This window comes from Frateuria sp., from assembly GCF_035695185.1.
Classification (GTDB): Bacteria; Pseudomonadota; Gammaproteobacteria; order Xanthomonadales; family Rhodanobacteraceae; genus Frateuria_A.
This window is the reverse complement of the sequence record NZ_DASSES010000219.1, coordinates 1-57,146: the sequence shown is the minus strand read 5'-3', so window position 1 is coordinate 57,146 and position 57,146 is coordinate 1. Positions and strand designations below refer to the sequence as shown.

Sequence of the window (57,146 nt, the reverse complement as noted above, 5' to 3'; positions counted from 1 at the left end):
CGGCGCCCGCGGCCCGGATAGTTGGCGGGCACCGTATGGATCAGGTTGGCCTCGAACCAGGAAAGCGGCTGGGTCGTGGCGAGGTCGTTGACGCGCGTGGGGCTGCGCCGGGGGTCGATCGGCCCACCCATCATCACCAGGCTGCATGGCGTCGGCTCGCCGCGTGCGGCCATCAGCGACACCGCGGCCAGGACCGGCACCGTCGGCTGGCACACCGAGATCACGTGCAGCCGGTCGGCACCGATGTGGCGGATGAAGCGTTCGACGTAGGCGACGTAGTCGTCCAGCCGGAACATGCCCGCTTCCGCCGGCACCATGCGCGCGTCCACCCAGTCGGTGACGTAGACCTTGTGGTCGCGCAGCAGCGTGCGCACGGTGTCTCGCAGCAGGGTGGCGTGATGGCCGGACAGCGGCGCCACCACCAGCACCACCGGCTGGCGGCGCATCGCCTCGATCACGGTCGGGTCGTCGCTGTAGCGCTTGAAGCGCTTGAGCTGGCAGAACGGCAGGTCGAGCGCGGTCTGCTCCACCACGGCCACGGTGTGCCCGCCGGCCTGGATCTCGTGGATGCCGAACGCCGGCTTCTCGTAGTCCTTGCCCAGCCGGTACATGAGCTCGCAGCCGGCCGCCCAGCGTGCCGCGCCCGGCCACTGCGCGAGCAGGCTGCCTGGTTCGCTGAACATCTTCGCGCTGGCCTGCGCGAAGTAGCTCATCGGGCCCATGAAGGCGCGCTGCCATTCGTGGAGTTGGTAGAGCATGGCTGCTGGAAGAGGGGCAAAGCGACATTCTAGTGGCTTTGCGCGGGAAATGGTGCGGCGCGTCAAGGCGCCTCCGACGGTGCGCACGATCGAGGAGCCGTTCGCGCTGAGCGTAGCCCGAAGGGCGCAGTCGAAACGCCAGCCTCAGGCCCCTGCGTCGCGCCGGCAAACCAGCAACACCTCGTCCACCCCCTCGACGTCGGACAATCCCTCGCGCCACTGCAACGGCTTCTGGAACCTCAGCCCGAGCGGCATGAACACGTGGTTGTACCACCACATCGCGCGCTCGCGCTGGTGCGTCAGGAACCACTGGCCCAGATCCAGCAGCCGCGAGGATTTCGGCTGCATGCCGTAGATCGCGCTGCGCTCCAGCACGAACCCGTGCGCGGCGAGCTTGGCCTCGATCGCGGCGGGTTCGTAGCGTCGGCAATGCCCGACGAATTCGTCGAACGCGGTCCAGGCATCGGCGTGCAGGGGCACCGACAGCAGCAGCGTCGCGCCCGGTGCGGCCACGCGCGCGAGTTCGTGCAGGGCAGCCTCGTCGTCGGCCACGTGCTCGAGGATGTCGAATGCGCACACCAGGTCGAACCGCGCGTCGGCGCAGGGCAGGGCACCGATCATGCCGTGCAGTGCACAGGCGCCCCGTGCGCGCAATTGCCGCAATGCCGCGTGGCTCAGGTCGACGAAGCAGGTGCCGTCCAGCGGCAGGCGGGGACGCAGGCCGGGCGCGACTTCCAGCCGGCGCGGCGCGGTCGCGACCAGTTCGCGCAGCAGCGGCCAGGTGTTGAAGCGTTCGGGATCGACCAGCTGCGCCTGCGCCCACAGCGCTTCGTAGAAACCGCGGTTGACGCGGAGCAGTTCGGCATCGTTGCGGACGGGGGCGGAGGCGGCCATGCGTCCTTGTACAGCAAGCGCGGCCGGCGTGGGTGTGAAACGGCTAGCCGATCCGGTGCAGTTCGGTGCCCGCGGCCAGGTCGTGCAGGGCGCGGCGGCGCGGATCGAACAACGCCGGGGCGAAGCACAGCGCCCAGCCGGCGAGCACCGCCCACACCGCGCCGCGCAGGCCAAGCCAGGGTGCCAGGGCGAGCAGGAGCAACGGCAACGCAGCCACGACCACCCGCCCAAGCGCCTGTCCCGGCGACACCCTGCCGCCATCGGTGCCGACCACGCGGATGTGCCAGGGCCGCATGCCCAGCGTCTGCCCGCCGCGCCACCAGGAGACGCCGAAGTACGCGCCCACCACCAGGCCCTGCAGCGGCTGGTACCACCAGGCAATCGTGGCGTGCGCGCCGGCGGCCACCACCTGGCCGCCGGTGGCGAGCTGGCACAGCAGGCCCACGACCATCACGATGGCTACCACCGCGAGCAGGTCGTAGACCAGCGCGGCCAGGCGGCGCCACAGCGGACAGGAAATCGAAGCGTTGTCGTGCGATCGGGTCATCGGCGTTTCGCTTGCGCCCGTCGCGAAGCGCGGCGAGCATCTGCGCATGCAGGAAAAGAGCGCAAGTATCGCCGAAGCCGACCAGCGCAGCATTGCCGCCTTCCTCGAGCGGGTCTGGTCCGAAGACGGCCTGGCCGATCGCACCCTCGAAGCGTACCGGCAGGACCTGGAAGGACTCGCGCGCTGGCTCGCCGCGCGCGGGCGCAACCTCCAGACCGCGCGGCGCGAGGACCTGTCGGCCTTCCACGGCAGCCAGGGCGCCGCGGTGCGTTCGATGGCGCGGCGCCAGTCCGCGTTCCGCCGCTATTACGGCCAGCTCGCGCGCGACACGCCGGGTTTCGAGGACCCGACCCTGCTGATCGAGCGCCCGCGCATGCCGCGCGGCCTGCCCAAGGCGCTGGCCGAGCGCGAGATCGAAGCGCTGTTGGCCGCGCCCGACGTGACCACCACGCTGGGGCTGCGCGACCGCGCGATGCTGGAACTGATGTACGCCTCCGGCCTGCGCGTGTCCGAACTGGTGGAGCTGCCGCTGGCCGCGCTCAACACCCGCCAGGGCGTGCTGCGCATTACCGGCAAGGGCGGCAAGGACCGGCTGGTGCCGGTTGGCGAGGTCGCGCTGGAGCATATCGAGGCCTATCTCGCCGGCGCGCGGCCGCAGCTCGCCCAGGGGCGCCAGCCGGCGGCGCTGTTCCTCAGCCGGCGCGGCGAGGGCATGACGCGGCAGATGTTCTGGACGCTGGTCAAGCGCCATGCGCTGGCCGTCGGCATCGAGGGCAAGCGCATCTCCCCGCACGTGCTGCGCCATTCCTTCGCCACCCACCTGCTCAACCACGGCGCCGATCTGCGCGCACTGCAGCTGCTGCTGGGGCATGCCTCGCTGAGCACCACCCAGATCTACACCCTGGTGGCGAAGGAAGGGCTCAAGCGCCTGCACGCGCGCCACCACCCGCGCGGCTGAGTCGATCCCTGGGCGCGACGGTCGGTACCGGGTCGGACCGCCCGGCCGGCCGCACCGGCATGGCGCGCACACTTGCCGCTAACGCCGCTGTGCCAGAATCGGCCCCGACCGCCGCTTCCCCACACGCGGCCACGAGGTTCCCGATGTTCAAGAAGCTTTCCGCCGCGCTGCTCGCCGGCACCTTCGCGCTCGCCGCCTGTGCCGCCGATCAGCAGGACGGCGTCGCCCCCGGCAGCGCGACCGATCCGGCCACCGTGCAGGTGGTGCGCACTGCCCTGAAGAACCTTGCCCCCGGCGTGCGGTTCGACGAAATCGCCCCCTCGCCGCTGCCGGGTTTCTACCAGGTCATCGCCTCGGGGCAGCTGGTCTACGTCAGCACCGACGGCAAGTACATGCTCAACGGCGACGTGGTCGATCTCGGCGCGAAGGAAAACCTCAGCGATCGCGCCTGGGCGGGCTTCCGCAAGGCCCAGCTGGCCAAGGTGCCGGCGTCGCAGCGCATCGTGTTCGCGCCGCCGCACCCGAAGTACACCGTTACCGTGTTCTCCGACGTCAACTGCGGCTACTGCCGCATGTTCCATTCGCATATCAAGCAGCTCAACGAGGAAGGCATCGCGGTCGAGTACCTGGCCTGGCCCCGCGAGGGCGTGACCGACACCGCCGGCCTCCCCACCAACACCTACAAGGAGATGGTCTCGGTCTGGTGCGCCGCCGACCGCAAGGCCGCCTTCACCGCGGCCAAGCAGGGCAAGGCGCCCAAGGCGGCCGACTGCCCCAATCCGGTCAAGGACGAGTTCGACCTGGGCGTGAAACTGGGCGTGACCGGGACGCCGATGATCGTGGGTCCCGATGGCATGGTGCTGGGTGGCTACGTGCCGCCGGACAAGCTGCTGAAGCTGCTCGAAAAAGGCAGCTGACCTCCCATGGTCGCGCCCTCGGGCGCGACCGGGATGGTGGTCGCGCCGGGGCGTTCTGCCGCCATGGACCAGGCCGCCTGATCGACTGCCGCCGGCGGCCCGTAGACGGGTCACCCGGCGGCATCGGGTAGAATAGGGCGCTTTCCTTCCACGCGCCGAATCCCCCCGCATGATCGCTTTCGACGGGCAGAGCGCCCTTTCGCCGTTTCGCCTGGACCGCCTGAACGCCCGCCTCGATGCGGTGCACCGCGGCGTACGTGTCCAGGCCTCCTGGTTCGTCTACGTGCTCGATGCCGGCCACGCGCCCGAAGGCGCCGAACGCAGGCGCCTGCTGGAAGTGCTGGAGGCCAGGGACGCCACGCCCGAGTCCGCCACGCTGTGGACGGTGCCGCGGCTGGGGACCATTTCGCCCTGGTCGAGCAAGGCCACGGACATCCTGCACGGTGCCGGCTTCGACGTGCGCCGCGTCGAGCGCGGCATCGCCTGGCAGGTGGCCGGCCTGCCGGACGCCGGTACGCCTGACCACGAGGCCGTGCTGGCGGTGCTCCACGACCCGATGACCGAGTCGGTGCTGACCGATCTGGACCAGGCGCAGGGCCTGTTCCTGGCCGGCACGCCGGGCGACCTAGTGCACATCGAACTGGGCGGCGACCCACGCGCGGCGCTCGCCGCCGCCAACGCCCGCCTGGGCCTGGCCCTGGCCGATGACGAGATCGAGTACCTGGCGGAACGCTACGCCGAGCTGGGCCGCGACCCCACCGACGCCGAACTGTTCATGTTCGCCCAGGCCAATTCCGAGCACTGCCGCCACAAGGTGTTCAACGCCAGCTGGACGATCGATGGCGAGGAACAGGACAAGAGCCTGTTCGCCATGATCAAGCACACGCACCAGCGCTCGCCCGCGCACACGCTGTCGGCCTACAAGGACAACGCCGCGGTAATCGAGGGCCACCACGGGCGGCGGTTCTTCACCGATGGCGAGGGGGCCTGGCGCCAGCACGATGAACAGGTCGACTACGCGATCAAGGTCGAGACGCACAACCATCCGACCGCGATCGCCCCCTGGCCCGGTGCGGCCACCGGTGCGGGTGGCGAGATCCGCGACGAGGGCGCGACCGGCCGCGGGGCCAAGCCGAAGGCCGGCCTGACCGGCTTCTCGGTGTCCGACCTGCGCATCCCCGGCGCGCCGCAGCCGTGGGAGGTGAACCGCCCGCTGCCGCCGCGGATGGCCAGCGCCTTCGAGATCATGCGCGACGGCCCGCTCGGCGCCGCCGCGTTCAACAACGAATTCGGCCGCCCCTGCCTGGGTGGCTACTTCCGCACCTACGAGCACGAGACCGGCGAAGCCGGCGTGCGTCGCGGCTACGACAAGCCGATCATGATCGCCGGCGGCCTGGCCAACATCCGCCATGACCACGTGCAGAAGCGCGAGATCCAGCCAGGCCACGCGGTGATCGTGCTGGGCGGCCCGGCCATGCTGATCGGCCTGGGCGGAGGCGCGGCGTCCTCGGTTGCTTCCGGCGCCTCCAGCGCGGAGCTCGATTTCGCCTCGGTCCAGCGCGACAACGCCGAGATGGAGCGGCGCTGCCAGCAGGTGATCGACAGCTGCTGGATGCGTGGCGAGGCCAACCCGATCGTCAGCATCCACGACGTCGGCGCCGGCGGCCTGTCCAACGCGATCCCCGAGCTGCTCAACGACGCGGGCGTCGGCGGGGAGATCGACCTGTCCAGGGTGCCCTGCGATGACCCCTCGCTGTCGCCCATGCAGGTGTGGAGCAACGAATCGCAGGAACGCTACGTGCTCGGCATCGCGCCGCAAGACCTCGCCGAGTTCGAGGCCTACTGCAAGCGCGAACGCTGCCCCTACGCGGTGGTCGGCACCGCCACCGCCGAGCGTACGCTGCGCGTGACCGACCCGCGCCGCGCCCTCACCGTGATCGACCTGCCGATGGACGTGCTGTTCGGCAAGCCGCCCCGCATGCACCGGGATGCGCAGCGGATCAAGCCGCGCGTGGACCTGTTGCCGGACCTGTCCGGCATCGGCATGGACGAGGCCGTGCAGCGCGTGCTGCACCTGCCGACCGTCGGCAGCAAGAATTTCCTGATCACCATCGGCGACCGCACCGTCGGCGGCCTCAACCACCGCGACCCGATGGTCGGCCCGTGGCAGGTGCCGGTGGCCGACTGCGCGGTCACGCTGACCGACTTCGACGGCTACCAGGGCGAGGCCATGGCGATGGCCGAGCGCGCGCCGGTGGCGCTGCTCTCCAGCGCCGACGCCGCGCGACTGGCGGTCGGCGAGGCGATCACCAACCTGGCCGCAGCACCGATCGCTTCACTGGGGGAGATTCGCCTGTCGGCCAACTGGATGGCCGCGGTCAACCACCCGGGCGAAGACGCCGCCCTGTTCGACGCGGTCAAGGCGGTGGGCATGGAGCTGTGCCCGGCGCTGGACATCGCCATTCCGGTCGGCAAGGACTCGCTCTCCATGCAGACCGTGTGGCAGGACGGCGAGCAAGCGCAGCGTACGGTGGCGCCGGTGTCGCTGGTGATCACCGGCTTCGCGCGGGTCGACGACGTGCGTCGCACGCTCACGCCGCAGATCAAGCTTGACCGCGGCGACTCCGACCTTTGGCTGCTCGACCTGGGGGCCGGCCGTGATCGACTGGGCGGCTCGGTGCTGACCCAGGTGTTCAACCGCGGCGGCGGCGTGCCGCCGGACCTGGATGATCCCAAGCGCCTGCGCGCACTGTTCGAGCTGGTGCAGGAAGCCAACCGCGCCGGGCTGGTGCTGGCCTATCACGACCGCTCCGATGGCGGCGTGCTGGTGACCCTGCTGGAGATGGCCTTCGCTGGCCATTGCGGCCTGGAGATCCACCTGGACGGCTGGGCCGAGGCGACGCTGCGCGCACTGTTCAACGAGGAACTCGGTGCAGTGCTGCAGGTGGCCCGCGCCAACCGCGAGGCGTTCGAGGCACTGCTGGTCAAGCATGGCCTGGCTGGCATGAGTCACCGCATCGGCCGGCCCAAGGAAAAGCTCGGCATCAAGCTCTTCCTGGGCAACGAGACCGTGTTCAAGTGGAACTGGACGCAGCTGTTCGGCGCCTGGAACCAGACCAGCCATGCCATGCAGTGCCGCCGCGACAATCCGGCCAGCGCCAACGCCGAACTGGAGTGGCGCCTGGACGACGCCGATCCGGGCGTGAGCCCGAAGCTCAGCTTCAACCCGGCCGAGGACGTCGCCGCGGCGTACATCGGCCAGGGCGCGCGGCCGCGCGTGGCCATCCTGCGCGAGCAGGGCGTCAACGGCCAGGTCGAAATGGCCGCAGCGTTCACCCGCGCCGGCTTCGACGCGGTCGACGTGCACATGTCCGACCTCGCCAGCGGTCGCCACAAGCTGGCCGACTTCCGCGGCTTCGCCGCCTGCGGCGGTTTCTCCTATGGCGACGTGCTCGGTGCCGGCCGCGGCTGGGCCACCTCGATCCTGTACAACGATGCAATGCGCGCGCAGTTCGAGGCGTTCTTCAACGATCCCTCGAAGTTCGCGCTGGGCGCCTGCAACGGCTGCCAGATGCTGTCGCAGCTGAAGGACATCATCCCCGGCGCCAAGCACTGGCCGAAGTTCGTGCGCAACGCCTCCGAGCAGTACGAGGCGCGCCTGGCGACGCTCGAGGTGCTCGACTCGCCGAGCCTGTTCTTCAAGGGCATGGCCGGCTCGCGCATCCCGGTGGCGGTGGCGCACGGCGAGGGCCGGGTCAGCTTCCCCTACGCCTGCAGCCCGTCCAAGGCGCAGGCGGCGGTGCGCTTCGTCGACAACCGCGGCCGTCCGACCGAGAACTACCCGCTCAACCCGAACGGGTCGCCGGGCGGCCTAGCCGGCTTCACGGCGGCCGACGGGCGCGTGACGATCCTGATGCCGCACCCGGAGCGGGTGTTCCGCACCGTGCAGCTGAGCTGGCATCCGGAGAGCTGGGGCGAGGACTCGCCGTGGATGCGCATGTTCCGCAATGCGCGGGTGTGGTGCGGCTGAGCGGGTATCGCCGGTGAAAGCGGGCGTGACCGCCCGCTGGGTTTACGCGCCGGCCTGGCTGCTGGCACTGGCCGTGTTGCCGTGGTGGTTGGGGCTGCCCTTGTTGCTGGCGATCGCGGCGGTGCTGCTGTTCGCCACCGATCGCCTGGAGAGGCACGCGCCACTGCTGCGCCGGGCCCTGCGCTGGGGCCTGCCCGGCGTGCTTTTCGCGTTGCAGCGGGCGCTGGGCGGCGGCGCTTTCGCCTGGGCGATGGCGCTGCTGGGCGCGCTGGCCGGGTTCACCCTGCTGGCCGGCCTGGAGGCCTGGCTCGATCGCGGGCGGCGCGAGCAGGTCGCGCAACCGGAACTGCGCGACTGGCCGAGCCTGGCGCTGGCGCCGATCGGGCCGACGGCGGAGGTCGTGGAGCTGGCGCCACCGCAGTGGTGCGAAGGCATCTGCCCGGACCCGCGAGGCGGCGAGGCCCGCTGGGATTCGGGCCGCTTCGTGCTGGCCGACGCGACGGTGGAACGTGTGCAGGCGTGGGCGTCGTTCAGTCCCGATGGTCGCTGGTTCATTGCGCGCACGTCGCGTGGTGTCTTGCTGCTCGACCGCGACCATGGGCGCGACTATCGCTTGCGTGGATGGGAGCTGTGTGGGTGGCACGACGGTCCGTGGCTGGCTCGCGGGACCGGGCCTGCGATGGCCTGGCGCGAAGTTTTGGGTAGCCGCTGACCTTGCTCGCTTTCCCCGTGGGTGGGCGTGCGGGGGCGTGCGGAGGCGTGGCTCGCCTCGGACTTGATTGGGAAAAGAGCAAGAGCTTTCGGACGCCGGTCGGCGCCCGAGTCACTTTCTCTTGCTTGCCCAAGAGAAAGTAACCAAAGAGAAGGGCACCCCGATGGCGCGCCCTTCGGGTGCGCGTGCGGGTGGCGGGGTTTTTCGACGGGGCTCGAAGCCCCGACGAAAAACTGGCCGGCGTCCTGCCGGCCACCCTTCGGGCCTTTTCACCACCCGCCCGCCGCGCCATAGGGGACCCGGAAGAGCAGCGCGCTTCCGGCGCGCACTTTTCAGAAGAGCGAAAGGCGGAGCGAAAGGCAGAGCGAAAGGCAGAGCGAAAGGCAGAGCGGGAGGCAGAACGGGAGGCAGAACGGGAGGCGTAAACCTGCGGCGAACTGGCTCCCTCTCCCCTCCGGGGAGAGGGTTGGGGTGAGGGGCCGGGGCTCGCGGGAAACCCGCAGGCAGTTCTCCCGCCTCCTCACCTCCCGCATACTTGCCGGGTGTCTACCCCCATTCCCCTCGCACGGATGCTGCCAGTCAGCGTGATCGTGGTGTGTGCCGACAGCGGCCCATCCCTGCGCGACTGCGTGCAGCGGGCGCTCGACAGTACGGTGCCGCTGGAGCTGATCCTGATCGACAATGGCTCGGACGACGGGATGCCGCAGTCGATCGAACGCGATCACGCCGCCGAGCCGCGGCTCAAGGTGATCTACAACCGCGCCAACCTCGGCTTCGGCCCGGCGGTAAACCGCGCCGCCGCGGTGGCGAAGGGTGAACACCTGCTGGTGCTCAACCCCGACTGCCTGCTCGAACCCGGCACGCTGGCCCGCATGCTCGACGTCCTCGACGAGCATCCGCAGGCCGGCATCGTCGGCGCGGTGGTGTGCGCCGCCGACGGCACCCCGGACCCGGCCTCGTACCGGCGCGACCCGCTGCTGCGCCAGGCGCTGGCGACGCTGTTCGGCACGCGCGGCGGGATGAACATCGATGGCGGCATCCCGGGCGGTGTGGTCGGCGCCGAGGCGGTCTCCGGCGCGTTGATGCTGCTGCCGCGCAAGGTGTTCGAGCAGCTCGGCGGTTTCGACGAGGCCTACTTCCTGCATTGCGAGGACCTGGACCTGTGCCGGCGTGCCCGTGATGCGGGCTACGCGGTGTTGCTGGCGGGCGACGTGCGCGTGCTGCACGGCAAGGGTGGCTCGAGCCGCCACCGGCCGGTGTTCGTCAGCCGCCACAAGCACCGCGGCATGTGGCGGTGGTTCCGCAAGTTCGACCCCGCCGCGCGCAACCCGCTGGTGGCCGGCGTCGTGTGGCTGGGTATCTGGGCGCACTTCGCGGCGCAGGTGCCGGGGCAGCTCTGGCGCCTGGCCAGGGCGTCGCGCCGGGCGGCGTGACCCCGTGCCTCCCGCCATGACCGGCACCCGGCCGCGCACCTTCGCCGCCACGCTCGGCCTGCTCGCGCTGACTGCGGTGTGGGGCTCCACCTTCGTGCTGATCAAGGATGTGGTCGGCCGCATGCGGGTGGTCGATTTCCTCGCCGTGCGCTTTGCCGTGGCGGCGCTGGCGATGCTGGTGCTGTTCGCGCGCCCGGTGTGGCGGCTGCCGCGCGGGCAGGTCGGCCGCGCGCTGCTGCTGGGCGTCGTCTACGGTGCCGCCCAGTTGCTGCAGACCTGGGGCCTGAAGCTGATCGCGCCGAGCGTCAGCGGGTTCGCGACCGGCATGTATGTGGTGTTCACGCCGATCCTCGCCTGGCTGTTGCTGCGGGAGCGAGTCGCGGGCGTGGTCTGGCTGGCGGTGGTGCTGGCGACCGGCGGGCTGGCGCTGCTGTCGCTGCATGGCATCTCGGTCGACCCGGGCGTGTGGCTCACGCTGGCCTCGGCCGCGCTCTATGCCTTGCACATCGTGGGGCTGGGGCGCTGGTCGCGCGAGCAGGATGCGGTCGGCATGTCGGCGGTCCAGGTGGTGGCGATCGCCGTGATCTGCCTGCTCGCCACCGCGCCGCGGGGCCCGGCACTGCCGCCGGACGGACCGGCCTGGCTGGCGGTGCTGTACATGGCGCTGGTGGCCGGCGCCGGCGCCATGCTGGTGCAGACCTGGGCGCAGGCGCACCTGCCATCGGCACGCGCGGCGATCGTGATGACCACCGAGCCGGTGTTCGCCGCGGGCTTCGCGGTGGCGCTGGGCGTGGATGCGCCGAGCTGGCGCATGCTGGCCGGTGGCGCGCTGGTACTGGGCGCGATGTACCTGGTGGAGCTGGCGCCCCGGCCCGGTGTGGCGCTCGACGCCGAGGCCAGGCACCACGAGGTCTAGCGACCCGTGTAGCAGCGCACCCGTGCGCGACCCGGGTGCATGGCGGTCGCGCGGACTCGCGTGCTACGCGAATGCTTCAGCAGCAGCGCCCGCCGGTGCCCTTGTAGCGCGCCTCCTGCCGCTGGCGGAAGAAGGCCGGGTAGCTCGGCACCGGACGCTCCGGATGGTGGGCACGCAGGTGGCGTACGTAGGCGTCGTAGTCGGGTATGCCACAACACAGGCGCGCCGCCTGCACGGCCCGCGACCAGGCGGCGCCAAGCGAGCGCTTCATGGCGTGCTCCCCGCGGCAGCCTCGACCGGTACGTAGGGCTCCTCGTGCGCGGTCGGGTGGTGGGTGCGCCAGGCGCGCACGATCGTGCGCAGCGCGAACCCCACCATCGCCAGCACCAGCAGCATGAACAGGGCCGTCAGCGCCGCATCCACGTCGTTGTTGGTGACGATGCGCTGCATGTCCGCCGCGGTCTTCGCCGGCGCCAGCAAGCGCCCTTCGGCGGCGGCCGCCGCATACTTGTGCGCCGCGGCGGTAAAGCTGATCGGCCCGGCCAGCTTCTCGTAACCGGCCGTCAGCGTGCACACGATCAACCACAGCGCCGGGATCCCCGGCACCCACGCGTACCGCTCGCGCTTGAGCTTCACCACCACGACGGTAGCGAGCATCAGCGCGATCGCCGCCAGCATCTGGTTGGCGATGCCGAACAGCGGCCACAGCGTGTTGATGCCGCCCAGCGGGTCGACCGCCCCCTGGTAGAGGAAGTAGCCCCACAGTCCCACGCAGATGGCCGTGGCCAGCAGGTTGCCGGTCCACGAACCGGTCTGCTGCAGCGGCTTGTGGATGAGCCCGGCGATCTCCTGGATCATGAACCGGCCCACGCGCGTGCCTGCGTCCACCGTGGTGAGGATGAACAGCGCCTCGAACAGGATCGCGTAGTGGTACCAGAACGCCATCATGCCGCCGCCGGGCAGGATCTCGTGCAGCAGCCGCGCCATGCCCACCGCCAGCGTCGGTGCGCCGCCGGCGCGCGAGAGCACGCTGGCCTCGCCGATGTCTTTGGCCGTCTGCACGAGCTGCTCCGGCGTGACCACGAAGCCCCACTGGCTGATGGTCTGCGCGGCATGCTCGGCGGTCGTGCCGATCAGCGCCGCCGGCGAATTCATCGCGAAATACACCCCCGGGTGCAGCGAAGCGGCCGCCACCAGCGCCATGATCGCCACGAACGCCTCCATCAGCATGCCGCCATAGCCGACCAAGCGCGCCTCGCCCTCGTTGGCGAGCAGCTTCGGGGTGGTGCCCGAGGCGATGATCGAATGCCAGCCCGAGACCGCGCCGCAGGCGATGGTGATGAACAGGAACGGGAACAGGTCGCCCTGGAACACCGGCCCGGTGCCGTCGATGAAGCGCGTGACCGCGGCCATCTGCAACACCGGCGCGGCCAGGAAGATCGCCAGCGCCAGCAGCGCGATGGTGCCGATCTTGAGAAAGGTCGACAGGTAATCGCGTGGCGCCAGCAGCAGCCACACCGGCAGCACCGAGGCGCAGAAGCCGTAGCCGATCAACAGCCACGCCAGCGCCCTGGCGTCGAAGTCGAACAGCGGCGCCAGCGTGGCCGATGCGGCCACGTAGCGACCCAGCCAGATCGAGCCGAGCAGCAGCAATAGACCAATGATCGAGACCTCGAGGATGCGCCCGGGCCGCAGCCAGCGGAGGTACACGCCCATCAGCAGCGCGATCGGGATGGTGGCGGCCACCGTGAAGGTGCCCCACGGGCTGTGCGTGAGTGCCTTGACCACCACCAGCGCCAGTACCGCCAGCACGATCATCATCAGCACCAGCACGCCGAACATCGCCACCACGCCGGGCGCGGGACCGAGCTCCTCGCGCAGCATGTGGCCGAGCGAGCGCCCGTCGCGGCGCAACGACAGCGCCAGGATCATGAAGTCCTGCACCGCGCCGGCGAATACCACGCCGGCGAGGATCCACAGCGTGCCCGGCAGGTAGCCCATCTGCGCCGCCAGCACCGGGCCAACCAGCGGGCCGGCGCCGGCGATCGCGGCGAAATGGTGGCCGAACACCACCCACTTGTCGGTCGGCACGTAGTCCAGTCCGTCGGGGTGGCGCATCGCCGGTGTGGCCCGTCCCGGATCGAGCTGGAGCACGCAACGCTCGACGAAGCGCCCGTAGAAGCGGTAGCCGATCACGAACACGGCAATCGCCGCGGCGACCAGCCAGATCGCATTGATCGGCTCGCCGCGGCGCAGCGCCACCACGCCCAGGCAGTAGGCGCCGACGAAGGCGATCGATACCCATAGGATCCTGGCTGCGGGGCTGGCCGGAACGGAGAGACGGGTGGGCATGGCTTCTCCTCGACGGTGTCCGGCAAGGGTCGTCCCGTGCCGGCGGCCGGTCAATGCCCGGAGCGTTGCAGCTCTGTCGCGCCGAGCCCGGTGAGCCGACACGATCACGCCCCGGGCCGGGACGCCCGCGTAAACTCGGGCGTATCCCGACGTGGAGAAACCCCATGCGCCTGCATCCTGTCTGCCTCGGCCTGCTGCTGGCCGTTGCCGCGTCGCCGGTAGTCGCCGGCGGCCAGCTCGATGACCTGCTCAAGCAGCTCAAGCAGGGCACCCACGCCAGCGATGCCAGGCGCGGCGCCAGCCTGCCCAGCAGCGACATTGCCGCGGGCCTGAAGGAGGCCCTGGCCAAGGGCACCACCCATGCGATCAATTCGCTGGGACGGACCGACGGGTTCTGGGGCAACGCCAAGGTGCGCATCCCGTTGCCGGGTAAGCTGCAGCAGGTCGGCGAGCTTGCCCGCAAGCTGGGCCAGGGCGACAAGGTCGACGCCTTCCAGCTCAGCATGAACCGCGCCGCGGAAAAGGCCGTGCCGCAGGTGGCCGACATCTTCGGCGACGCCATCCGCAAGATGACGCTGCAGGACGCGCGCGGCATCCTGACCGGCGGCGACCACGCCGCCACCGACTTCTTCCGCCGCGTCGCCGGCGATGCGCTGACCGCGCGCATCCGGCCGATCGTCGCCGACGCGACCGACCGCGTCGGCGTGACGCAGAAGTACAAGGCATTCACGTCCGCCAGCGGTGGCGAGCTCGGCGGCATGCTCGGCGCGCTGGGCGGTGGCGGCGACAAGCGCAGTCCGCTGGACCTGGACGACTACGTGACCGCGCGGACGATCGACGGGCTGTTCACCGTGATCGGCGAACAGGAACAGGCCATCCGCAAGAATCCCGCGGCCCGCACGACCGAGCTGCTGAAGAAAGTGTTCGGCAGCCGCTGACTCCGACCCACCGACTCGCGAGGCCTTCGATGATCCGCGACATCCTCAAGATGGGCGACCCCCGCCTGACCCGCGTCGCGCCCAGCGTGCCGGCCGGGATGATCGGCAGCGCCGAGCTGGACCAGTTGATCCAGGACATGTTCGACACCATGGAGGCGGCCGGCGGCGTCGGCCTGGCCGCGCCCCAGATCGGCGTCGACCTGCAGCTGGTGATCTTCGGCTTCGAGCAGTCCGGGCGCTATCCGGAGGCGCCGCCGGTACCGCGCACGATCCTGCTCAATCCGCTGGTGTTGCCCCTTTCGCAGGACCTGGAGGAAGGCTGGGAAGGCTGCCTCTCGGTCCCCGGCCTGCGCGGCGCCGTGAGCCGCTTCTCGCTGATCCGCTACCAGGGCCTGGACCCCAGGGGCCAGCCGATCGACCGCACCGCCGAGGGCTTCCATGCCCGCGTGGTACAGCACGAGTGCGACCACCTGATCGGGCGGCTGTATCCCTCGCGGATCACCGACTTTTCGAAGTTCGGCTTCACCGACGTGCTGTTTCCCGGGCAACCGATGACGGAGGACTGAGCGATGCGCGCGATCTGGCACGACGCGGTGCTGGCCGACAGCGACGACACCGTCGTGGTCGAAGGCAACCATTACTTTCCCCCGGGTTCCCTGCGCATGGAGCACTTCCGCGCGAGCGACCACCACAGCACCTGCCCGTGGAAGGGCGAGGCGAGCTACTTCGACGTGGTGGTCGGGGACGCGGTCAACCCGGCCGCCGCCTGGTACTACCCCGATCCGAAGCCCGCCGCGGCGGAGATCGCCGGACGCGTGGCGTTCTGGCGCGGCGTGGACGTGCGCCCGTAGCACGCACCGCAAGCCGGCCCGTATCCTTGGCGCTCCACTGCCCGGGGGCTCCATGCAACCATCCGCACCCGCCGCGCCGTTGCGCGGCTTCCGCTACTACGACCTGCTGGTCGGCGGCATGGTCGCCGTGCTGCTGTGTTCCAACCTGATCGGGCCGGCCAAGGTCTGCACGGTGAGCTTGCCGGTGCTGGGCGCGCTGTCCTTCGGCGCGGGCAACCTGTTCTTCCCGGTCAGCTACATCTTCGGCGACGTGCTGACCGAGGTGTACGGCTACGCCCGCGCGCGCCGCGCGATCTGGGCAGGTTTCGGCGCGATGGTCTTCGCCACGGCAATGTCGCAGGCGATCATCCGCATGCCGCCCAGCCCGGCCGAGCCCTTCAACGCGCAGTTGCAGCCGGCGCTGGAAGTCGTGTTCGGCGGCACCTGGCGGATCGCGCTGGCGTCGATCGTCGCCTACTGGCTGGGCGACTTCGCCAACTCGTTCGTACTTGCACGCATGAAGCTGTGGACGCGCGGCCGCATGCTGTGGACGCGCACGATCGGCTCGACGCTGGTCGGGCAGGGCGTGGACAGCCTGACCTTCTACCCGATCGCCTTCACCGGCATCTGGGAGGGCCAGACCATCGTCAAGGTGATCGCCTTCAACTGGGCGATGAAGGTCGCGGTGGAAGTGGTGTTCACCCCGCTGACCTACGCGGTGGTCGGCTTCCTCAAGTCGCGCGAGGGCGTGGACACCTACGACGAGCACACCCACTTCACCCCGTTCAGCCTGAAGGACGAGGGTGAGCTCAAGCACTATGGCTGACGCGCGGCACGCGATCCCTCGAAACGCCGGCATCGACCTGCTGCGCGGCCTGGCGATCGTGTTCGTGCTGCTCAACCACCTGGGCCTGCCGATGCGTATCCCGCTGAAGGCCACCGCGCTGGCGGAGGTGCTGCCGGTGCGGTTGCTTCAGGCCCTCAACTACAACGGCTACGAGGCGGTGTTCGTGTTCTTCGTGATCTCAGGCTTCCTGATCGCGGGCAACGCGCTGGGACGCTGGGGCAGTCTGGCCGGCATCGATCCGAAAGCGTTCTACGCCCGCCGCTTCGCGCGGATCGTCCCCTGCCTGGTCGCGCTGCTGGCGGTACTCGCCGTGCTGCACGTCATGGGGATGCCGGACTACACCATCCATCGCGAGGGGCAGTCGCTGGGGCGCGCGTTGCTCGCGGCGCTGGGCCTGCACCTGAACTGGTACGAAGGCCATGCCGGCTACTTGCCGGGTAGCTGGGACGTGCTGTGGTCGCTGTCGATCGAGGAGGCCTTCTATCTCGGCTTTCCGCTGGCCTGCCTGCTGGTGCGGCGCAGCTGGGCGCTGGTGCCGTTGCTGCTTGCGCTGGCGCTGTCGCTGCCCTGGACCCGCGCCGCACTCGGCGGCAACGAGATCTGGCAGGAGAAGGCCTACCTGCCGGGCATGGCGGCGATCGCCACCGGCGTGCTCGGGGCGCTGTGGTTCGCCCGCGACCCACGCATGTCCCCGCTCGCCTGGCGCCTCTTGCGCTGGACCGGTGCGCTCGGCCTGATCGGCGCCACGTTGGGTGGACACTGGCTCTGGCCATGGCTCCACGAAGGCGTGATGCTGCTGCTCACCGGCTCGACCCTGGCGCTGTTGCTCGCCTTCCGGCGCCAACCACCCCGCGTGCCGCGTGGCCTGCGCTGGCTGTGCCACTGGGGCCGGCTCAGCTACGAGATCTACCTGAGCCACATGTTCGTGGTATTCGCACTGGTGCGGGTCTTTCGATGGAGCGGTGCCGACGCGCGCCTGGGCTTCCTGTGGTACCTGCCGGCGTTCGGCTTGTGCTGGGGGCTCGGGGTGGTGGTCGCTCGCGGGTGGTCGGTGCCGTGCGAGCGCTGGCTGCGCAGGCGCCGGGCGCAGCCCGTGCCGGGTCCGGGCCCTGAAGCGACTGCGGTGAGCTGACCCGGTCTCCACGCGCACGGGCGCAGGCTAGTGTCCACGCGCCCACCGGTGCCCCGGGTGGCGCGTGCGCATGAGGTACCCGCCATGCCCAACGCCCTCATCGACCAGGCCATCCTCGAACGGCGACCGCTGCGCTTCATCTACCACGGCAGCCTGCGGGTCGTGGAGCCCCAGTGTCACGGCAGGGGCCACCGGGGAACCGAGTTGCTCCGTGGCTGCCAGGTCAATGGTGGCCGCCCGATCGAGCGATTGTTCGACGTCGCCCAGATGGCCGAACTGGCCTTGCTGGACGGGCACTTCGGCGCGCCGGGCCCGCACTACAAGCGGGGCGATTCAGTCATGGCCGAGATCTTCGGCCAGTTGTGAGGGCGCCGCGCCGCCGGCCACCGCTGCACATTGCCCGTTGAACATCGAAGCCACGCCACCGCCGGGCTCTACCAGGCACTGGAGTGCTGCACGAGAAGCCGTATCCGCGGACGCGGTAGCCCGGGATTCCGCTCCCGCTTGGCTGGGCAGTGGGCCGGGCGCCCGGTTCCTCAGACGGCTCGCGCGAGGCCGGTGGCCGCCTTGCGCAACCGGTACCAGTAGCTGGCGACCCGAAGACAGGACAGCGGGTAGCCCACCAGCCAGAGCGGGTTCAGAAGCGAATACGGCAGTGGCCGCTTTAGCCAGCGCGCAACCTTCTCCGCGGGCTCGGGGAAGAACCAGTCCGGCAGCGTCACTCCCATCAGCATGAGAGCCAGCGAGGTCTCGACGGCAAAGGCTCCGCATACCTGCCAGAACACGACATGGAACAGAGCCGGCTGATCCTGGGGCGAGAGCTCGGCGTCGCGGGCGAATTGCCGGAACCCGGCCGGGTCAAGCCCGACCTCTGTCCAGGCATATGACATGGCTTCCCAGACCTTCTCCCGGTGCACCAGACCCTCCTTCCTTCGCCGGAAAACCTGCTTGCGCGGCGCGTGTCGCCGCCCGGATGGCCAGGCACGACCTGATCGATCAGCGCACAGCCAGACTGCGGAGCACGGCATGTCCCGGGTCGGGGGTATGTCGTGAGCTCTCCATGGGCCTGGCGCTTGGTAATCCCCGGACCGGGGCATGGGCCCGGATACTCCGGTGCGCAGGCGGCAGCGTCAAGCTTCACCATGGGGCAGTGGCTCGCGGGCGGCTTGCCGCCTGCGCCAGCTACCGATCGACAGCCCACGGCGGAGTCGGGCTTTGATCCGTCGCGACCAGGAGGCCGCGGGATGGCCGGCCCGGGTGTCGCCGGGCCACGGCGAGGTCCTGGCCGGCTCGGGTCGTGCGTCAGGTGCGGCAGCGGTTGATCTGGTCGCGCAGGGCGTGGGCGGCTCCGCGGGCGGCGGTGGCGAAGTCTTCGTCGTGGCCTGCATAGAGGATGGCGCGCGAGGAACTGATCATCAGGCCGGCGCCATCGGCGGCGCGGCCGTGCCGCAGGACCGCCTCGACGTCGCCGCCCTGGGCGCCGATGCCGGGGACGAGCAGGGGCATGTCGCCGACCAGGGCGCGCACCTGGGCCAGTTGTTCGGGCCAGGTGGCGCCGGTCACCAGTGCGCAGTTGCCGTTGCCGTTCCAGTCGCGGGCGATGGTGCGGGCCAGGTGCTGATAGAGCGGGAGGCGCTCGCCAGCGGGGCCCTCGACGATCAGGTCCTGCAGGTCGGCGGCGCCAGGATTGGAGGTGTGGCAGAGCAGGATCACGCCCTTGTCGGCCCGGTCGAGGAACGGCTGGATCGAGTCGCGGCCGAGGTACGGGTTCAGGGTGACCGCGTCGGCCCGGTAGCGCTCGAAGGCTTCGGTGGCGTAGTGCTGCGCCGTGGAGCCGATGTCGCCGCGCTTGGCGTCGAGGATCACCGGGATGCCCGGGTGGGCGTCGTGGATGTGGGTGATCAGGCGCTCGAGCGCGTCCTCGGCGCGCAGGGCGGCGAAGTGGGCGATCTGGGGCTTGTAGGCGCAGACCAGGTCGGCGGTGGCGTCGACGATGGCACGGCAGAAGGTGTAGACCGCGTCGGAGTCGTCGCGCAGGTGGGCGGGGAACTTGGCCGGCTCGGGGTCGAGGCCGACGCAGACGAGGGAGTCATTGCGCTGCCATGCCTGGTGCAGGGACTGCATGAAGTGCATGGGGCGGCTCCTCGCTGGTCGTGTAGTTGTCTTTCGCTCGATGGTGCTGCCGGGCCGGGCCGGCCCCTCGCCCCAGCCCTCTCCCCGGCGGGGAGAGGGAGCAGGTCGGAGGGGCAAGCGGTCTTACGCCAGCTTCTTGTACTTCACCCGCTTCGGACCGGCCTCGTCGCCCAGGCGGCGCTTCTTGTCGGCTTCGTACTCGTTGTAGTTGCCGGGGAAGAACTCCACGTGCGAGTCGCCCTCGAAGGCGATGATGTGGGTGGCGATGCGGTCCAGGAACCAGCGGTCATGCGAGATGACCACCGCGCAGCCGGGGAACTCCAGCAGCGCATCTTCCAGCGCGCGCAGGGTTTCCACGTCCAGGTCGTTGGACGGCTCGTCGAGCAGCAGCACGTTGCCGCCCTGCAGCAGGGTCTTGGCCATGTGCAGGCGGCCGCGCTCGCCGCCGGACAGGTTGCCGACGATCTTCTGCTGGTCGGTGCCCTTGAAGTTGAAGCGGCCGATGTAGGCGCGCGACTGGATCTCGAAGTTGCCGATGGTGAGGATGTCCGAGCCACCGGAGACCTCCTGCCAGACGTTGTTCTTGGCATCGAGCGCATCGCGCGACTGGTCGACGTAGGCGAGCTTGACGGTGTGGCCGAGCTTGACCTCGCCGTCGTCGGGCTTTTCCTTGCCGATGATCATCTTCATCAGGGTGGACTTGCCGGCGCCGTTGGGACCGATCACGCCGACGATCGCGCCGGCCGGGATCTTGAACGACAGGTCGTCGATCAGCAGGCGGTCGCCGAAGGACTTCGACACGTGCTTGAACTCGATCACCTCGTTGCCCAGGCGCTCGCCCGGCGGGATGAAGATCTCGTTGGTCTCGTTGCGGCGCTGGTACTCGACCGAGTTCAGCTCCTCGAAGCGGTTCAGGCGCGCCTTGCCCTTGGACTGGCGGCCCTTGGACGCCGAACGGATCCACTCCAGTTCCTTCTCGATCGCCTTCTGGCGCGACTTCTCCTGCTGGGCTTCCTGCTTGAGGCGCTGGTCCTTCTGTTCCAGCCACTCGGTGTAGTTGCCCTTCCACGGGATGCCGCGGCCGCGGTCGAGCTCGAGGATCCACTCGGCGGCATTGTCCAGGAAGTAGCGGTCATGGGTGACCGCCACCACGGTGCCGGGGTAGTCCTGCAGGAATTTCTCCAGCCAGTCGACCGACTCGGCGTCCAGGTGGTTGGTCGGCTCGTCGAGCAGCAGCATGTCCGGCTTGGACAGCAGCAGGCGGCACAGCGCGACACGGCGCTTCTCGCCGCCGGAGAGCGGGCCGACCTTGGCATCCCACGGCGGCAGCCGCAGCGCGTCGGCGGCCACTTCCAGCTGGCGCTCCAGCGCGTGCGCATCGTTGGCGGCGAGCAGGTTCTCCAGCTGTTCCTGTTCCTTGGCCAGCGCATCGAAGTCGGCGCCTTCCTCGGCGTAGGCGGCGTAGACCTCTTCCAGGCGCTTCTGCGCGTCGAGGATCTCGTGCACGCCTTCCTCGACCACTTCGCGCACGGTCTTGTCCGGGTCGAGCTGCGGCTCCTGCGCCAGGTAGCCGACCTTGATGCCCGGCTGCGGGCGCGCCTCGCCCTGGAAATCGGTATCCACGCCGGCCATGATCCGGAGCACCGTGGACTTGCCCGCGCCGTTCAGGCCCAGCAGGCCGATCTTGGCGCCGGGGAAGAAGCTGAGCGAGATGTCCTTGATGATCTGGCGCTTCGGCGGAACGGTCTTGCTCACCCCGTTCATGGTGTAGATGTACTGCATGGAACCTCCGGAGGCGTACGCCGCGGCCGCCCGCGGCAGCGGGCAGGGCGAGGGCGTCGATAAACGTTCAGTATAGCGGCTCGGCCGGTCCGGCCGCAGGTGCGGGCACCGTTGCCGCAGGGCCGCGGTCAGGTGGGAGACATGGCGGCCGCCGCCCCGGCGTTCAAGCCGTACGCGGGGGCTGCGCCTCAGCGCCTTTCGCTGTCGAGCATCGCCATCTGGGCGGGAGCGTAGCGCTCGCCGGCGGCGGCGCCCGGTGGCACCGCCGCCTCGATCGCGGCCAGGTCGTCGCTGCCCAGTGACACGGCCAGCGCGCCGAGCGCCTCCTCCAGCCGTGGCCGGGTCCGGGCGCCGACCAGCGGCACGATGTCGTCCCCCCGCGCCAGCACCCAGGCGATCGCCAGCTGCGCGACGCTGGCACCGCGCGACCGGGCGAGCGCGCGCAGGCGATCGACCAGTTCCAGGTTGTGCCCGAGGTTGGCGCCCTGGAAGCGCGGGCTGTGCTGGCGGAAATCACGTGGCTGCGGCTGGCGGTCCTTCGACCAGTGCCCGCTGATCAGCCCGCGCGAGAGCACGCCGTAGGCGGTCAGGCCGATGCCCAGTTCGCGGCAGGCCGGCAGGATCGCGTCCTCGATGCCGCGCGAGATCAGCGAGTACTCGATCTGCAGGTCGGCCACCGGCGTGACCGCGTGGGCGCGGCGGAGGGTATCGGCACCCACCTCGGACAACCCGAAGTGGCGCACGTAGCCGGCCTGGATCAGCTCGCCCACGGCGCCGGCGGTGTCCTCGACCGGCACGGCCGGGTCCAGCCGGGCGGGCCGGTAGATGTCCACGTAGTCGGTGCGCAGGCGGCGCAACGTATAGGCCAGCGCGCTCTTGACCGCCTGTGGCCGGGCGTCGTAACCCAGCCAGGCGCCGTCGGGCCCGCGCTGCGCGCCGAACTTCACGCTCAGGACGTAGCTGTCGCGCGGCCGGCCGGCGAGCGCTTCGGCCAGCAGCAGCTCGTGTGGCCCATGCCATAGAAGTCGCCGGTGTCGAGCAGGGTGACACCCGCTTCCAGCGCGGCATGGACGGTGGCGATGCTTTCGCCGCGGTCGGCCTCGCCGTAGAGATCGGACATGCCCATGCAGCCCAGGCCCAGGGCCGAGACCTGCGGGCCATGGCGGCCGAGTGTGCGTGCTTGCATGACATCCCTCCGGCGCGGTGCGAGGCGACCGGTATAGCAGCTGGCGCGTCCACGGCAAGCCATCGATCCGCACCCGCGCTGCCCCGTGGGCGCCACCGCCGTGCCACCCGGCCCGGCGAGGCTGGCGCGTCGCCTCCTGGGAAAGCGCCGATGGCCCTGACCGATCGTTCGATGCCCCGTCCCGCCATCATGCGCCGCCTGTGGTGGCAGCCGCGGCGGCGCTGGGTCGTGTTCCTGGTGGAGTTCGCCTGCTTCGGGATCAAGCAGGCCTCGGCGTGCCTGTTCGGCGGACTGATGGTGGCGCTGCTGCTGGCGACCTGGCGCTGGTATCCGGCGGGCGCGCCGCTGGCGCGTTACGACTTCCTCACCCTTGCCGCACTGGGCATCCAGCTCGCACTGCTCGCCAGCGGGCTGGAAACCCCGCGCGAGGCGCGGGTCATCGCGCTGTTCCACGTGGTCGGCACGCTGATGGAGCTGTTCAAGACCGCGGTGGGCTCCTGGACCTACCCGGAGGCATCGCTGCTGCGCCTGGGCGGGGTGCCGCTGTTCTCCGGCTTCATGTACGCCGCGGTGGGCAGCTACATCGCGCGCGCCTGGCGGCTGTTCGATTTCCGTTTCACCGGGCACCCGCGCCTGGCCCCCGCCGCCGTGCTGGCGTTCGGGATCTACCTCAATTTCTTCGCCCATCATTACCTGCCGGATGCACGGGCGTTGCTGTTCGTCGCGCTGGCCTTGCTGTTCCGGCGCACCTGGGTGCACTACCGCATCCGCCGCGTGCACCGGCGCATGCCGCTGCTGGTCGGCTTCGTGCTGGTGGCGCTGTTCATCTGGCTGGCGGAGAACGTGGGCACCTTCAGCCGCGCCTGGCTCTACCCGGCACAACGGCATGGCTGGTCGATGGTGCCGCCGGGCAAGCTCGGTTCGTGGCTGTTGCTGATGGTGATCAGCTACGTGATGGTGTGGGCGCTGCACCCACCGGATGGACGCCGGCGCGGGAAGTGAGCGCGGATGGGCACCGACCTGCGCTCAGCTGCCGGTCGTCGGGCGCTGCGGCCGCGCCGCCTCGAACAGCGTGCCGGCGGTGCGGGTGTGCAGCGACGCGGCGTCGTAGCCTTCGGGCAGCAGGCCGGCGATCTCCAGCATCACGGCCCCGTGCAACGCGGCCCAGATCTGGTGGCCGAGGATCGGCGCATCCGCCTCGACCGCGCCTTCGGCCGTGAGCACTTCCACGTGGGCGGCGATCGTGCGCCACATGCGCGCGTGCGCTTCCCGGTACGCCGGGTCGTCCCGATGGGTCTCCGGGTACTCGAACATCAACCGGTACGTGTCGGTCTCGCGGCGGGCGAAGGCGATGTAGGCATCGCGCACCGCCCGGCTGCGGGTGCGGCCGTCGCCGGGGCTGTCGAGCGCGCGCTCCAGCGCCTCGGAGAAGCGGTGCATGCCGCGGGTACGCACGGCCGTGATGATCTCCTCCTTGCCGGCGAAGTAGCGGTACGGCGTCATCGTGCCGCAACCGAGTTCGGCGGCGATGCGGCGCATGCTGACGGCGCCCGGGCCTTCCTCCACGAACAGCCGCGCGGCGGCCTGGCAGATCCGTTCGCGGAAGGCCTCGGTCTCCTGCGGGCTGAGCGCCTTGGGCATGTCAGCGCACGTGGAGGGTCTTGCGGAAGAACGCCAGCGCGTCCGCGAGGATGCGCGCATGGACCTGGGCGCGATCCACACCCGGCGGGTCGCTGCAGATCGGGCCGGCGTCCTTCGCCAGTGCCGCGGAGCAGGGCGCCAGGAAGACCCAGTGGTCGGCCTTCGGCACGGTGTGCGTGCGTACGACGGTCCGGGCCAGTGCACGCAGGTGCAGCGCGTTCGCCGAGGGCAGCAGCACGTGGTCGTTTTCGGCATACCAGAGATCGATCGGGCGATCGATCGCCGCGGCGCCGCCCGCGTCGAACACGAGCGCCAGCGGTGCCATCACGAAAGCGGCCTTCACGCGCGGGTCGGCGGTGGGCCCCCAGCGCGTGAAGTGCCGCTGCAGGTCGGCGAGGTAGCTGGCAGCCGCCTGCGCCGAAAGCTTCTGCGCCGCTTCGCAGGTGTCGACGTCGTCCGGGTGGCGCTGGCAATAGGTCAGGAAGCGATCGAACCGTGGCTTGGCCCCGACCACCAGCAGGCTGGCGTAGCCGCCGGCCGAAAACCCGCTCACGCCGATACGTGCCGGATCGATCCGCGACTTCCACTGCGGGTCGGCAAGCAGCGCACTGATGACCGCGTGCACCTCGATGGCGCGCCCTCCCAGCACGGTCGCATGGCCGGTGCCGCTCATGTCGTGGAAGTTGTCCTTGGGTTGCTCGAAGGTGGCCACGACGAAGCCATGCCGGGCGAGGTAGCTGGCCAGGTCGTGGTGGCCCAGGTCCGAGCCGCCGTGGCCGTGCGAGATCACGACCAGCGGCCAGTGGCCGGCAGCGACCGGGGCGCCCGGCGTCGCCGCGACGTCATAGGGGCCGATGGCCGTGGTGCCGTGCGTCGATGCGGTCGAGGGATAGAACACGAAACCCGGCGTGTGGCCGTGGTTGACCGGGTCGGGGAACGAGATCGGGCGGATGCCCACGCCCGCGGCGGGTGCCGCGGCCAAAGCCAGCGGAATCAGCAGCAGCGCGGCGGCCAGCAGAGGCCGGAGGCGACGGCCGCAGGCGAGCGGGCGCGCAAGGCGGGCGCGGAAGGCAGGTGTCATGGGGATCGGTCCTTGGGTTGCGTGCGGTGTACGGTACGGTGTACGTGATCTGCGCGCAAGTGGCCGCGGTGGCTGTGAATGCCCACGAGGGCTACACTTTTCGGCTCATCCCCGCACCCGACACCGAGGCGACGCATGTTCCCGAAGGATTGCACGATCGAAGGCTTCGACCCCGAGCTGGCCAAGGCCATCGCCGACGAAGCGCGCCGCCAGGAGGACCACGTCGAGCTGATCGCCTCGGAGAACTACGCCAGCCCGCGCGTGATGGAGGCGCAGGGCTCGGTGCTGACCAACAAGTACGCCGAGGGCTACCCGGGCAAGCGCTACTACGGTGGCTGTGAGTACGTGGACGTGGCCGAGCGCCTGGCCATCGAGCGCGTCAAGCAGCTGTTCGGCGCCACCTACGCCAACGTGCAGCCGCATTCGGGTTCGCAGGCCAACCAGGCGGTGTACCTGGCGCTGCTCTCGCCCGGCGACACCATCCTGGGCATGTCGCTCGCCCACGGCGGCCACCTGACCCACGGCGCCAAGGTCAACATCTCCGGCAAGCTGTTCAATGCCGTGCAGTACGGCGTGGATGACAAGGGCCTGATCGACTACGACGAAGTCCAGCGCCTGGCCAGCGAGCACAAGCCGAAGATGCTGGTCGGCGGTTTCTCGGCCTACTCGCAGGTGGTCGACTGGAAGCGCATGCGCGAGATCGCCGATTCGGTCGGCGCGATCTTCTTCGTCGACATGGCCCACGTGGCTGGCCTGGTCGCCGCCGGCGTGTATCCGAACCCGCTGCCGCACGCGCACGTGGTCACCTCGACCACCCACAAGACCCTGCGCGGCCCGCGCGGCGGCATCATCGTGGCCAAGGATCCGGGCGAGGAAATCGAGAAGAAGCTGCAGTCGATCGTCTTCCCGGGCATCCAGGGCGGCCCGCTGATGCACGTGATCGCCGCCAAGGCGGTGGCGTTCAAGGAGGCGCTGGAGCCGGGCTTCAAGACCTACCAGGCGCAGGTGGTCAAGAACGCGCAGGCGATGGCGAAGACCATCATCGAGCGCGGCTACAAGATCGTGTCGGGCGGCACCGAGAACCACCTGATGCTGGTCGACATGATCGGCAAGGGCGTCACCGGCAAGGACGCGGAGGCCGCACTGGGCAAGGCGCACATCACGGTCAACAAGAACGCCGTGCCGAACGACCCGCAGAAGCCCTTCGTCACCTCGGGCCTGCGCGTGGGCACCCCGGCCGTGACCACCCGCGGCTACAAGGAAGCCGACTGCGTGGAGCTGGCCAACTGGCTGTGCGACGTGCTCGACGCGCCGGGCGACGAGGCGGTGATCGCCAGGGTGCGCGAGAAGGTCGAGGCGCAGTGCAGGAAGTTCCCGGTCTACGGCTGATCGTTCCCGGATGCATTGCCCTTTCTGCCAGCACGAAGACACCCGCGTGATCGATTCGCGGCTGACCGAGGACGGCGCCACCGTGCGCCGTCGTCGCGAGTGCCCGCAGTGCGGCGAGCGCTTCAACACGTTCGAGACGGCGGAGCTCAAGCTGCCGGCGATCGTCAAGAGCGGCCAGCGGCGCGAGGCGTTCGACGAGCGCAAGCTGCGAACGAGCTTCGAGCGGGCGCTGCAGAAGCGGCCGGTCGCCAGCCACGACGTCGACCAGGCCGTGCGCGAAATCGTCAACGACCTGCGCCGCAGCGGCGAGCGCGAAGTGCCCTCGCGCCAGGTCGGCGAACTGGTGATGCGCGAGCTGAAGAAGCTCGACCAGGTGGCGTATGTGCGTTTCGCCTCGGTCTACCGCAAGTTCGAGGACGTGCAGGCCTTCCGCGAGGAGATCGAAAAGCTCGAGCGGGACCTGCCGGGCCTGGATGGGCTGCAACTGCCGCTGCTGGGCGGCAGCAAACGGCCCGGCAAATAATCGCGGGCCCTTCGCGCCGGTGGACTGTGCCCTCCCGGCGACCCTTCCGCCATGGACACTCCGGGCATGACCGACGCGTTCTCCAGCATCGACCACCTGCACATGGCGCATGCCCTGCGCCTGGCCGAACGCGGGCTCCATTCCACCCAGCCGAACCCGCGCGTGGGTTGCGTGATCGCGCACGGTGAGCGGGTGGTCGGCAGCGGCTGGCACCGGCGCGCGGGCGAACCGCACGCGGAGGTGTTCGCGCTGCGCGAGGCGGGGTCGGCGGCCCGGGGCGCCACCGCCTACGTGACTCTGGAGCCCTGCGCCCATCACGGCCGCACGCCGCCGTGCGCCGATGCGCTGGTCGCCGCCGGTGTCGCGCGCGTGGTGATCGCGGCGGAGGACCCGTTTCCGCAGGTGGCGGGACAGGGTATCGAGCGGCTGCGCGCGGCCGGCATCGCGGTGCAGGACGGGCTGCTGCGCGAGCCCGCGCGGGAACTCAACATCGGCTTCTTCAGCCGCATCGAGCGCGGCCGCCCTTGGGTCCGGGTGAAGCTGGCGATGAGCATCGACGGACGCACCGCGCTGGCCCATGGCGAGTCGAAGTGGATCACCGGCGAGGCCGCGCGGGCCGACGTGCAGTACTGGCGCGCACGCAGCTCGGCCATCCTCACCGGCAGCGGCACCGTGCTCGCCGACGATCCCCGCCTGACGGCACGCCTGCCGGCACGGGAAGACGCCGACGGCCGCGCCGGCCCCGGCGAAGGGGACGGCGGGTCCGTGCGCCCGCGGGCACCGCTGCGGGTCATCCTTGACCGGCAGTTGCGTACGCCCGCCGGCAGCCACGTGCTCGACGCCTCGGCGCCGACCCTGCTCCTCCATGCACCCGCCGCGACCGTGCCGGCGCACCTGGCGGCGTGCGAGCGCGCCACGGTCCCGGAACGGGACGGGCGCCTGGACCTGCACCTCGCCCTGGCCGAGCTGGCCCGGCGCGAGATCAACGAGCTGCACGTCGAGGCCGGCCCCACGCTTTGTGGCGCCCTGTTCGCCGAGGGCCTGGCGGACGAGCTGTTGCTGTACGTCGCACCGGTGCTGCTCGGCGGCACGGCGCGGCCGCTGCTGCAGTTGCCACCGCTGGCATCGATGGCCGAGCGCTGGAATCTGCGCGTGCTGGACCAGCGGATGGTGGGGCAGGATTTGCGCCTGCAGCTGCGGCCGGCGGCCTGACCGGCGGCTGCCACCGCGGCAGGCCGGATCAGTGCAGGTAGGCGGGAAAGCGCGGTAGCGCCGCCACGTCGCGCGGATCGTGCGGAATCACCACCCTGGCGTGGGTGCGCGCCGCGATGGCCTCGAAGCGCCGCATGGAGGCCAGCGTCTGCGCGCGGTCCACGTTGATGCGCGGGACGCGGCGGAACCGGCGGTTGGCCCGGCTGTGATAGAGGTCGCCCGCCAGCAGCACGGTGCCGGCATGCGGCAGGCGCAACTCCAGCACCTGGTGGCCGGGCGTATGGCCGGGCATCAGCAGGATGCGCACGCTGCCGTCTCCAAAGACATTCATGTCACCGTCGATGATGCGCTTGCGTGCCGTCTTCCAGGCGCTGACGGGGGCCAGGCTCTCGAACGGCGGGGGCGCGCGGCCGGTGGCGGCGGCCAGCTCCCTGCGCTGCAGGATCCAGGTGGCGTGGCCGAACAGGTTGGCGTTGCCGGTGTGGTCCTCGTGCCAGTGCGAGAACGCGAGGAAGTCGATGTCCGCAGGGGCCAGGCCCAACTGCCGGAGCTGGTCGACCAGCCGGTGCGGCACGGTGGCGCGGATGCCCGGCGAGAGTTCCTTGCCCTGCGGGCTGGCGGCGATGGCGTCGCCCAGGCCGGTATCCCACAGCAGGTCGCCTTTCGGGTGGCGGATCAGGAAGCAGGGCACCGCCATCGCGCCCGACTTGCCGTCCGAGGCCCCGCTGTCGTCGAACATGCGCAGGTCGGTCAGCGTGAGATGGCCGCAGTCGAGGACGTACAGGCGGATCTCCGGCGCGGCATCGCCAGCGCGCGCGAGCGTGGCGAGGGCCAGCAGCAGCGTCGGCAGCAAGCCGCGCGCGACGCGGCGCAGGACAGATGGATTTCGCATGGCGGCGCGTCCTCAGCGGGCGAAATCGATCGCGAGCTTGCCGAAATGGCGACCCGCGGCCAGATGCTCGAACGCCTCGCGCAGCTGCGCGAAGCCGAAGACGCGATCGATCACCGGCTCCAGCCGGGTGGCTTCGATCGCCGCGACCATCCGCTCGTGCGCCTCCAGCGGCGCGACCGAGATGCCCTGCACGCGCACGCGCTTGAGCACCACCTGGGACACGGGCAGTGTCGCGTCCATCCCGCCGATCCAGCCGAGCACGGCGATGAAGCCGTGCATGCGTACGGCCTCCAGCGATTGCGCCAGGGTGGCCGCGCCGATCGTCTCGATCACCGCATCCACGCCCGTGCCGCCGGTCGCCTCGCGAATCAGCGCGCCCCACTGCGGGTGCGTCGAATAGTTGATGCCGATATCGGCGCCCAGCGCCTTGGCGCGCGCCAGCTTGTCGTCGCTGGACGACAGCACGATCGCCCGCGCGCCGCGCAGTTTCGCGAATTGCAACGCGAACAGCGATACGCCGCCCGTGCCGAGCAGCAGCACGGTCTGGCCGGTGGTGATGCGGGCCTCCTCCAGCGCCTGCCAGGCGGTGAGTGCGGCGATCGGCAGCGTGGCCGCCTGCAGGCTGTCCAGGTGGTCCGGTGCGCGCGCCAGCGAATACTGGTCGAAGCAGGCCAGCTCGCGCATCACGCCCGGATACGGGGCGCCGATTTCCGCGCCCTCCCATTCCGGCCGCATGGCGCCGGCGATCCAGCGCGACTTGTAGAACGTGGTGACGCGGTCGCCCGGCTTGAAGCGGGTCACCGCCTCGCCGACCTCCAGCACCGTGCCGGCGCCGTCGGACACCGGCACGATCGGCAGCTGCACACCGCGATACAGCTGTCCGCTGACCAGCATGTAGTCGCGGAAGTTGAGCGAGGCCGCCTCCATGCGGACCAGCACTTCGCCCGGGCCGGGGCGCGGGGCGGGGAGGTCGACCTGCTGCAGGTGGTCCAGATCGTAGGCGGAAAGCTCGATGGCACGCATGGCGTGGCTCCGTGGGAGAGGTGGCAGCTATGGTCGGGCCACCGCGCGATGGTGATAATCCACACGAATGGACGAACTTCTATTCACCCTATGAATCAATCGTTCGAACTCTCGCCGGCCCGGTTGCGCGAGCTGCGGGCCTTCGCGGCCGCCGCGCGGCGGCTCAATTTCTCCCGCGCCGCACACGAGGTCGGCTGCACGCCCTCGGTGCTCAGCCGGCGCATCGCGGCGCTGGAAGAGGCGGTCGGGCAGCGCCTGTTCCTGCGCACCACGCGGCGCATGGCGCTGACCGCGCGGGGCGAGCTGCTGCTGGCCCAATGGCAGCGCATGGAAGCGGCGATGGTCGATATGGCCACGGACCTGCGGCCTGCCGACGGCGCGCTCGCCGGACGGCTCTGCGTGCACCTGCCCTCCAATTACGGCCGCTACCGGGTCGCGCCGCTGCTGGCCAGCTTCATGCGCGCGCATCCCGGCGTGCGCATCGAGGCGGTCTACGACGACGGCTACGTGGACATGGTGGCGGGCCGGGTGGACCTGGCCATCCGCGTGGGCCGGCTCGCGGACGCCCAGCTGGTCGCGCGCCGCGTCGGCACGATGCGCATCTTTCCCTGCGCAACGCCCGACTACCTCGCCTCGGCCCCGGCACTGCGCGATCCGGCGGACCTGCGCGCGCACCGCTGCATCGCCTTCAGCGGCTACCGTACCGGCACACTGTGGCCGTTCGGCCAGGGCCGCCGCCGGCGTTCGGTGCGGATCGACCCGGTGCTGAGCTGCAACGATGCCCAGGCCATCCGCGACGCCGTGCTGGCCGGCGTTGGCATTGGCCTGCAGGGCGACTACATGGCCGACGCGCTGGTGGCCGCGGGGCAGCTGGTGGAGGTGCTGGCCGAGTGGCAGCTGCCCGCCATGCCGATTCATCTGTTGTGGCTGCCGGGGGCGGATCGTACGCCGGCGGTGCGACGCCTGATCGACCACCTGGCCGAAGCGCTGGCCGAGGCCCGGGCCGGCGCGTGATGCTAGACTTGCGCGGCCGGGTCTCCCGGCAATCGACGTCTTCAGGGCGGGGCGAAATTCCCCACCGGCGGTAGGTTCCGCAAGGAACGAGCCCGCGAGCGCTTCCGCTTCCCGGCGGGAGGTCAGCAGATCCGGTCTGATGCCGGAGCCGACGGTTGGATGCGAAACGGCATCCTCACAGTCCGGATGAAAGAAGACGGTCGCATGCGTGGCCCCGCGCCGCGCGTCGGCCTCATGCCTTGGGGCGTTCTCGCTTGCATCCTTGCGGAGAACGTTTCATGTCCCATCCTGCTTTTCCAATGCGCGCGGCCTCCCGCCGGGAGGTGCGCTGATGTTCACCGGCATCATCCAGACCGTGGGCTCCATCGCGCGGCTCGAACCGCGCGGCGGCGACGTGCGCCTGCACGTCGACACCGCGAACCTCGACCTGGCCGACGTACAGCTGGGCGATTCGATCGCCGTGTCCGGCGTGTGCCTCACCGCCATCGTGCTTGGCGAGCGCGGCTTCGCCGCCGATGTCTCCAACGAGACGCTGTCACTGACCACGCTGGGCCAGCTCAAGGCCGGCGATCCGGTGAATCTGGAAAAGGCGCTACGCCTGGCCGACCGGCTGGGCGGGCACCTGGTGTCCGGCCACGTCGACGGCGTCGGCAAGGTGGTCGCGGTGACGCCCGATGCGCGCTCGCAGCGCTGGACCTTCGAGGTGCCGGAAGCCCTTGCGCGCTACATCGCCGCCAAGGGCTCGATCTGCATCGACGGCACCAGCCTCACGGTCAACGAGGTGGCCGGCACGCGCTTTGGCGTGAACCTGATCCCGCACACGGTCGAGCACACCGCGTTCCACGCCCGCCGACCGGGCGATGCGGTGAACATCGAGGTGGACGTGATCGCGCGCTACGTCGAACGGCTGATCGGCAGCGGCCAGGCGCCCCGGCTGGACGAGGCCTTCCTCAAGCAGCACGGCTTCGCCTGACCTTCCACTCCTCCCCCTGCCAGGCAGGGGGAGATTGGGTGGGGGCTCTGGTCGGGATCAGAGCAAACCCCTCCCCGGCCCTCCCCTGCAAGCAGGGGAGGGAGACATTCACTCCAAGGTAGACCCATGCCTTTCAACACCATCCCCGAGATCCTCGAAGACCTCCGCGCCGGCCGCATGGTCGTGATCCTCGACGACGAGGACCGCGAGAACGAGGGCGACATCGTCATGGCCGCGCAGATGGTGCGGCCGGAGGACGTCAACTTCATGGTGCGCGAGGCGCGCGGCCTGCTGTGCCTGACCCTCACCGAGCAGCGCACGCGCCAGCTCGGCCTCAAGCCCATGGTCAGCGACAACACCTCGCCCTACCACACCAACTTCACCGTCTCGATCGAGGCGGCCGAGGGCGTGACCACCGGCATCTCGGCGCACGACCGCGCGCGCACGATCCAGGTGGCGGTCAAGTCCGATGCCCGGCCGCAGGATCTCTCGCAACCGGGCCACATTTTTCCGCTCACCGCGCAGCCGGGCGGCGTGCTCACCCGCGCCGGCCACACCGAGGCCGGCTGCGACCTGGCCGCGCTGGCCGGGCTGGAGCCGGCCGCCGTGCTGATCGAGATCCTGCACGAGGACGGCTCGATGGCACGCCGGCCGGAGCTGGAATTGTTCGCGCAGAAGCACGGCCTGAAGATCGGCACCATCGCCGACCTGATCCGCTACCGGCTGGAAACCGAGAAGACCATCCAGCGCGTGCACGAGGAGGACGTCGAGACCGAGTTCGGCCCGTTCCGCCTGGTCGCCTGGCACGATGCCATCCGCCACGGCCTGCATTACGCGCTGGTGCGCGGCACGGTCGACGATGGGACACCGGTACTGACCCGCGTGCACGTGCGCAACACGCTGTCGGATGTGCTTCACCTGACCCGCGAGGATCTGGGCCTGACCGTCACCAGTGCGCTGCGCCGCATTGCCGACGAAGGCCGCGGCGTGCTGCTGGTGCTCTCCGGCGAAGACACCGCCGACGCCTTGCTGGCGCGGCTCAAGCGCCAGCCGGTCGCGCTGGCGCCGGAGGATGCGCAGCAGCAGGAATGGCGCCAGCTCGGCCTGGGTGCGCAGATCCTCACCGACCTGGGTGTCCACAAGCTGTGCGTGATGGGAACGCCGCGCAGGCTGGTAGGCCTGGCGGGGTTCGACCTGGAAGTGGTCGGGTACGTGTGACGCGGGCGGTCCTTCGACTTCGGCCCTTCGGGCCTACGCTCAGGGCGAACGGCAAAGAGGACACCGTTCGCCCTGAGCGCGCGCCGCAGGCGGAGTCGGAGGGCCACCCGGGACCCACATGCCTTAGGATGACCCGCACTCCATTGCCATCAAGCCCCATGGCCCACGCCCGCATCCGCCTGATCGCCCCTTCCGGCTACGCCCACGACCCCGCCGCCATGGCGCGCGGCGTGGCGCGCCTGCGCGAAGCCGGCTGCACGGTCGAGGGCGTGGACGTGCTTGAACGCGCGCAACTGCGCTTCGCCGGCACCGATGCCGAACGTGCGGCCGATATCAACACACTCGCCACTCTCGACGATCTGCCGGACATCGCCCTGGTCACCCGCGGCGGCTACGGCGCCGCGCGCCTGCTCGGTCAACTCGATTACGGCGCCCTGCGCGAGCGCCTGGCCGGCTCCAGTCTCGCGCTGGTCGGCCACAGCGACTTCACCGCGCTGCAGCTGGCGTTGTACGCGCAGAGCCGCGTGCGCAGCTTCGCCGGCCCCTTGCTGGCGGACCTGGGCGCCGAGCCGTTCCCGACATTCACCTGGGAATGCTTCTGGCGCACGCTCGCCACGGAAGGCTCCGAGGCCACCTGGTCCCACGCCGGCGACGGCGAGGTGGACGTGCAGGGCATGCTGTGGGGCGGCAACCTGGCGGTGCTGTGCAGCCTGCTGGGCACGCCCTACTTTCCGGCCATCGAGGGCGGCATCCTGTTCGTCGAGGACCTGGGCGAGCCACCGTTCCGCATCGAGCGGCTGTTCTACCAGCTCAAGCTGGCCGGCGTGCTCGCGAGGCAGCGGGCATTGGTCGTTGGAGATTTCCACGCCTGCCGGCCGGGGCCGCGCGACAACGGCTACGACCTGGACGAGACGTTCGGCCAGTTGGCACGGATCGCCGGCATCCCGGTGATCCATGGCCTGCCGCACGGGCATGCCGCGCGGCAGCTCACCCTGCCGTTCGGCGGCCAGGCGCGGCTGCGCGCCAGCGGCGGCGAGGCGCGGCTGGAATACACCGGCTACCCCCATTTCGGCTCCTTCCCCCGCTTGCAGGGGGAGGCTGGGAGGAAGTAGCTCCCGCAGCGCGCAAAGAGCATCCCACCCCAACCCTCCCCAGGCAGTGAGGGCAGGGAGCACGGTTCTGGGCAGCCTTGCCGCCAAACCCGTAAAATACCCGGCCCCGCAAGGGCTTCCCGTCTGTCCAAGGATCCGCAATGAAGACCATCGAAGGCGACTTCGCCACGCCCACGGGCCGCTTCGCCATCGTCGCCGGCCGCTTCAACGGCTTCGTCGTCGAGCCGCTGGTGGCCGGTGCGCGCGATGCGCTGGTGCGCCACGGCGTGAAGGACGACGCGATCGACCTGGTCCGCGTGCCGGGCGCGTGGGAAATCGCGCTGGCCGCACACAAGCTCGCCAACTCGGGCAGCTATGCCGCAGTGATCGCGCTGGGCGCGGTGATCCGCGGTTCCACCCCGCATTTCGACTATGTCGCCGGCGAGTGCGCCAAGGGGCTGGCGCAGGCCGCCTACGCTTCGGGCGTACCGGTGGCGTTCGGCGTGCTCACCACCGACAGCATCGAACAGGCGATCGAGCGGGCCGGTACCAAGGCGGGCAACAAGGGCGCCGACGCGGCGCTCGCCGCGCTGGAAATGGCCAACCTGTACGGGAAGCTGTGATGAGCGCTCCGCAGGGCATCGACCTGGCCGCGCGTTCGCGCGCCCGCCGCCGCGCACTGCAGGCGCTCTACGCCTGGCAGCTGTCGGGCAGCCACATGAAGGCGGTGATCGACCAGTTCCGCCACGAGCAGGACATGGAAGTGGCCGACCAGGAGTACTTCGAGGATCTCCTGCACGGTGTCGAGCAGCACGTGGACGAGCTGGACACCGCGCTCAAGCCCTACGTCGACCGCGAAGTGGCGCAGATCGATCCGATCGAGCGCGCCGCACTGCGGCTGGCCGCGTACGAGCTGAAGTACCGTCTCGACGTGCCCTACCGCGTGGTGATCAACGAGGCGATCGAAGTGACCAAGCGCTTCGGCGCCGACCACGGGCACAGCTACGTCAACGGCGTGCTGGACAAGCTCGCCGGCGACCTGCGCGCGGCGGAGAAGGGCGCACGCTAGCTCCCGTCTCGTCCGGGCGGCGACCGCCGACCTGCATCTGACGGTAAGCGTCGTGCGCGAGCCGGGTCGGGACGTCGCGCCGAGGCTTGCAATCGCGTGCGTGCGGATGCTCTGCTTGCGCGTTCCGACCCCGACGGCCACGCCATGGAATTCCGCCTGATCGACCGCATCCGCGAACGCACCGCGCTGGCGCGCGAGGACGTGCGGCTGGGCATCGGTGACGACGCCGCCGTGCTCGCGGTGCCGCCGGGCCAGCACCTGGCGGTGGCGATCGATACGCTGGTGGAGGGCGTGCACTTCCCGCACGGCACCTCACCGCGCGACATCGGCTGGAAGGCGCTGGCGGTGAACCTGTCCGACCTCGCCGCGATGGGTGCGACGCCGGCCTGGGCACTGCTCGCGCTGACCTTGCCACGGGCCGATCCAGCCTACGTCGACGATCTGGCCGAGGGCTTCGCGCAGCTGGCGCGCGAGCACGGCGTGGCGCTGGTCGGCGGCGATACCACGCATGGTCCGCTCTGCCTGAGCGTCGCCGTGCATGGTTTCGTGCCGCCGGGGCAGGCGCTGGACCGCGGCGGCGCACGCGTGGGCGATGTGGTGTTCGTCACCGGCTCGCTCGGCGGCGCGGCCGGCGGCCTGCGGCTGGTACAGGGCAAGGTGCCGTTCGATCCGGCGGACGAGTCGCATCGCGCATTGCGCACGCGGCTGGATCGCCCCACGCCACGGGTGCGTACGGGCATGGCGCTGCGCGGGCACGCCAATGCCTGCATCGATGTTTCCGACGGCCTGCTCGCCGACCTGGGCCACGTCTGCGCCGCCAGCGGCGTTGGCGCCGAACTGGACCTCGATGCCCTGCCGCTTTCGCCCGCGCTTCGGGGGGTGTTCGGCAACGCCGCCGCACGCGAGCTGGCCCTCTCCGGCGGGGACGATTACGAGCTGTGCTTCACCGTGGCTCCCGCCTCGGTCGGCGCCATGCACGCGGCCCTGGCCGAGGTGGGTGGCCATGCAACCCGCATCGGCCTGATCACCGAGGGCCATGGCGTGCGGGCGATCGGTGGCGCACCGCTGGCCGGCGCGCGAAGTGGCTGGGATCATTTCCACCCCTGACAGCGCCTGCCGCCCCGGCACGCGCCACACCGGATCCGTCATGACAGACAGGAAGCACCTCACTCCCGACCAGCGCCGCCGCCTGCTGGCCTCGCCCGCCGGCTGGCTCGCCTGCGGCCTGGGCTCGGGGCTGGCACCGGTGGCCCAGGGCACCGCCGGTTCGCTGGCGGCGATCCTGCCCTGGCTGGCGCTGCGCCACCTCGCCCTGCCGCTTTATGCGCTGGTGCTCGCCCTGGCCTTTGCGCTTGGTGTGTGGGCCTGCAGCGTGGCCGGACGGGCGCTGGCCGTGGACGACCACCGCAGCCTGGTGTGGGACGAGTTCGTCGGCCAGTGGCTGGCCCTGTTGCCGCTGCTCCTGTGGCCGGCGCCCTGGTGGATGGTGGCGGTCGGCTTCGGCCTGTTCCGCCTGTTCGACGTGTGGAAGCCATGGCCGATCGGCTGGCTGGATCGTCACTTCAAAGGCGGCCTCGGCGTGATGGCTGACGATGTGGTCGCCGGCGCGTTCGCCGCTGCCGTGCTGGTGGCCATCCGGCTTTCGTGGCCTTGAGCCCCCGCTGCCGGGCTGGCCCTGGCTTTGCCGGAAGCTTCGCGAAGGCCTCCGCTCGCACTTCACCCGCCTTGCATGTGGATTTTCGGCGCCCCGGAGTGCAATGCCACGGCCAGAGGGGGAGGCAATCGGGCCGCCGAGGGTGATCCACCCCTGAGGCTGCCTTGCGCGTGCGGCCTGCACGGAGGGCTACCCCATGCTCAACACCCCTGCGCCCGATCCCGAGCTGGGCGAACGCATCAAGGAGGAAGAGCTCGCCTTCATCATGGGCGGTTCCCGGAAGGCCGAAGCCACCCATGGCTGTCCATCCCGGCCCATCGGGGAGGTGAAGCCGTGGGGGATCGCCCTGTCCGGTGGTGGCATACGAAGCGCAACGTTTTCGCTTGGCGTGCTGCAGGCGCTCGCCGACAGCGGGCTTCTGCGCTCCTTCCACTACCTGTCCACCATTTCCGGTGGCGGCTACGCGGGGGCCTTCCTGCAGGGACTGATCCATCGTGGTGGAGTGGACCGGGCGATGGACATCCTGGCCTCCCATGTGGGGCAGAGCTCCGACTCGCCGGGCGTGCCGCCAGACGATGACCCACCCCGGGCTGCCGGTCCGGAGAACCCCGGCGCGCCGGCTCAAGGTGCTTATTTCGTGCGGCACCTGCAGCGGCCCGTCAGGCACCTTCGTGAGTACAGCAATTACCTCAGTCCCAGGAAGGACCTGCTTTCGGGGGACACGCTGGGAATGCTGGGGACCTACCTGCGCAACGTCGTATTGATACAGATCCAGCTCTTCGCGCTGGCGTACGCGCTGAGTCTCTCCTTGCTTCTGCTGTACCAGCCGCTGCTCGTATTGGGTAGGGATTTCCGGGTGGCCTGCCTTTTCCTGGCAGGCGCCTGCGCCGTGGTCGCGGGAATCCTTTTACGGCGAATAAGTTCACCCGCCAGTTCTCCGCAGCACGCAGCCCGGCCCAAAGTGCAGGTTCCTTCCAATCCGCTGGGCGATCCCGAAGAGGAGCAGCCAACCAGGCAGGTACTCAGGCAGGCGCTGGTGATCATCTGGCTGGTGGCGGGTGCGTCCATTCTCTGTGCGCTGGGGTTGTGGGCACCGGGTCATGCGGGGCGCCCGAACGCGCACTTCAACTACGTGCTGATGGGGCTCACCAGTGCCTGCTACATGGTTGTCTGGTTGATCTGGCTCGAAAAATTCGCGCCGATCGGGAGCAACCTGCCTCTGCAGGGCGAGCAGGCTTCCCAGCGCCACCTTGCCCTCCGGTTTCTCGGTGCCACGATCGCGGCATCACTGTTGGCGGGGGTAACGGTGGCGGGCCTCCGCATGCTCGCGGTAGGTTGGTTTGCGAGCAGTTTCTGGCACGTCATCGCGTTCGGTCCCGCTTGTGTGCTGGCTGCGGTCATGGTGACCGGCGTGGTCCACGTGGGGCTGGCGGGGCCTGCCCTGACCGACCTGCAGCGGGAAATGTGGGCGCGGGTGGCCGGGAAAGCGGCGGCGGCCGTCCTCGCCTGGGCGGGGGTCCTGGCCATGATGGTTTACGTCCCCTGGCTGATGGTCGACCAGCTCGGCCGCATGCTGCACATAACCGGCTGGATCTCCGTCGGCGTCTGGCTGGCAGCGACCGGCGTGGGCGTATTGGCGGCTTACAGCCAGAAGAGCTTTGATGCCCGGGCGCGCTCGCTGGCACTGAACTGCCTGGCCAGGGCCGCACCCACCGTCTTTCTGATGGGGCTGCTGATTGCCGTCAGCTGGTCTGCCCGATCGCTCATGCAGCGGATCGTCGACACCGGATGTTGGGCCGGCCGTTTCGCGCCGTCCTGCAGCGGTCTCGATGGGCTGGCATTGCTCGCCAGGGATGGCTGGCCGCAGTTGCTGATGGCATTGGCCACCATGTTGGCGATCTGGGTCCTTTTCGGCAGCCTCGTCGACCTCAACGAGTTCAGCATGAATGCGTTCTACCGGAATCGTCTGGTGCGCTGTTACCTCGGCGCGAGCAACCCCGCGCGGGATCCCGAACCGACCACGAATTTCGACACGAGCGACGACATACTGCTGGCCGAGGTGACCGACGGCGGGCGCGACGCCGATGGAAGGCGTCCGCTATTCCCGCTCATTGGCACCACCTTGAACCTCGTCGACGCCAAGCAACTGGACTGGCAGGACAGGAAGGCCGCGTCCTTCGTATTTACCCCGAAATACAGCGGCTACGTGCCGCCTCCTTCCCATCCCGACGCCACGGCGGTCGGCGACAGGCGGTCGGGCGACAGGCGGTCAGGCGACACCCGCCTGGCGCAAACCATGATGCTTGGCAGCGCATTGGCCATCTCGGGAGCGGCGGTGAGCCCCAACATGGGGTATCACAGCTCGCCGTCGGTGACCTTGCTGCTCACCCTGTTCGATGCCCGCCTCGGTTGGTGGCTGCCCAACCCGGGATTCGACCGCTCCTCGCCCAGGAAGGCGCCGCAAATAACGTTCTATGGAAAATGGCTCGTTCGCGAAATGCTTGGCCGAACCCGCGAAGAGGATAGCTACATCTATCTGTCGGACGGCGGCCATTTCGAGAACCTCGGCATCTACGAACTCGTGCGGCGCCGGTGCGAGTTCATCCTGTGCGTCGACAGTACGGCCGATCCGGACGGCCTTTTCGCCGACCTGGGCAACGCCATCCACAAATGCCGCACGGACTTCGGCTGCGACATCGATCTGGATGTGTCGGCGCTGCGGCGCGGGGCGGACGGCCGGGCCCGGAGGCATTGCGCGCTCGGTACCGTCAGGTATGGCCGGAGCGGCACTGCAACGGAAGAGGTCGGAACCATCCTCTACATAAAGCCCAGCCTGGCAGGTGACGAAACGGCCGATGTCGCCTACTACGCGCGGGTACATCCCACGTTCCCGCACGAATCGACCGCCGATCAATACTTCGACGAGGCGCAGTTCGAGAGTTACCGCCGCCTGGGGCGTGGCATCGCCGCGACGGTTTTGGACAAGGTCATCGAGCGTGCGAAGGCAGAAAACCAGATAGACAGCGGCGCCGTCTTTGGCCTGGCGCGCTCCGGCCTGAAGGATTCTTTTCTGCGCGAACTTCGATATCAGTGGGTCGCGCCTCTCAAGGGGGTCGAAAGGCATTTCTCCAAGCACGCTCGTGCGATGGCGCTGCTGTTCGCCAAGTTGCGAAAGGAGCCGGCGTTATCGGCGCTCGATGGGCATCTGTACCCTGCGTGGGACGACATGGCGCGCACCCGTCCCAAGGCGGACCCCTCGGAGTTGGTCGCGCTTCCAGAAAACGATGAATTTCGTGCCTGCTTCTATTTCTGCCAGGAGCTCATCCGGCTGATGGAGTCGGTCTATCACGATCTCGACTTCGAAAAGGCCTGGGACCACCCGGACAACCGCGGCTGGATGAACGCCTTCAGGCAATGGAGTTGGTCGCCGGTATTCCGGATCGCCTGGGCGGTGGGCTCGCCCACTTACGGCAAGCCGTTCGTCACCTTCTGCGAACTGCGATTCGGCCTGCCGGCTCTCGATATGGAGAGAATCACCACGCTAAGGCATGTGGATCTGGATCCGGCCTGGTCCTGGGAGCACACCTGCAAGGCACTCTTGGACGAGCGCGATATCAACAGCCTCGAATACGCTGTTCTGCTTGCCGCGCCGCTGGCCGAGGCCGTGGCGGACGCGAGGCAGGGCGAAAGGCACATATTCCTGCTGCGCCTGGATTGGAGCGAGGTGATGATGCGTGCCCATTCCTCACTGAAGCAGACCACCGTCGGGGTAGCCGTCCTGGTCGACGGCAAGCTGCGCGTTCTCCGCATTCAGGACCATGTGCGCCAGATGGGCCTGGCAAGCGTCTTCATACGCAACATCACTCGCCGCAACGTTCGTTTCGATGGCGTCGAGATTCGACCGGGGGACTATGGCGAGCTGCGGCCTTACCCCGCCGAGCTGGCAACGCGGTACTCCCAGAAGCTGGACGCCATCCGCCGCCAGGCGCAATCACGCGGGCTGAGTTGAGCTTTCCGTTACGCGCACCGCCACCCGCGATGCTCATCCCCGTTTGATCCGTTTTGATGTCTACTGGACAGCTTCCCGTCTGCCGGAGACCACCATGCTCTACCGCCGCCTCGGCCGCACCGGCCTGCAACTGTCCGCACTCTCCTTTGGCGCGTGGGTGACCTTCGGCCGGCAGGTGGGACGCTCGCAGGCGCGCGAGTTGCTGGCGCTGGCGTGGGACCGGGGCGTCAACTTCTTCGACAACGCCGAGACCTACAACCAGGGCGAAGCCGAGCGGCTGATGGGCGACGTACTTGCCGACCTGCGCTTCCCGCGCGACAGCTATTGCGTGTCCAGCAAGGTGTTCTTCGGTGCGGTGGCGAACCCGAAGCCCACCCAGCGCGGGCTCTCGCGCAAGCACGTGATCGAGGCCTGCCACCAGGCGCTGGAACGGCTGCGGGTCGACCATCTCGACCTGTATTTCTGCCACCGGCCCGACCCCGACACGCCGATCGAGGAGACCGTGGCCGCCATGGATACCCTCGTGCGCCAGGGCAAGGTGCTTTACTGGGGCACCAGCGAATGGCCGGCCGAGGCAATCGAAGAGGCCCACCGCGTCGCCCGCGAGAACCACTGCTACGCGCCGGTGGCCGAGCAGCCGCAGTACAACCTGTTGCACCGCGAGCGGGTCGAGCGCGAGTACGCGCCGCTGTACGAGCGCTTCGGCATGGGCACCACGATCTGGTCGCCACTCGCCTCGGGCCTGCTGGCCGGGCGCTACAGCGAGGGCATCCCGGAGGACTCGCGGCTGGCGCAGCCGGGCTACGAGTGGCTGCGCGAGGCGGTCCTGGGCGCGGGCCGCGAGCGCGTCGAACGAGTGCGCCACCTGGCACCGATCGCGCAGGAACTCGGCGTGAGCCAGGCCCAGCTGGCGCTCGCCTGGTGCCTCGCCAATCCGCATGTATCCACCGTGTTGCTGGGAGCGAGCCGTCGCGAGCAGCTGGAACAGAACCTGGCGGCGCTGGAGCTGGTGCCCCGCATCGACGCGGCGATGAAACAGCGGATCGAACAGGCGGTGGGTTAGCGGCCACGCTCAACCCGGTTTTCGCGCAAGCCTTCAGCCCTGGCCGGGTGTTCACCGCATACAGACAGGCAGCCTCTCCCCTTTGGCGAAGGGGCTGGGGTGAGGGGCCGGAGCTCGCCACGAGCTACCGATCAAGGCCAGGCCCTACCGAGCTTCCTGCGCCTTCCGGCCTTTTTCGCAAGCCTTGAACCCTCACCCCAACCCTCTCCCCGGCGGGGAGAGGGAGCAGGGCAGCGCGGCAGTGTCCGGCCGCTTGTCCGTCTGTCCGAGCCGGTGTCCGCGGACAGCGGACACGTCGCCGCCGGCTCCGGCAAAACCCCGCAAGAACGGGGCCTGCGCGGCTCTGGCCGGACTTGGCACGGTGATTGCTCAACCAGCCACAGTCACTAGGTCAGGACAGCCCGATGATTCGCGACACTTCCGCCCAAGACCGCCTGGTCGAGGTCAAACCCAACCGCAAGCGCCAGTTGCTCTTCGTGGGCATCGGCGTGGCCGTGCTTGCCGCGCTGGCGCTGGCGCTGCCCACCGCGATGCGGCTGTTTTCCGCCGATGCCTCGGTGAGCGCCTCGCGCCTTTCTTTCGCCACCGTCGAGCGCGGTCTGTTCGTGCGCGACATCGCCGCCGAGGGCAAGGTGGTGGCGGCGGTCAGCCCCACCCTTTACGCCACCTCCGGCGGGGCAGTCACGCTCAAGGTGCACGCGGGCGATACCGTGAAGAAGGGTCAGGTGCTGGCGGTGGTCGACAGCCCGGAGCTCACCAACAAGCTGCTGCAGGAAGAGTCCAACGCCGACGCGATGGAAGTGGAATACCAGCGCGCGCAGATCGAGGCGCGCAAGCAGCGCTCGGCGCTGCAGAAGGCCTACGACAACGCACTGATCGACCAGCAGGCGGCCGAGCGCGACCTGGCCCGCAACGAGAAGGCGTTCAAGCTCGGCGCCGTCTCCGGCATGGATGTCGACCGCGCCAAGGACACCTTGCAGAAGGCCAGGCTGACCACCCAGCACGCCAAGGCGGACCTGGGGATGGACAACGACAGCCTCAACTTCGACATCAAGTCCAAGAAGCTCGCCCACGAGCGCCAGGAGCTGCTGGTCAAGGACCTCCAGCGCCAGGTCGACGACCTCAACGTGAAGTCGCCGGTGGACGGCCAGGTCGGCCAGCTGTTCATCGCCGAGCGCGCCACCGTCGCCAAGGACGCCAAGCTGGTCAGCGTGATCGACCTTTCCGCGCTGGAAGTGGAGATGCAGGTGCCGGAAAGCTTCGCGCGTGACCTGGGCATCGGCATGTCCGGCGAGATCACCGGCAACGGCCACACCTGGAAGGGCCTGGTCAGCGCGATCTCGCCCGAGGTGGTCAATGGCGAGGTGGCCGCCCGCCTGCGCTTCGAGGGCGACACGCCCAAGCAGCTGCGCCAGAACCAGCGCCTGTCCGTGCGCATCCTGCTCGACAAGCGCGACAACGTGCTGACCGTGCAGCGCGGCTCCTTCGTCGACGAGTCCGGCGGCAACTACGCCTACGTCGTGCACGAGGGCATCGCCGAGAAGAGGCCGATCCGCGTGGGCGCCAGCAGCATCGACAAGGTCGAGATCCTGGACGGCCTGAAGGAAGGCGACCGCATCGTGATCTCCGGCACCGACAACTTCAAGGATGCGGCCAAGGTCGCCATCAGCGACTGACGATTTTCTCCTCCCCTGCCTGCAGGGGAGAGCCGGGGAGGGTGCTCTTCCGCTCCGACCGGCACCCCCTCCCAACCTCCCCCTGCAGGCAGGGGGAGGGGCCGGGTACCACCACCATCACCGAAGGACACCATCCATGCTCAAGATGACCCACCTGTCCAAGGTCTACCGCACCGAAGTGGTGGAGACCTACGCCCTGCGCGACTTCAACATCGACGTGAAGGAAGGCGAGTTCGTCGCCGTCACCGGTCCGTCCGGCTCGGGCAAGACCACCTTCCTGACCATCGCCGGCCTGCTGGAGACCTTCACCGGTGGCCACTACCACCTCGACGGCATCGAGGTGAGCCAGCTCAACGACAACGCCCGCTCGAAGATCCGCAACGAGAAGATCGGCTTCATCTTCCAGGCGTTCAACCTGATCCCCGACCTCAACGTGTACGACAACGTCGAAGTGCCGCTGCGCTACCGCGGCATGAAGGCGGCCGAGCGCAAGCAGCGCATCATGGACGCGCTCGAGCGGGTGGGCCTGGCCTCGCGCGCCAAGCACTATCCGGCCGAACTCTCCGGCGGCCAGCAGCAGCGCGTGGCGATCGCCCGTGCGCTGGCCGGCACGCCGCGCCTGCTGCTGGCGGACGAGCCGACCGGCAACCTGGACACGCAGATGGCCCGCGGCGTGATGGAGCTGCTGGAGGAGATCCATCGCGAGGGCGCCACCATCGTCATGGTCACCCATGACCCGGAACTGGCCGCCCGCGCCCAGCGCAACGTGCACATCATCGACGGCCAGGTGGTCGACCTGGCCGAGGAGCCGCGCTTCCACGCGCACAACGCGCGCGTCGCCGACGCCTGATCCGCCTGAAGCCTCCCCCGGCCGGGCCGGAGGAGGTGGAGGGGGCTTGCTCTCCAGCCGTGGAAAGCCGGCAGGCGCCCCTCGCCAGTCCCTCTCCCCCGGCGCTTGCCGGGGGAGAGGACCGGGTGCGGCAACCTCACCTATCGGAACCCCGACATGTTCGCCTACTACTTCCAGCTTGGCCTGCGCAGTCTCCGCCGCAACCCGCTGCTGACCGCCCTGATGGTCATGGCGATCGGCTTCGGCGTGGCCGCCTCGATGATCACCTACTCGGTGTTCCGCGCCACCTCCAACAACCCGATCCCGGAGAAATCCGACCAGCTGTACGCGGTGCAGATCGCCAACTGGAAGCCGGACGACCTGGAAAAGGGCGAGCCGCCGAATGCGCTCAATTACACCGACGCGATGGCCTTCATGCGCGCGCACAAGGCCCGGCGCCAGACCGCGCTCTATCCGATCGCACCCTCGGTGATCCCGGCCGACGCCAGCCGCCTGCCCATCGAGGAGAACAGCTACGCCTGGTACGGCGATGCGTTCGCGATGTTCGACGTGCCCTTCCTGTACGGCGGCCCCTGGACGCAGGCGCAGGACGACGCCCGCGCCGCGGTCGTGGTGATCGGCAAGAAGCTCAACGACAAGCTGTTCAACGGCGCCAACAGCGTCGGCAGGACGGTCAACCTGGACGGCCACGACTACCGCATCACCGGCGTGATCGACGAGTGGGACCCGCAGCCACTGTTCTTCGACCCGGTCAACACCGGCGGTTTCGGCGACCCGATCGGGCTGTTCATCCCGTTCACGCGCGCGGTCGACCTGCAGATGCCCTCGGCCGGCAACAACAACTGCAACGACAACCCGGGCAATGGCTGGGACAACTGGCTGCACTCCGAATGCATCTGGGTCGCGTACTGGGCCGAGCTGCCGACCACGGCCGATGCCGCCAGCTACAAGCGCTGGCTCACCGGCTACGCCGCCGAGCAGCAGCGCGCCGGCCGCTTCAAGTGGGCTCCCAACGTGCGCCTGCGCAACGTGACCGACTGGCTGGACTTCAACAAGGTGGTGCCGCCGGAGTCGAAGATCTCGCTGCTGGTCTCGCTCGGCTTCCTGCTGATCTGCCTGGTCAACACGGTCGGCCTGCTGCTGGCGAAGTTCATGCGCCGGGCACCGGAGATCGGCGTGCGCCGCGCGCTAGGCGCCTCGCGCAGCGAGGTGTACGTGCAGTTCCTGATCGAGGCGGCCACGGTGGGGCTGGCCGGCGGTGCGCTCGGCCTGCTGCTGACCGGCCTGGGCGTGCTCGGCGTGGGTTGGGTCTTCGACGAACAGATCGCGCGCCTGGCCACGCTGGACGTCAAGCTGGTGATCCTCACCCTGATCGCCGCGGTATTGGCCACCGTGCTGGCCGCATTCTATCCCACCTGGCGGGCCGCGCAGGTCCAGCCGGCCTGGCAGCTGAAGTCCAACTGAGGAGGCGACCACATGTTGCAGATCAAGCCCATTCTCGCCGCCCTCAAGAGGCACAAGGCCGGCACCGTGCTGATCGCGTTGCAGATCGCGCTCACGCTCGCGATCGTGTGCAACGCGCTGTTCATCATCCGCCAGCGCACCGAACACCTTTCGCGCCCGACCGGCCTGGTGGAGAGCGACCTGCTCACCGTCGGCAACCACTGGGTGGGTGCCGACGACAAGGCCACCCCGTCGCTCACGCAGACCGACCTGGAGGCGCTGCGCCGGATGCCCGGCGTGCTCGATGCCACCGCCATCAACTCCTATCCGCTGCGCGGCGGTGGCTGGTCCACCGGCCTCTCGACCAACCCGGAGGCGCGCAAGGAGCAATCGCACACCACGCTGTACTTCAGCGATGACCACGCGCTGGCCACGATGGGCCTGAAGCTGGTGGCCGGCCGCAACTTCCGTCCCGACGAGATCGCCTGGGTAGACCCGAAGGACTTCGACACCACTCCGGTGGTAATCGTCAGCAAGGCCCTGGCGGACAAGCTCTACCCGCACGGCGATGCGCTGGGCAAGCCGGTCTACCAGGCCGGAGAAACCAAGCCGAGCACGATCATCGGCATCGTCGAGCGCCTGCAGGTGCCCTGGACCGGCACCTGGGCGGGCAACTTCGCCGAGAACTCCACGCTCATCCCGCGCCTGCTGACCGGCAACTTCGGCAGCTACCTGGTGCGCGCCCGCCCGGGCGAGCTGCCCCGCCTGACCAAGACCGTGCCGGCGCTGCTGTTCAAGACCAACCACATGCGCGTGATCCCCGAGGAGCGTGGCGTGCGCACCTTCGCCGAGGTGCGTGACCAGGCCTACAAGAGCGACCGCGGCATGGCGATCCTGATGGGCATCGTCTGCGCCGTGCTGCTGGCGATCACCGCCGCGGGCATCGTCGGCCTGACCAGCTTCTGGGTCGGCCAGCGGCGCAAGCAGATCGGCGTGCGCCGCGCGCTTGGCGCCACCCGTCACGACATCCTCAGCTACTTCCTCACCGAGAACCTGCTGATCGGCGCCGGCGGCGTGATTGTCGGCGCCGCGCTGGCGATCGGCATGAACCTGTGGCTGGTCAGCCATTTCGAGATGGAGCGGCTGTCGCTGCTGTACGTGGCCGCCGGCGTGATCGCGCTGTTGCTGCTGGGGCAGGGCGCGGTGCTGGCGCCGGCGATGAAGGCCTCGCGCGTGCCGCCGGTGGAGGCCACGCGCTCGGTTTGACGCTTTGGCGCCCGCTCCCCCTTTGGGAAGAGGGCCGGGGTGAGGGGCGGGCTCGCCCCGCACTCCATCGAAGAACAAGTTGGTCTGGGTAGGCGTGGCGCCCACGCTCCGCCCAGCCCCTCACCCCAACCCTCTCCCCGGAGGGGCGGGGGAGCAGATCCGGAGCGGTGATGTTCGGCTACTACTTCCAACTCGGCATGCGCAGCCTGCGCCGCAATCCCGCGCTGACCGGACTGATGGTCATCGCGATCGGGTTCGGCGTGGCGGCGTCCATGGTCACCTACGCCGTGTTCCGCGCGGTGTCCGGCAACCCGATCCCGGAAAAGTCCGCGCAGTTGTTCACGCCGCAGATCGATGGCTGGGGGCCGCAGCAGAACCTCAAGGGCGAGCCGGCGGAAGCGCTGGCCTACACCGACGCGATGGCCCTCATGCGCGCGCACGTGGCCAGGCGCCAGACCTTCCTCTACCCGGTGCAACTGTCGGTACTGCCGGGTAACCGCCGCGACCTTCCCCTGAACGTCAGCGGCTATGCCGTCACCGGCGATTTCTTCACCATGTTCGACGTGCCCTTCCGCTACGGAAGCGGCTGGCATGCGCAGGACGACACCGCGCGGGCCAGCGAGGTGGTCATCAGCGACCGGCTCAACCAGCAGCTGTTCGGTGGCGCGAACAGCGTAGGGCGCACCATCGACCTCGGTGGTCATGACTTCCGCGTGGCGGGTATCGCCGCCCACTGGAACCCCCGCCCGCGCTTCTACGACCTGTTCAGCACCAGCGGCTTTGCCGACGAGCCGGATCTCTACATGGTCTTCAACCGGGCGCTGGATCTGCAATGGCGCACCGGCGGGCGCAACAGCTGCCGGGGATCACTCAGCTACACGACCTGGCAGGGCTATCTGCAGAGCAACTGCGTCTGGATCACTCCGTGGGTAGAGCTGGACAGCCCGGCCGAGGCCGCCGCATACCGCCGCTTCCTCACCAACTATGCCGCCGAGCAGCAACGCGCGGGCCGCTTCGACTGGGCGCCCAACGTGCGCCTGCACGACGTGATGCAGTGGCTCGAGCAGGAGCAGGTGGTGCCGCCGGAGAGCCGCATCTCGCTGGTGGTGGCGCTGGGGTTTTTCCTGATCTGCCTGATCAACACCATCGGCTTGCTGCTGGCCAAGTTCATGCGCCGTGCCGGCGAGATCGGCGTGCGCCGCGCCTTGGGTGCCACGCGAGGGGAGATCTACTCGCAATACCTGGTCGAGGCCGGGACGGTCGGCTTTGCCGGTGGCGTGCTGGGTCTGCTCCTGACCGCGATGGGGGTGGCCGGGGTCGGCATCCTGTTCCGGCCGGAGATCGCCAAGCTGGCGCAGCTCGATGTCTCGCTGGTCGGCCTTACGCTCGTCGTTGCCATCGCAGCCACCGTACTCGCGGCGTTCTATCCAGCCTGGCGCGCGGCACACGTGCAGCCCGCCTGGCAGCTGAAATCGAACTGAGGAGAGCTCTGTGAACATCCAGATCAGGCCCATCCTCACCGCGCTGCGCCGGCACAAGGCGGGCACGCTGCTGATCGCGGCGCAGATCGCCTTGACGCTGGCCATCGTGTGCAACGCGTTGTTCATCATCCACCAGCGGCTGGTCAACCTTTCCCAGACCAGTGGCGTGGACGAGGCCAACGTGTTCGTCATCGCCAACATGTGGGCCGATGCCAGCCAGTCGACCTCGCAGATCGATGCACAGGTGCGCGCCGACCTGCTCGCACTGCGGCAGCTCCCTGCGGTCCGCGATGCCACGCCTGCCAGCGGTTACCCGCTGAGGGGCGGCGGCTGGGACAACTTCATCACGATGACGCCCGAGCAGGCCAAGCCGACCACGGATGCGGCGGTGTACACCGGCGACGAGCGCTTCATTGATACGCTGGGCCTCAAGCTCGTCGCGGGGCGCAATTTCCGCTCCGACGAGGTGCTGGCAATGGGTACCCAGCAGGCCATTACCCCCTCGACGGCGATCGTGAGCAAGGCACTGGCCGACCGCCTGTTTCCCGGCGGCAACGCGCTGGGCAAGAGCTTCTACGCGATGGGCAGCACGCCGAGCACCATCGTCGGTATCGTCGATCCGCTGCACCGGCAGGGTGTGGACCAGTGGAGCAATACCTATGCCGGGCAGGCGCTGATCTGGCCGATGCGCGCGGACGATGCGCGCGGCATTTATTACATCGTGCGCTCCAGGCCTGGCATGCTTGCCGACGCCATGCGCGAGGCCCCGAGGGCGCTGTTCGCGCAAAACCGCATGCGCATCATCGATGCCAAGGACGGTGTGCAGGACTACGCCACCATCCGCCACCGGGTATACGACAGCGACCGCGGTATGGCCGTCCTGATGGGCATCATCAGCGCGGTGCTGCTGGTGATCACCGCCGCGGGCATCGTCGGACTGACCAGTTTCTGGGTCGGCCAGCGGCGCAAGCAGATCGGCGTACGTCGCGCGCTGGGTGCGCGCCAGCGCGACATCCTGAGCTATTTCCTTACCGAGAACCTGCTGATCACCACCGGCGGTGTCTTGCTTGGCCTGGTGCTGGCGGTGTCGATGAACCTCTGGCTGGTGCTGCGGCTGGGTTCGCAGCCGATGTCGCCGCTGTACCTGGCTGCGGGGGTGCTGTTGCTGCTGTTGCTGGGGCAGGGGGCGGTCCTGGCACCGGCCCTGAAGGCGTCGCGCGTGCCGCCGGTCGAGGCCACGCGGTCGGTCTAGCGTAACCAGGCCACGTCGCTCCTCCGATGGAGGCAGGCGCGGGGGCCATCACGGAGTTCTGGATGCTCGGCTACTACTTCCAACTTGCATGGCGCAGCCTCCGCCGCAACCGCGCGCTCACCGCGCTGATGGTGCTGGCCATCGCGCTGGGCATCGGCGCCAGCATGACCACGCTGACCGTGCTGCACGTGCTCTCGGGCGATCCGCTGCCGGGCAAGAGCGCGCAGCTCTATTACCCGCAGCTGGATCCCCAGGACCTCAAGGGCATGCGGCCGGACAAGGAGCCGCCGGCGCAGGTCACGCTCATCGACGGTTTGAACCTGCTGCATGCCCGGCGGGCCGACCGGCAGGCGCTGATGACCGGCGGCCGGGTGCCGGTCCAGCCCGACCGGGCGAACCTCGACCCGTTCTACGTAAAGGCGCGCTACACCACCGCCGACTTCTTCACGATGTTCGACGCACCGTTCCTCTACGGCCACGGCTGGAGCGCCGGCGACGAAGAGGCGAAGGCGCGCCAGGTGGTGATCGGCCGCGACCTCAACAACAGGCTGTTCGGTGGCGCCAATAGCGTCGGGCGCAGCCTGCGCCTGCGCGGTACGACCTTCCAAGTCGTCGGCGTGCTCGACGACTGGCACCTCAATCCGCATTTCTACGACCTCAACACCGGCAGCTTCGACTACGTCGAGCAGGTATTCCTGCCGCTGCAGACGATGGTCGACCTGTTGCTTGCCCACGACGGCTCGACCGATTGCTGGGGCAACTCCGGCGGCGGCGTGGGCAACATCCTGCCGATGCCCAGCTGCGTGTGGCTGCAGTTCTGGGTGCAGCTGGACAGCCCGGCGAAGGCGGCGGCGTACAGGCAGTTCCTGGTGCATTACTCGCAGGAGCAGCACGCGATGGGCCGCTTCGAGCGGGCGCCCAACGTACGCCTGCGCAACGTCATGCAGTGGCTCGACTACAACATGGTGGTGCCCGACGACGTGCGCCTGCAGACCATGCTGGCGTTCGGCTTCCTGCTGGTGTGCCTGGTCAACACGGTCGGGCTGATGCTGGCCAAGTTCATGCGCCGCGCCGCCGAACTGGGGGTGCGCCGCGCGCTGGGTGCCTCGCGGCGCGCGCTGTTCATGCAGCTGCTGGTCGAGTCGGGCGTCATCGGGCTGGTCGGCGGCGTCGGCGGCCTGCTGCTGGCGCTGGGTGGCCTGTGGCTGGTGCGGCAGCGGCCATCGGACTACGCGGCGATGGCGCACCTGGACGTGGGCATGCTGCTCGCCACTTTCGTGCTGGCGCTGTGCGCGGCGCTGCTGGCCGGCCTGCTGCCGGCGTGGCGTGCCTGCCAGATCGCGCCGGCCCTGCAACTGAAGAGCAACTGAGGCGGCCATGGTCATTCGTCCCATTCTCGCCACGCTGCGCCGGCACAAGCTCACCGCGGGCCTGCTGGTGCTGGAGATCGCGCTGACCTGCGCGATCGTCTGCAATGCGGTGTTCCTGATCGGCCAGCGCCTGCAGCGGATGGACATGCCCAGCGGCGTGGCCGAGCACGAATTGCTGCAGATCGAGCTGTCCGACGTGATGCCGGTGGTCAACCCCTATGCGCGCGCCGAGGAGGACCTGGCCGTGCTGCGCCAGGTGCCCGGCGTGCAGTCGGTGGGGATCACCAACCAGCTGCCGTTCGGCGGTTCCTCGTCCAACGCCAACATCCGGCGTGACCCCGCGCAGCGGGATCCGTCGTTCAGCGCCGGCACCTACTTCGGCGAGAACCTGCCGCAGACCTTCGGCGCCCGGCTGGTCGCCGGGCGCCAGCTGCGGCCCGAGGAATACGTCAATGCCGACATCGTCATGAAGGCGCTGGGCGAGGGCGACATGCAGGCCTTGCCCAAGGTCGCGCTGGTCACCCAGGCCATGGCCGACCGCCTCTGGCCGGGCCAGAACCCGCTCGGCAGGATCGTCTACGTGACGCCGCAGGTCGGGTTGCGCGTGGTCGGCGTGCTGGCCACGCTGGTGCGCGCCAATCCCTATGATCCGGCCACCGCGCAGCTGAGCATGGTCATGCCGCTGCGCATGGGCGTGGCCGACCAGAGCTACGTGATCCGCACCCGGCCGCAGGATCGCCAGCGCGTGCTGGCCGCCGCCCTGGCAGCGCTCAAGCAGGTGAACCCGCAGCGCGTGGTGTCCGCCAGCCGCAGCTTCGACGAGATCCGGCAACGCTATTTCCAGGACGACCGCGCCATGGCCGGCATCCTCGTCGGGGTCATCGCGGCGCTGCTGACCGTCACCGCGCTGGGCATCGTCGGCCTGGCCAGCTTCTGGGTCGCGCAGCGCCGCCGCACCATCGGCGTGCGCCGGGCGCTGGGCGCCACCCGCGCCGACATCCTGCGCTACTTCCAGACCGAGAATTTCCTGCTGGCCACCGCCGGCATCGTGCTCGGCATGGTGCTGGCCTACGGCCTCAACCTGTACCTGATGGCGCACTACGAACTGCCCAGCCTGCCGGCCGCCTACCTGCCGGCAGGTGCGCTGGTGCTGTGGCTGCTCGGCCAGCTGGCGGTGCTCGGCCCGGCGCTGCGCGCCGCCGGGGTGCCGCCGGTGGTCGCCACGCGCAGCGTCTGAATTCCCTCCCTTTTCCCCTGGCGGGGAGAGGGCTCCTCAAGGAGAACCGGTATGTTCGGCTACTACTTCGACCTGGCCCTGCGCAGCCTCAAGCGCAACAAGGCGCTCACCGCGTTGATGGTGCTGGCCATCGCGCTGGGCATCGGCGCCAACATGACCACCCTCACCGTGTTGCACGTGCTGTCGGGCGACCCGTTGCCCGACCGCAGTGCGCAGCTGTACTACCCGCAGCTGGACCCACGGGACATGGACGGCTACCAGCCCAGCGACGAACCGCCGGTGCAGGTGACCTGGACCGACGGCATGAACCTGCTGCACGCCAAACGTGCCGACCGCCAGGCGCTGATGACCGGCGGCGCGGTGCCGATCCAGCCGGCGCAGTCGGCGATCGAGCCGTTCTACGAGGATGCCCGCTACACCAGCGCCGACTTCTTTCCGATGTTCGCCACGCCGATGCTCTACGGCCGCCCGTGGAGCGTGGCCGACGACGAGGCCCATGCCCGCGTGGCGGTGATCTCGCGCAAACTCAACGAGAAGCTGTTCCAGGGCCGCGACAGCACTGGCCAGACGCTGCGCATGAACGATGAGGCCTTCCGCATCGTCGGCGTGATGGACAGCTGGCGCCCCGCGCCGCACTTCTACGACCTCAACAGCGGCAGCTACCACGGCGACGAAGGCGTGTTCGTGCCGCTGACCACCGCGTTCGAGCTGAAGTTCGACCACAACGGCTCCACCGACTGCTGGGGCAAGGGCGGTGACCCGGACCACATGGAAACGGCCCCGTGCGTGTTCCTGCAGTTCTGGGTGCAGCTCGCGACGCCGGCCAAGGCGGCCGCGTACAAGGCATTCCTGCTGCATTACTCGCAGGACCAGAAGGCCCTGGGCCGTTTCCAGCGGCCGCCGAACGTGCGCCTGCACGACCTGATGGGCTGGCTGGACTACCAGAAGGTGGTGCCGGGCGACGTGCGCCTGCAGGCCTGGCTGGCATTCGGCTTCCTGCTGGTGTGCCTGGTCAACACGGTGGGCCTGATGCTCGCCAAGTTCCTGCGCCGCAGCCCGGAGCTGGGCGTGCGCCGCGCGCTGGGCGCGGCGCGGCGCGAGGTCTTCATGCAACTGCTGGTCGAATCGGGAGTGATCGGGCTGGCCGGGGGCGTGGGCGGCCTGCTGCTGGCGCTCGGCGGCCTGTGGCTGGTGCGCCGGCAGCCCTCCGACTACGCCGGCCTCGCCCACCTGGACCTGTCGATGCTCGCCACCACCATCGTGCTGGCCATCGGCGCCACCTTGCTGGCCGGCCTGCTGCCGGCCTGGCGCGCCTGCCAGGTCACGCCCGCCCTGCAACTGAAGAGCAACTAGGAGAGCCGCCATGGACATCCTGCCCATTCTCTCCACCCTGCGCCGGCACAAGATCACCGCGCTGCTGGTGGTGCTGGAGATCGCGCTGACCTGCGCCATCGTCTGCAACGCCGTGTTCCTGATCTCGCAGCGGCTCGAGCGCATGCGCATGCCCAGCGGCGTGGCCGAGCACGAACTTGTCGAGATCGAGGTCCAGGGCATCGGCAAGCCCACCTCGGCCAAGGCGCGCGCGCAGGAAGACCTGGCGCTGCTGCGGCAGATCCCGGGCGTGAAATCGGCCGCGCTGGTCAACGAAGTGCCGTTCACCAACAGCTCGTGGAACACCAGCGTCAAGCTGGATCCCAAGCAGAAGCTGCCCACGCTCAATGCCACGCAGTATTTCGGCGAGAACCTGCTGGAGACCTACGGGACGCGGCTGGTGGCCGGTCGCTATTTCAACGCCGACGAGTACCTCGACTTCGCGAACGTGCAGCGCGACGAGGCGCTGCAGAAGAAGGTCGCCGGGGTGATCATCACGCATGACCTGGCGCAGAAGCTCTGGCCGGGCCGGCAGCCACTGGGCCAGGCGATCTACCTCGGCGACGTTTCGGTGCGCGTGGTCGGCGTGGTCGACAAGCTCATCCGCCCCTCGCTCTTCAACGGCGACGAGAGCGCGCAGTGGACGATGGTCTTCCCCCTGCGCATGGACACGAGCAACGCCGGGCGCTACGTGCTGCGCGCGGCTCCGCAGGACCGCGAGCGGGTGATCGCCGCGGCCGTGGCGACCCTGCGCAAGGCCGATCCGCACCGGGTCATCCTCAACAAGAAGACGCTGGACGACTATCGCGCCGAATTCTTCCAGGACGACCGCGCCATGGCCGGCCTGCTGGCGGGCGTGTGCGTGGCATTGCTGATCGTCACCGCGCTCGGCATCGTCGGGCTGGGCAGCTTCTGGGTCGCGCAGCGGCGACGCACCATCGGCGTGCGGCGCGCGCTCGGCGCCACCCGCGGCAGCATCCTGCGCTATTTCCAGACCGAGAACTTCTTGCTCGCCACGATCGGCATCGTGCTGGGCATGGGGCTGGCCTACGGCATCAACCTCTTCCTGATGCTGCACTACGAACTGCCGAGACTGCCTTCGGCGTACTTCCCGATCGGTGCGGTGGCGCTGTGGCTGATCGGCCAGGTGGCGGTGCTCGGGCCGGCCATGCGCGCCGCGGCAGTGCCGCCGGTGGTCGCCACGCGCAGCGTGTGACGTCCGCTCCTCCCCCTTCGGCTGGCCAAGGAAACCCGATGTTCGGCTACTACCTCGATCTCGCGCTGCGGAGCCTCCGGCGCAACAGGATGCTCACCGCGCTGATGGTGCTCGCCATCGCCGTGGGCATCGGCGCGAGCATGACCACGCTTACCCTCGTGCATCTGCTCTCCGGTGACCCCATGCCCGGCAAGAGCGGAACGCTGTATTTCCCGCAGGTGGACCCCGAGAACCCGGCGAGCCTGGAACACCAGGAGCCTTACCCGGTGATGGACTATCGCTCGGCGACCGATCTGTGGAAGGCGCACCGCGCCGACCGGCAGGCACTGCTGACGAGCAGCTCGGTGAAGGTGCGTGCCACCGACAGCGGCCGGCCGCCGCTCATCCTGGGCATGCTCTCCACCACGTCGGACTTCTTCCCGATGTTCCAGGTCCCGTTCCAGTACGGCAGCGGCTGGAGCGCACAGGACGACCAGGGCCGCGCACGCGTGGCGGTGATCTCGGCCGATCTCAACGCCAAGCTGTTCGGAGGCGCCAATAGCGTCGGCCGCAGCCTGCGGGTCCGTGACGCCGACGTCCGCATCGTCGGCGTGCTCAAGCCCTGGCGGCCCACGCCGCTGTTCTACGACCCCTGGAGCCAGAACTTCAGCAAGACCGAAGACGTCTTCACGCCGTTCAGCACCAGCCTGGAAATCAACGAGGGCAACTTCCAGGCCTACACCTGCTGGCACGTGCCGGAACATCCCGGATACCTGCAGAACTCGGATTGCGTCTGGGTGTGGCTGTGGGTGCAGCTGGACAGTCCGGCCAGGGTGGCCGCCTACCGGCGCTTCCTGACCGACTACGCGGAGCAGCAGAAGGCGCAGGGCCGTTTCGCGGTGGGCAAGGAGCACGTCCGCCTGCGCGACGTGATGGACTGGCTGAACGCGCGCGGCATGGTGCCGGACGACGTGCGGCTGCAGGCCTGGCTGGCAGCGGCGTTCCTGGCGATCTGCCTGTTCAACGCGGTGGGCCTGCTGCTGGCGAAGTTCCTGCGCCGCAGCGGCGAGATCAGCGTCCGTCGCGCCATGGGCGCCAGGCGCCGCGACATCTTCGTGCAGTTCGGCGTGGAGTCGGCCCTGATCGGGATTGCAGGCGGCGTGCTCGGATTGCTGATCGCGCAGGCCGGATTGTGGAGCGTGCGCCAGCGCCCGGACGACTATGCGCACCTGGCGACGATGGACCCTTCCATGTTGCTGGGCACCTTCGCGCTGGCCATCGTTGCGAGCGTGCTGGCCGGGTTGTTGCCGGCGTGGCGGGCCTGCAGGGTCGTGTCATCACTGCAGTTGAAGACGCAGTAAGGGAACATACCATCATGCAATTGCGACCCATCCTCGTCACGCTGCGCCATCACAGGCTGACCACGCTGCTGCTGGCCCTGCAGGTGGCATTCACCTGCGCCATCGTCTGCAACGTGGTGTTCCTGATCGCGAATCGCGTCCAGCGGATCACCGTTCCGACCGGCATCGCGGAAAACGAACTGTCCGTCATCCGCAGCACCGGCATCGGCAAGGATGAAAACCCGCAGGCGCGGCACGAAGCCGATCTGGCTGCATTGCGCGCGATCCCCGGCGTCACCTCCGCGGTGGCGGTCAGCTATTCGCTGCCGTTGAACCAGAATGAATATTCGACCGGCACCTGCCCCGACAGGCAGGCGCTGGAGCGCGCGATGCAGATCATGTCCGCGGAGGGAACCGGCTGCCTAAATGCGAGCGTGTACGACGGCAC

At 69.3% G+C, this 57,146-nt stretch carries 49 protein-coding genes, 2 pseudogenes and 1 riboswitch (1 of these 52 running past the window's edge); of the genes and pseudogenes, 38 read left to right on the top strand and 13 right to left on the bottom strand.

Annotation, left to right across the window (positions count from 1 at the left end):
* From VFH59_RS18285 to VFH59_RS18275, 3 genes are all read right to left on the bottom strand, one after another.
* Window positions 1-758: the 5' portion of a polyhydroxyalkanoate depolymerase gene (locus VFH59_RS18285; RefSeq protein WP_325166363.1), read on the bottom strand. Its footprint begins 484 nt before the window's first position; only the first 758 of its 1,242 coding nucleotides appear in the window; it begins with the start codon at window positions 756-758; the stop codon falls past the left edge of the window.
* Window positions 759-902: 144 nt separating this feature from the next.
* A complete protein-coding gene (locus VFH59_RS18280; RefSeq protein ID WP_325166362.1) occupies window positions 903-1,652 on the bottom strand; it encodes a class I SAM-dependent methyltransferase in 750 nt (249 codons plus the stop codon).
* 43 nt (window positions 1,653-1,695) lie between these two features.
* Entirely contained in the window at window positions 1,696-2,199 is a 504-nt protein-coding gene (locus VFH59_RS18275; RefSeq protein ID WP_325166361.1) for an RDD family protein, read from the bottom strand.
* A 46-nt stretch (window positions 2,200-2,245) separates the two neighbouring features.
* On the opposite strand from VFH59_RS18275, the gene xerD reads away from it, so the two are divergent.
* The 6 genes from xerD (at window position 2,246) to VFH59_RS18245 (ending at window position 11,165) form a co-directional block, all read left to right on the top strand.
* Complete coding sequence (xerD, locus tag VFH59_RS18270) at window positions 2,246-3,157, top strand: site-specific tyrosine recombinase XerD (protein ID WP_325166360.1); 912 nt, start codon at window positions 2,246-2,248, stop codon at window positions 3,155-3,157.
* 143 nt (window positions 3,158-3,300) lie between these two features.
* Window positions 3,301-4,074, top strand: a complete 774-nt coding sequence (locus VFH59_RS18265; RefSeq protein ID WP_325166359.1) for a thioredoxin fold domain-containing protein — start codon at window positions 3,301-3,303, stop codon at window positions 4,072-4,074.
* Window positions 4,075-4,243: 169 nt separating this feature from the next.
* On the top strand, window positions 4,244-8,104 hold the full coding sequence (purL, locus tag VFH59_RS18260; RefSeq protein ID WP_325166358.1) for a phosphoribosylformylglycinamidine synthase: 3,861 nt from the start codon (window positions 4,244-4,246) through the stop codon (window positions 8,102-8,104).
* A 25-nt stretch (window positions 8,105-8,129) separates the two neighbouring features.
* Entirely contained in the window at window positions 8,130-8,816 is a 687-nt protein-coding gene (locus tag VFH59_RS18255; RefSeq protein ID WP_325166356.1) for a hypothetical protein, read from the top strand.
* 569 nt (window positions 8,817-9,385) lie between these two features.
* Entirely contained in the window at window positions 9,386-10,249 is an 864-nt protein-coding gene (locus VFH59_RS18250) for a glycosyltransferase family 2 protein (RefSeq protein ID WP_325166354.1), read from the top strand.
* Between the two features lie 16 nt (window positions 10,250-10,265).
* The gene (locus tag VFH59_RS18245) at window positions 10,266-11,165 is read left to right on the top strand and encodes a DMT family transporter (protein ID WP_325166353.1); all 900 of its coding nucleotides are present in this window, start codon (window positions 10,266-10,268) and stop codon (window positions 11,163-11,165) included.
* A gap of 76 nt (window positions 11,166-11,241) precedes the next feature.
* On the opposite strand, the gene VFH59_RS18240 is transcribed toward VFH59_RS18245, so the two are convergent.
* Both VFH59_RS18240 and VFH59_RS18235 read right to left on the bottom strand, forming a co-directional pair.
* Window positions 11,242-11,436, bottom strand: coding sequence for a YbdD/YjiX family protein (locus tag VFH59_RS18240; protein WP_325166352.1), 195 nt, complete (start codon window positions 11,434-11,436; stop codon window positions 11,242-11,244).
* Window positions 11,433-13,517 carry a carbon starvation CstA family protein gene (locus VFH59_RS18235; protein ID WP_325166351.1) on the bottom strand — a complete coding sequence of 695 codons (2,085 nt, stop codon included), beginning with the start codon at window positions 13,515-13,517 and terminating at the stop codon, window positions 11,433-11,435. The genes VFH59_RS18240 and VFH59_RS18235 overlap by 4 nt, the downstream gene beginning before the upstream one ends.
* Window positions 13,518-13,681: 164 nt before the next feature.
* Between VFH59_RS18235 and VFH59_RS18230 the strand changes: the two genes are divergently transcribed.
* The 6 genes from VFH59_RS18230 (at window position 13,682) to VFH59_RS18205 (ending at window position 17,630) form a co-directional block, all read left to right on the top strand.
* Complete coding sequence (locus VFH59_RS18230) at window positions 13,682-14,455, top strand: DUF4197 domain-containing protein (RefSeq protein WP_325166350.1); 774 nt, start codon at window positions 13,682-13,684, stop codon at window positions 14,453-14,455.
* A gap of 29 nt (window positions 14,456-14,484) precedes the next feature.
* Entirely contained in the window at window positions 14,485-15,021 is a 537-nt protein-coding gene (def, locus tag VFH59_RS18225) for a peptide deformylase (RefSeq protein ID WP_325166349.1), read from the top strand.
* 3 nt (window positions 15,022-15,024) lie between these two features.
* Window positions 15,025-15,306: a DUF427 domain-containing protein gene (locus tag VFH59_RS18220; RefSeq protein WP_325166348.1), complete on the top strand. Its 282-nt coding sequence runs from the start codon at window positions 15,025-15,027 to the stop codon at window positions 15,304-15,306.
* A 52-nt stretch (window positions 15,307-15,358) separates the two neighbouring features.
* Window positions 15,359-16,111, top strand: a complete 753-nt coding sequence (locus VFH59_RS18215; RefSeq protein WP_325166347.1) for a queuosine precursor transporter — start codon at window positions 15,359-15,361, stop codon at window positions 16,109-16,111.
* Complete coding sequence (locus VFH59_RS18210; protein WP_325166345.1) at window positions 16,089-17,264, top strand: acyltransferase; 1,176 nt, start codon at window positions 16,089-16,091, stop codon at window positions 17,262-17,264. Before VFH59_RS18215 ends, VFH59_RS18210 begins: the two co-directional genes overlap by 23 nt.
* An 84-nt stretch (window positions 17,265-17,348) precedes the next feature.
* Window positions 17,349-17,630 carry a hypothetical protein gene (locus VFH59_RS18205; RefSeq protein ID WP_325166344.1) on the top strand — a complete coding sequence of 94 codons (282 nt, stop codon included), beginning with the start codon at window positions 17,349-17,351 and terminating at the stop codon, window positions 17,628-17,630.
* A 170-nt stretch (window positions 17,631-17,800) separates the two neighbouring features.
* Here VFH59_RS18205 and VFH59_RS18200 read toward each other — a convergent pair whose 3' ends face one another.
* From VFH59_RS18200 to VFH59_RS18185, 4 genes and pseudogenes are all read right to left on the bottom strand, one after another.
* The gene (locus VFH59_RS18200; protein WP_325166343.1) at window positions 17,801-18,181 is read right to left on the bottom strand and encodes a hypothetical protein; all 381 of its coding nucleotides are present in this window, start codon (window positions 18,179-18,181) and stop codon (window positions 17,801-17,803) included.
* 385 nt (window positions 18,182-18,566) lie between these two features.
* Complete coding sequence (gene pyrF, locus VFH59_RS18195) at window positions 18,567-19,397, bottom strand: orotidine-5'-phosphate decarboxylase (protein WP_325166342.1); 831 nt, start codon at window positions 19,395-19,397, stop codon at window positions 18,567-18,569.
* Between the two features lie 123 nt (window positions 19,398-19,520).
* Complete coding sequence (gene ettA, locus VFH59_RS18190; RefSeq protein ID WP_325166341.1) at window positions 19,521-21,179, bottom strand: energy-dependent translational throttle protein EttA; 1,659 nt, start codon at window positions 21,177-21,179, stop codon at window positions 19,521-19,523.
* 188 nt (window positions 21,180-21,367) lie between these two features.
* A pseudogene (locus tag VFH59_RS18185) lies at window positions 21,368-22,299 on the bottom strand (aldo/keto reductase).
* Window positions 22,300-22,536: 237 nt separating this feature from the next.
* Between VFH59_RS18185 and VFH59_RS18180 the strand changes: the two are divergent.
* Window positions 22,537-23,367 (top strand): DUF817 domain-containing protein, encoded by an 831-nt coding sequence (locus VFH59_RS18180; protein ID WP_325166340.1) that lies wholly within the window; start codon window positions 22,537-22,539, stop codon window positions 23,365-23,367.
* Between the two features lie 24 nt (window positions 23,368-23,391).
* On the opposite strand, the gene VFH59_RS18175 is transcribed toward VFH59_RS18180, so the two are convergent.
* Entirely contained in the window at window positions 23,392-24,006 is a 615-nt protein-coding gene (locus VFH59_RS18175; RefSeq protein ID WP_325166339.1) for a TetR/AcrR family transcriptional regulator, read from the bottom strand.
* Between the two features lies 1 nt (window position 24,007).
* On the bottom strand, window positions 24,008-25,087 hold the full coding sequence (locus VFH59_RS18170; RefSeq protein ID WP_325166338.1) for a hypothetical protein: 1,080 nt from the start codon (window positions 25,085-25,087) through the stop codon (window positions 24,008-24,010).
* A gap of 135 nt (window positions 25,088-25,222) precedes the next feature.
* On the opposite strand from VFH59_RS18170, the gene glyA reads away from it, so the two are divergent.
* From glyA to ribD, 3 genes are all read left to right on the top strand, one after another.
* Complete coding sequence (gene glyA / locus VFH59_RS18165) at window positions 25,223-26,476, top strand: serine hydroxymethyltransferase (RefSeq protein WP_325166337.1); 1,254 nt, start codon at window positions 25,223-25,225, stop codon at window positions 26,474-26,476.
* Window positions 26,477-26,486: 10 nt separating this feature from the next.
* Window positions 26,487-26,999 carry a transcriptional regulator NrdR gene (gene nrdR / locus VFH59_RS18160; protein WP_325166336.1) on the top strand — a complete coding sequence of 171 codons (513 nt, stop codon included), beginning with the start codon at window positions 26,487-26,489 and terminating at the stop codon, window positions 26,997-26,999.
* 66 nt (window positions 27,000-27,065) lie between these two features.
* Window positions 27,066-28,211 (top strand): bifunctional diaminohydroxyphosphoribosylaminopyrimidine deaminase/5-amino-6-(5-phosphoribosylamino)uracil reductase RibD, encoded by a 1,146-nt coding sequence (ribD, locus tag VFH59_RS18155; RefSeq protein ID WP_325166335.1) that lies wholly within the window; start codon window positions 27,066-27,068, stop codon window positions 28,209-28,211.
* A gap of 28 nt (window positions 28,212-28,239) precedes the next feature.
* On the opposite strand, the gene VFH59_RS18150 is transcribed toward ribD, so the two are convergent.
* The gene (locus VFH59_RS18150) at window positions 28,240-29,103 is read right to left on the bottom strand and encodes an N-acyl homoserine lactonase family protein (RefSeq protein WP_325166334.1); all 864 of its coding nucleotides are present in this window, start codon (window positions 29,101-29,103) and stop codon (window positions 28,240-28,242) included.
* Between the two features lie 12 nt (window positions 29,104-29,115).
* Window positions 29,116-30,126: an NAD(P)-dependent alcohol dehydrogenase gene (locus VFH59_RS18145; protein ID WP_325166333.1), complete on the bottom strand. Its 1,011-nt coding sequence runs from the start codon at window positions 30,124-30,126 to the stop codon at window positions 29,116-29,118.
* 90 nt (window positions 30,127-30,216) lie between these two features.
* On the opposite strand from VFH59_RS18145, the gene VFH59_RS18140 reads away from it, so the two are divergent.
* From VFH59_RS18140 to VFH59_RS18035, 22 genes and pseudogenes are all read left to right on the top strand, one after another.
* Complete coding sequence (locus tag VFH59_RS18140; RefSeq protein WP_325166331.1) at window positions 30,217-31,140, top strand: LysR family transcriptional regulator; 924 nt, start codon at window positions 30,217-30,219, stop codon at window positions 31,138-31,140.
* A 33-nt stretch (window positions 31,141-31,173) separates the two neighbouring features.
* Window positions 31,174-31,342, top strand: a riboswitch (FMN riboswitch).
* Window positions 31,343-31,471: 129 nt separating this feature from the next.
* Window positions 31,472-32,113 (top strand): riboflavin synthase, encoded by a 642-nt coding sequence (locus tag VFH59_RS18135; RefSeq protein ID WP_325166330.1) that lies wholly within the window; start codon window positions 31,472-31,474, stop codon window positions 32,111-32,113.
* A 126-nt stretch (window positions 32,114-32,239) separates the two neighbouring features.
* Window positions 32,240-33,331: a 3,4-dihydroxy-2-butanone-4-phosphate synthase gene (ribB, locus tag VFH59_RS18130; protein WP_325166329.1), complete on the top strand. Its 1,092-nt coding sequence runs from the start codon at window positions 32,240-32,242 to the stop codon at window positions 33,329-33,331.
* A gap of 158 nt (window positions 33,332-33,489) precedes the next feature.
* A complete protein-coding gene (locus tag VFH59_RS18125) occupies window positions 33,490-34,443 on the top strand; it encodes an LD-carboxypeptidase (RefSeq protein ID WP_325166328.1) in 954 nt (317 codons plus the stop codon).
* A gap of 140 nt (window positions 34,444-34,583) precedes the next feature.
* Window positions 34,584-35,045: a 6,7-dimethyl-8-ribityllumazine synthase gene (gene ribE, locus VFH59_RS18120; protein ID WP_325166326.1), complete on the top strand. Its 462-nt coding sequence runs from the start codon at window positions 34,584-34,586 to the stop codon at window positions 35,043-35,045.
* Window positions 35,045-35,491, top strand: coding sequence for a transcription antitermination factor NusB (gene nusB, locus VFH59_RS18115; RefSeq protein ID WP_325166325.1), 447 nt, complete (start codon window positions 35,045-35,047; stop codon window positions 35,489-35,491). The genes ribE and nusB overlap by 1 nt, the downstream gene beginning before the upstream one ends.
* 144 nt (window positions 35,492-35,635) lie before the next feature.
* Window positions 35,636-36,598, top strand: a complete 963-nt coding sequence (thiL, locus tag VFH59_RS18110) for a thiamine-phosphate kinase (RefSeq protein ID WP_325166381.1) — start codon at window positions 35,636-35,638, stop codon at window positions 36,596-36,598.
* 40 nt (window positions 36,599-36,638) lie between these two features.
* Window positions 36,639-37,145, top strand: coding sequence for a phosphatidylglycerophosphatase A (locus VFH59_RS18105; protein WP_325166324.1), 507 nt, complete (start codon window positions 36,639-36,641; stop codon window positions 37,143-37,145).
* 196 nt (window positions 37,146-37,341) lie between these two features.
* On the top strand, window positions 37,342-41,154 hold the full coding sequence (locus tag VFH59_RS18100) for a hypothetical protein (RefSeq protein WP_325166323.1): 3,813 nt from the start codon (window positions 37,342-37,344) through the stop codon (window positions 41,152-41,154).
* A gap of 94 nt (window positions 41,155-41,248) precedes the next feature.
* Complete coding sequence (locus VFH59_RS18095) at window positions 41,249-42,217, top strand: aldo/keto reductase (protein ID WP_325166322.1); 969 nt, start codon at window positions 41,249-41,251, stop codon at window positions 42,215-42,217.
* Window positions 42,218-42,621: 404 nt separating this feature from the next.
* Window positions 42,622-43,893 carry an efflux RND transporter periplasmic adaptor subunit gene (locus VFH59_RS18090; RefSeq protein WP_325166321.1) on the top strand — a complete coding sequence of 424 codons (1,272 nt, stop codon included), beginning with the start codon at window positions 42,622-42,624 and terminating at the stop codon, window positions 43,891-43,893.
* Window positions 43,894-44,029: 136 nt separating this feature from the next.
* Window positions 44,030-44,743 (top strand): ABC transporter ATP-binding protein, encoded by a 714-nt coding sequence (locus VFH59_RS18085; protein ID WP_325166320.1) that lies wholly within the window; start codon window positions 44,030-44,032, stop codon window positions 44,741-44,743.
* 156 nt (window positions 44,744-44,899) lie between these two features.
* Entirely contained in the window at window positions 44,900-46,207 is a 1,308-nt protein-coding gene (locus tag VFH59_RS18080; protein ID WP_325166319.1) for an ABC transporter permease, read from the top strand.
* Window positions 46,208-46,219: 12 nt separating this feature from the next.
* Window positions 46,220-47,452 (top strand): ABC transporter permease, encoded by a 1,233-nt coding sequence (locus tag VFH59_RS18075; protein WP_325166318.1) that lies wholly within the window; start codon window positions 46,220-46,222, stop codon window positions 47,450-47,452.
* A 170-nt stretch (window positions 47,453-47,622) separates the two neighbouring features.
* Window positions 47,623-48,933, top strand: a complete 1,311-nt coding sequence (locus tag VFH59_RS18070) for an ABC transporter permease (protein WP_325166317.1) — start codon at window positions 47,623-47,625, stop codon at window positions 48,931-48,933.
* A 10-nt stretch (window positions 48,934-48,943) separates the two neighbouring features.
* A complete protein-coding gene (locus VFH59_RS18065; protein ID WP_325166316.1) occupies window positions 48,944-50,185 on the top strand; it encodes an ABC transporter permease in 1,242 nt (413 codons plus the stop codon).
* A 62-nt stretch (window positions 50,186-50,247) separates the two neighbouring features.
* Window positions 50,248-51,555, top strand: coding sequence for an ABC transporter permease (locus VFH59_RS18060; protein WP_325166315.1), 1,308 nt, complete (start codon window positions 50,248-50,250; stop codon window positions 51,553-51,555).
* 7 nt (window positions 51,556-51,562) lie between these two features.
* Window positions 51,563-52,792 (top strand): ABC transporter permease, encoded by a 1,230-nt coding sequence (locus tag VFH59_RS18055; protein WP_325166314.1) that lies wholly within the window; start codon window positions 51,563-51,565, stop codon window positions 52,790-52,792.
* A gap of 51 nt (window positions 52,793-52,843) precedes the next feature.
* Complete coding sequence (locus tag VFH59_RS18050; RefSeq protein WP_325166313.1) at window positions 52,844-54,145, top strand: ABC transporter permease; 1,302 nt, start codon at window positions 52,844-52,846, stop codon at window positions 54,143-54,145.
* 10 nt (window positions 54,146-54,155) lie between these two features.
* On the top strand, window positions 54,156-55,379 hold the full coding sequence (locus VFH59_RS18045; RefSeq protein WP_325166312.1) for an ABC transporter permease: 1,224 nt from the start codon (window positions 54,156-54,158) through the stop codon (window positions 55,377-55,379).
* Window positions 55,380-55,417: 38 nt separating this feature from the next.
* Window positions 55,418-56,719, top strand: a complete 1,302-nt coding sequence (locus tag VFH59_RS18040; RefSeq protein ID WP_325166311.1) for an ABC transporter permease — start codon at window positions 55,418-55,420, stop codon at window positions 56,717-56,719.
* A 14-nt stretch (window positions 56,720-56,733) separates the two neighbouring features.
* A pseudogene (locus tag VFH59_RS18035) lies at window positions 56,734-57,146 on the top strand (ABC transporter permease); the annotation flags it as partial.

Excerpts from the sequence above, each read along its gene's own strand:
- VFH59_RS18280 (WP_325166362.1), bottom strand. The coding sequence starts at position 1,652 with ATGGCCGCCTCCGCCCCCGTCCGCAACGATGCCGAACTGCTCCGCGTC.
- VFH59_RS18275 (WP_325166361.1), bottom strand. The coding sequence starts at position 2,199 with ATGACCCGATCGCACGACAACGCTTCGATTTCCTGTCCGCTGTGGCGC.
- xerD (WP_325166360.1), top strand. The coding sequence starts at position 2,246 with ATGCAGGAAAAGAGCGCAAGTATCGCCGAAGCCGACCAGCGCAGCATT.
- VFH59_RS18265 (WP_325166359.1), top strand. The coding sequence starts at position 3,301 with ATGTTCAAGAAGCTTTCCGCCGCGCTGCTCGCCGGCACCTTCGCGCTC.
- purL (WP_325166358.1), top strand. The coding sequence starts at position 4,244 with ATGATCGCTTTCGACGGGCAGAGCGCCCTTTCGCCGTTTCGCCTGGAC.
- VFH59_RS18250 (WP_325166354.1), top strand. The coding sequence starts at position 9,386 with ATGCTGCCAGTCAGCGTGATCGTGGTGTGTGCCGACAGCGGCCCATCC.
- VFH59_RS18245 (WP_325166353.1), top strand. The coding sequence starts at position 10,266 with ATGACCGGCACCCGGCCGCGCACCTTCGCCGCCACGCTCGGCCTGCTC.
- VFH59_RS18240 (WP_325166352.1), bottom strand. The coding sequence starts at position 11,436 with ATGAAGCGCTCGCTTGGCGCCGCCTGGTCGCGGGCCGTGCAGGCGGCG.
- VFH59_RS18235 (WP_325166351.1), bottom strand. The coding sequence starts at position 13,517 with ATGCCCACCCGTCTCTCCGTTCCGGCCAGCCCCGCAGCCAGGATCCTA.
- VFH59_RS18230 (WP_325166350.1), top strand. The coding sequence starts at position 13,682 with ATGCGCCTGCATCCTGTCTGCCTCGGCCTGCTGCTGGCCGTTGCCGCG.
- def (WP_325166349.1), top strand. The coding sequence starts at position 14,485 with ATGATCCGCGACATCCTCAAGATGGGCGACCCCCGCCTGACCCGCGTC.
- VFH59_RS18220 (WP_325166348.1), top strand. The coding sequence starts at position 15,025 with ATGCGCGCGATCTGGCACGACGCGGTGCTGGCCGACAGCGACGACACC.
- VFH59_RS18215 (WP_325166347.1), top strand. The coding sequence starts at position 15,359 with ATGCAACCATCCGCACCCGCCGCGCCGTTGCGCGGCTTCCGCTACTAC.
- VFH59_RS18205 (WP_325166344.1), top strand. The coding sequence starts at position 17,349 with ATGCCCAACGCCCTCATCGACCAGGCCATCCTCGAACGGCGACCGCTG.
- pyrF (WP_325166342.1), bottom strand. The coding sequence starts at position 19,397 with ATGCACTTCATGCAGTCCCTGCACCAGGCATGGCAGCGCAATGACTCC.
- ettA (WP_325166341.1), bottom strand. The coding sequence starts at position 21,179 with ATGCAGTACATCTACACCATGAACGGGGTGAGCAAGACCGTTCCGCCG.
- VFH59_RS18180 (WP_325166340.1), top strand. The coding sequence starts at position 22,537 with ATGCCCCGTCCCGCCATCATGCGCCGCCTGTGGTGGCAGCCGCGGCGG.
- VFH59_RS18175 (WP_325166339.1), bottom strand. The coding sequence starts at position 24,006 with ATGCCCAAGGCGCTCAGCCCGCAGGAGACCGAGGCCTTCCGCGAACGG.
- VFH59_RS18170 (WP_325166338.1), bottom strand. The coding sequence starts at position 25,087 with ATGACACCTGCCTTCCGCGCCCGCCTTGCGCGCCCGCTCGCCTGCGGC.
- glyA (WP_325166337.1), top strand. The coding sequence starts at position 25,223 with ATGTTCCCGAAGGATTGCACGATCGAAGGCTTCGACCCCGAGCTGGCC.
- nrdR (WP_325166336.1), top strand. The coding sequence starts at position 26,487 with ATGCATTGCCCTTTCTGCCAGCACGAAGACACCCGCGTGATCGATTCG.
- ribD (WP_325166335.1), top strand. The coding sequence starts at position 27,066 with ATGACCGACGCGTTCTCCAGCATCGACCACCTGCACATGGCGCATGCC.
- VFH59_RS18150 (WP_325166334.1), bottom strand. The coding sequence starts at position 29,103 with ATGCGAAATCCATCTGTCCTGCGCCGCGTCGCGCGCGGCTTGCTGCCG.
- VFH59_RS18145 (WP_325166333.1), bottom strand. The coding sequence starts at position 30,126 with ATGCGTGCCATCGAGCTTTCCGCCTACGATCTGGACCACCTGCAGCAG.
- VFH59_RS18140 (WP_325166331.1), top strand. The coding sequence starts at position 30,217 with ATGAATCAATCGTTCGAACTCTCGCCGGCCCGGTTGCGCGAGCTGCGG.
- VFH59_RS18135 (WP_325166330.1), top strand. The coding sequence starts at position 31,472 with ATGTTCACCGGCATCATCCAGACCGTGGGCTCCATCGCGCGGCTCGAA.
- ribB (WP_325166329.1), top strand. The coding sequence starts at position 32,240 with ATGCCTTTCAACACCATCCCCGAGATCCTCGAAGACCTCCGCGCCGGC.
- VFH59_RS18125 (WP_325166328.1), top strand. The coding sequence starts at position 33,490 with ATGGCCCACGCCCGCATCCGCCTGATCGCCCCTTCCGGCTACGCCCAC.
- ribE (WP_325166326.1), top strand. The coding sequence starts at position 34,584 with ATGAAGACCATCGAAGGCGACTTCGCCACGCCCACGGGCCGCTTCGCC.
- nusB (WP_325166325.1), top strand. The coding sequence starts at position 35,045 with ATGAGCGCTCCGCAGGGCATCGACCTGGCCGCGCGTTCGCGCGCCCGC.
- thiL (WP_325166381.1), top strand. The coding sequence starts at position 35,636 with ATGGAATTCCGCCTGATCGACCGCATCCGCGAACGCACCGCGCTGGCG.
- VFH59_RS18105 (WP_325166324.1), top strand. The coding sequence starts at position 36,639 with ATGACAGACAGGAAGCACCTCACTCCCGACCAGCGCCGCCGCCTGCTG.
- VFH59_RS18100 (WP_325166323.1), top strand. The coding sequence starts at position 37,342 with ATGCTCAACACCCCTGCGCCCGATCCCGAGCTGGGCGAACGCATCAAG.
- VFH59_RS18095 (WP_325166322.1), top strand. The coding sequence starts at position 41,249 with ATGCTCTACCGCCGCCTCGGCCGCACCGGCCTGCAACTGTCCGCACTC.
- VFH59_RS18090 (WP_325166321.1), top strand. The coding sequence starts at position 42,622 with ATGATTCGCGACACTTCCGCCCAAGACCGCCTGGTCGAGGTCAAACCC.
- VFH59_RS18085 (WP_325166320.1), top strand. The coding sequence starts at position 44,030 with ATGCTCAAGATGACCCACCTGTCCAAGGTCTACCGCACCGAAGTGGTG.
- VFH59_RS18080 (WP_325166319.1), top strand. The coding sequence starts at position 44,900 with ATGTTCGCCTACTACTTCCAGCTTGGCCTGCGCAGTCTCCGCCGCAAC.
- VFH59_RS18075 (WP_325166318.1), top strand. The coding sequence starts at position 46,220 with ATGTTGCAGATCAAGCCCATTCTCGCCGCCCTCAAGAGGCACAAGGCC.
- VFH59_RS18070 (WP_325166317.1), top strand. The coding sequence starts at position 47,623 with ATGTTCGGCTACTACTTCCAACTCGGCATGCGCAGCCTGCGCCGCAAT.
- VFH59_RS18060 (WP_325166315.1), top strand. The coding sequence starts at position 50,248 with ATGCTCGGCTACTACTTCCAACTTGCATGGCGCAGCCTCCGCCGCAAC.
- VFH59_RS18055 (WP_325166314.1), top strand. The coding sequence starts at position 51,563 with ATGGTCATTCGTCCCATTCTCGCCACGCTGCGCCGGCACAAGCTCACC.
- VFH59_RS18050 (WP_325166313.1), top strand. The coding sequence starts at position 52,844 with ATGTTCGGCTACTACTTCGACCTGGCCCTGCGCAGCCTCAAGCGCAAC.
- VFH59_RS18045 (WP_325166312.1), top strand. The coding sequence starts at position 54,156 with ATGGACATCCTGCCCATTCTCTCCACCCTGCGCCGGCACAAGATCACC.
- VFH59_RS18040 (WP_325166311.1), top strand. The coding sequence starts at position 55,418 with ATGTTCGGCTACTACCTCGATCTCGCGCTGCGGAGCCTCCGGCGCAAC.